Genomic DNA, 57,671 nt, shown 5'->3' with positions numbered 1-57,671 from the left:
CTGCTTTCCATTAAAAACAACTGCTACTGGTCTTGCTAAAAAAACCGTATGCATTCCATATAACAAACCCACGAACTGCAATACCCCGACAATCACCAAATCTCTTACTAATTCTCTCTTGCTCTTTTTTAAGTCAAACACTACAAATGTCAATAAAGGGCCTAGAACTAAATCAACGCTTATAACTAAATATAATAATGATAGACCACCACAGATTTGGTCATATGGAGTCGGATACCAGACTAACTTCACTACTAATGTCACCAATGCAGCGACAATTAGAGATATCATCGTATGATAAACAAAAGCTTTGAATTTATGATGGTAGATATTCATTGCGTATAAAAATAGAAACGAACTATATCCGGACATACCGACTACAAGTGTAATTCAATAAAAAAAACCCGCCCAAAGGCGGGTTTTTACAACATTTTCCAGATTAACGGCATTCAGCAGGAACGTATTTTTTATCTGTGGTCGTAGAACATTTCCAAGTAACTACACCGCTACCGACTATAGGCTGCAATTTTAAGACAGCACTTTGTGCTTTCGCTGTTCCGGTACCAGTTAACGTACCACTAGAACATGTAACAGAAGCAGTATTCGTTGTTGCAGTTGTAATATCAGTAACACCATTACAAGCTGTAGCATCAAGATTCCCACCTGCAGAAGCAATATTTTCAGAAATTGTTGGCTTAAAACCTGCCATCAAACCCAAAATCTCAGTAACACGACCACGTGTTGTGTAATCTTGATAAGCTGGCAATGCCACTGCTGCCAAAATACCGATAATCGCCACAACGATCATCAATTCGATCAAAGTAAAACCTTGTTGTACTTTTTTAACCAATTTCATAGATTTCATATAGTTCTCCGGATAACAATTAAAAAGGATGACCCTGATCGACTCACAGCAAACTGTATGCCAGCTATGCAACATTAAGTCGCAAGAGTAAATTGGCGTTAGCGAGCTTCATAGACTTGAAAAAAGTGACGCGTCATGTCAGTTGGTGACATTTTTTGTCAGTTATTTACATTTCAGGTCAGAAACATGCGCCTTACCAACGGCTAAACACTAAATTGCATGTGAGTGCCACTGATATCAATCACATCACCATGCTGTAAGGTATGTGGCTGATCTGACAGCAGTTGCCCATTCACTTTCGGAAATTCTTTGCCTTCGACGTGGCGGACAATATATCTGTCCGTTTGCCTTGCAATTGCAATAACCTGCGTTCCGGGGCTACCCACTGTCGTCACCGCTTTTGTCAACGCCAACTCCTTACCCGCATTCGCGCCATTGATCACTTTTATTTTCGCCGGAGCCTGTGTCATCACTGGCGCCGAAACAACTGAGGAAACTGCTGTGACCTGCGCACTCTTCTCTACCTGAAAGCGTAATTTGTACTTGCCGATATCAATGACATCATCGTGCTGGAGTAAATGCTTTTTGACTGGCTGATTGTTGACCAATGTGCCATTGGTACTACCCAGATCAAGAACGAAAGAGCCGTTTGACGTGGTATCGATCGCCGCGTGTTGACCGCTAACAGTCAGGTGGTCAATAACTATATCGTTCCCAATGCGCCGGCCTATCGTAATACGGGATTTGTTAATACTGACTTCTTGCTGCACCAATCCATTAAAGGTGACGATTATTTTCGCCATAAATCATCTCTCACTCATTCAATTTTCAAAAAATTACCGGAATAGCAATTTTTTCACCCACGACGGACCCGATACCGCCTTTAATTTAAACAAAACAACAGAAGTGTTATCAAAGCCCCCTGCCTCATTTGCGCAATCAATTAATGCCCTGCAACACGCGGGTAAATCACCGTCATACTGTCGCAATATGTCCTGTATCTGATCGTCAGCAAGCAAGTCAGTCAATCCGTCAGAACAGAGCATATAGACATCGGTCTCATCTGCCTGATGCACACTCAGGTCTACCTCAATATTCTCCTGGGTTCCTACCGCACGCGTAATCAAATTTTTGATCGTTGAAAAACGTGCCTGCGATTCCGAAATTAAGCCAGCGTTAATTTGTTCCTGGAGCACGGAATGATCTTCCGTCATTCTTACAAGCGCATGATTACGATAGCGATATGCTCTGGAATCGCCAACATGCGCAAATAAAATTTTATCTTGAGTACAACATGCTACAACCACTGTTGTTCCCATACCAAAACATTCCGGATTTTCCTGTGAAGTCTGCACGACCTGACGATTTGCTAAATGAATGGCATCTGAGATCCAGCGCGACAAATGAATCGATTGGAAACCCAATTTCGTATACCATGCTGAATCCAGTTTTGCGCAGAGATAATCAGCAACAATCTTTGCCGTCATCGCACTGGCAACTTCTCCTGCTTTATATCCTCCCATGCCATCCGCAAGCACAACACAGCCGTAATCAGCACAGACAACAATCGCATCTTCGTTATGTTTCCTGACTCGTCCGATATCAGACAGTGCAGCAAATTCTAGTACATACTGATGTGACATCGATAAATAGCGCTCATTGATTACAGGCTCGGGCAGAAAACCAAGGAAGTTTAGTTTATTTAATATTGCCTATCGTTGCTAGCTTAACATTAAGGTATTGAGTTTGCACTTCATATACTCAAAAGCAAAGTGTGAGTACGAAAAAAAACCGCGAAAATCGCGGTTTTTTTATTTTGAATATAAAGAAAATTACAGCATTGCTTTCAACAAACGCGCCATTTCAGATGGATTCTTCGTTGCTTTAATACCGCACTCTTCCATGATGTCTAATTTTGCTTGCGCAGTATCGGCACCACCGGAAATCAACGCACCAGCATGACCCATGCGTTTGCCTGGAGGCGCAGTCACACCAGCGATGAAACCAACGACTGGTTTCTTCATGTTGTCGCGTACCCAGTAAGATGCATTCGCTTCATCTGGACCACCGATTTCGCCAATCATAATCACAGCGTCAGTATCTGGATCATCATTGAACATCTTCATGATGTCGATATGTTTCAAACCGTTGATAGGATCGCCACCGATACCAACTGCAGAAGACTGACCCAGACCCAATGCTGTCAATTGACCAACAGCTTCGTATGTCAAAGTACCTGAACGGGAAACCACACCGATACGACCTTTACGGTGAATATGACCTGGCATAATACCAATCTTGATTTCGTCTGGCGTGATCAGACCTGGGCAGTTAGGGCCGAGCAATTTTGTTTTGCTGCCGGCTTTAGCCATGCGGTCTTTCAACATCATCATGTCGCGGACAGGAATACCTTCAGTGATGCAAATAGCCAAATCGAGATCCGCTTCTACCGCTTCCCAGATCGCAGCTGCAGCACCTGCTGGTGGAACATAGATCACAGAAACAGTTGCACCTGTTGCTGCCTTCGCTTCGGAAACATTCGCGAAAATTGGAATGCCTTCGAAATCTTCACCAGCTTTCTTAGGATTTACGCCTGCAACGAAACAGTTTTTACCGTTTGCGTAATCGCGGCACATACGTGTATGGAACTGGCCAGTTTTACCAGTAATACCTTGGGTAATAACTTTAGTGTCTTTATTAATCAGGATGGACATAGTGATTCCTTGCGATAATTAAGCTTGAGCAGCAGCGGCAACAACCTTCTGCGCTGCTTCTTCCATCGTGTCTGCAGAAATGATAGGCAGACCAGAGTCAGCCAACATCTTCTTACCGATATCTTCGTTTGTACCTTTCATGCGTACAACCAAAGGCACTTGCAATGACACTGCTTTAGACGCGGTAATCACGCCTTCTGCAATCACGTCACAACGCATAATGCCGCCGAAGATGTTGACCAGGATCGCTTTCAGACCTGGATTTTTCAACATGATCTTGAAGGCTTCAGTAACTTTTTCTGCTGTCGCACCACCACCTACGTCGAGGAAGTTAGCTGGTTCACCGCCGAACAATTTGATGGTATCCATCGTTGCCATCGCCAAACCTGCACCGTTGACCAAGCAACCAATGTTGCCGTCGAGTGAGATATAAGCCAAGTCAAATTTAGACGCTTCGATTTCCGCTGGATCTTCTTCATCCAGATCGCGGTAAGCAACGATTTCAGGTTGGCGGAACAAAGAGTTCGCGTCAAAGTTAAATTTCGCATCGAGTGCAATTACTTTGCCTGAACCAGTCAAGATCAAAGGATTGATTTCAGCTAAAGAACAATCTGTTTCCATGAAGGCTTTAAACAAACCTTGCAATTGAACGCGCGCATCAGCGATAGAACCTTCTGGCACCCCGATTTTGCGGGAGATATCATCAGCTTCTGCGTCTTGCAAGCCAGCACTTGGATCGATCGCGATAGAGTGAATCAACTCTGGATGTTTTTCTGCAACTTCTTCGATATCCATACCGCCTTCAGACGATGCCATCAATACAACGCGTTGGCTGATACGGTCAGTCACCATACTGACGTACAGTTCTTTCGCGATATCTGCGCCTTCTTCGATCAGCAGGCGACGAACCTTTTGACCTTCCGGACCAGTCTGATGTGTCACCAGTTGCATACCCATGATCGCATCAGCGTATTCACGCACTTGCTCCAGAGATTTTGCGACTTTCACGCCACCACCTTTACCGCGGCCACCCGCGTGGATTTGCGCCTTGACTACCCAGACTGGCCCGCCCAGAGTTTCAGCCGCTTTAACGGCTTCTTCAACAGACATGCATGGGATACCGCGTGGTACGGTCACTCCGAATTTACGGAGGATTTCTTTACCCTGATACTCATGAATTTTCATACGACTTCCCTTCAGACACTGAGGTATAAATAATTAAAAAACAAACTAGCTGGGTGATTTTGCGTTAGGCACAGATTTAGCCCAACGCGGGTAATACTGAACGACAGCCGGACCATCCAAACGCAAAGCGTGGCAACGGTCAAGCTGAAAAGGTTGTTGAGATTCGGTTGAGCTACTGGCGCCATCGCGAGTGTCAATAACATCGCCGGCAAAAGCCTGGATAGCAGCGGTTGGGAGTACTAAAGCAAGTTCCGTTAAATGAGAGCAACCATTAACACCTGACATGCGCTCTTTGACTCCCTGACGAAATTGCTGCATCAAATTGAGTCCAATAAGCTTTTTATAGTCAGCCTCTATCGCTTCACAATAACCAGGATAAGGAACTGCTGCTGAAAGCGCTTGCACATCGACAATAGTTAGCTGCAAGTCGATAGTGACTCGCAACTGAAGATCGTGCAAAGCCATACCCTCCGGCCGGACGCCGGACGCAAGCGTAATATCACGGGTCTTATGATCAGTGATACGCGCGTCAAGATCCCATAATCCATCGTCCCGGGCGAACGCGGATATGCTGATCGCACGCGTATGCTTCAACGTGCGTTGTATATTGGGAGTAGATAAGGGCATCATGCCTTTTAAGCGGCTTACTTTAAATTAGCCACAATTGCGTGTCGCTACCGCAGCTTCTACGGTAGCAGCCGCTCCTGCGGCGCTGCAAAAAACCTGCGGATTCTAGCACAGCTAATTAAGCAACTCGTATCTCGCATCATTTTTTTTTGCATGACGAAACCGTGATTTACTTTTGCTAATCATTGGCTGAACGTTCCGTCTTCAGGGCAAGTTGTATGGACTTCCCGGAAAAACCTCTTTGTTGTAAAAACCTACTTTGCTTGAGACGTTCATTTTGATTCAAGGGCGGGTGTGGAAATTTGCGGAGCAATACCTCAACTGCTCTGGATGTCTCTGACTCTGCTAATTCGGATTTAATCCGATCCATTTCTATTGCATCTACGTTGTGACTTTGCAACTCCGCCAGAATACGATGATTCCCAAAGCGCCCCGAACGTCTGTTGACCAACGAATCTGAAAATCTTTCTGTAGATAGAAAATTATTTTCTTCAAGCCAGTCAAGAATGGCATCGACATCATCCCCATCTTCTGCGTGTGAAGATAGTTTTCTGAATAATTCGGCGCGACTGTGCTCACGCATAGATAAATACCTGAGTGCCCTGCCTTTAAGACTTAATTTTTGTTTCATCACGATTAAAAAAGCCGATAAACCCATTAAAAGAGGGCTTATCGGCTGTTGTTCTATCCTGAATGATTACCGGTAAGTATCTTTAAACTGCGTCAGAGCTGATCGCAGGCAACAAAGGCACACCAAGATGTTCACGTACCTTATTTTCGATCTCATGCGCAAGCTGCGGACGCTCTTTCAGGAAATTACGAGCGTTATCTTTACCTTGACCAATGCGCTCGCCATTGTAGCTGTACCACGCACCGGCTTTTTCAATGATTTTAGCATCCGCACCCAAATCAAGAATTTCTCCTTCACGAGACGTTCCTTCTCCATACAAAATATCAAAATGTGCTTCTTTGAATGGTGGCGCAACCTTATTTTTGACAACTTTGACTTTAGTTTCATTACCGATCACTTCATCGCCAGCCTTAATAGAACCGGTACGGCGGATATCCAGCCTTACAGAAGCGTAAAACTTCAAGGCATTGCCACCAGTCGTCGTTTCCGGGCTGCCAAACATAACGCCAATTTTCATACGAATCTGATTAATGAAAATCACCAACGTATTCGTCCGTTTAATACTACCGGTAAGCTTACGTAAAGCTTGCGACATTAAACGAGCCTGCAAGCCTGGCAAAGAATCGCCCATGTCGCCTTCGATTTCAGCACGTGGTGTCAATGCTGCAACTGAGTCAATTACGACCAGATCGACACTCCCAGAACGAACCAGCGCATCCGTGATTTCCAGCGCTTGCTCACCTGTGTCCGGCTGAGAAATCAGCAGATCATTTAAATTCACGCCCAGTTTCTGAGCGTAACCTACGTCTAATGCATGCTCAGCATCAATAAATGCGCAAGTACCGCCAATCTTTTGCATCTCAGCGATCGCTTGCAGAGTCAAAGTGGTTTTACCTGAAGATTCCGGGCCATAAATTTCAACCACACGCCCGCGTGGCAAGCCACCAACACCTAAGGCGATATCCAGACCGAGCGAACCAGTGGAAACAACCTGCACCTCTTCCACCACAGCACCATCAGCCATACGCATGACCGATCCCTTACCAAATTGCTTCTCGATTTGCGCCAATGCTGCGGCGAGTGCCTTGCTCTTCTCTGAGCTGTTTTCAGGTTTCTTATCGTCCATACATTCTTTCATTCAATAAGCAGCGGGTGGAAAGTCAAACCGCAATTAATATTAACTGCGTTTGACAGTACTGTATAAAAAAACAGTGATTTATGCAAGCGGGATTTTTATTTTATGTACATATCCGCTGACAAGACTGTCGAAATTCACCTAACTCTGAACTTTTGGGAGACTTAGATGAAATCTCCCAGCAAGCATTTTTGCAACGCTATCCTTACCACAACATACGCGAAGACGACTCCGACGCTATTTTCTCAACTCCTCGGATGGCTAAACCTTGCCCCAAAGATAAGTGAGTTGAACGGCCTGCTTCGGTAGGCCGTTTCCACATATACCGCCCTAACTCCCTAATCAGACAGAACCAGCATCGATCCAGTTCTTGGTTCATCCGGCTTAAAATTCTTGATACATTTTCTGCTACACGGTCAGTGTTTGATCAGACCGTAACTTGCAGTGCTCATCAAATTCGGTAGAGACTTTAGAAATATGGGAGCACAAGAGAAAATCTTTCATGTCGGTTGAGTCAGCAATCAGTGAGTTATGACTTCAATCCATTAAAGGAAAGCATCGCGATTATTGCGATAAATGGTTACCGCCTGTGCCTCAGTTATTTCTTGCAAAAAATAACTATTAAACGTACTAATCCAGCGCTTACTTAGTTTTAAATAGATCTCGGGTTCAATGAAATAGCAATAAAAGGTCAAAAAGTAGTCCGCTTGAAATCAGGATTAAACGTTCAACACTTCAATCAGAAAAGTTATTTGTTTGTAAGCACAGAAGAAAATGATGGAAACTACTTCGTCCTCAAAGAAATTTAAAGCTACAGTAAGAATTCTGAGGAAGTACACCTAACGAAGGATCCGGATGACGCTTGAGAACAGTACTAACATACACGCACCTTAAATTTCGACTTCCTCCCTAAATAAACGAAAGGTAAAAATATTATTTGTAAGAAACATATAAACAATATAGGTCCATTTCGGAAATGCATAAACGGAGTTTTTCCGGTCATCAACTGAATTTCACCGTCCAATACGCCTGTTACATCCTCTTCTAAAGCATGGCGAATACGACCATGTTGATCAATCATGGCGGTACGCCCCGTATTCGAGGCCTGCACCACCCAGCGACCTAATTCAATTGCACGCACCCGGGCTATCTGCAAATGTTGTGCCGGAGCTGCCGAACCAAGAAACCAGGCAAAGTTACTGATACTAATTAAAGTATCGCCATCACCAACTCTGTTTAAAGTCCCGATATCGAATAAATTTTCGAAACATATACTGACGCCTATTTTTTTATTGTTAATCACTAATGGGGCTTGATATGTATTCCCTGAAGTAAAGTCAGAATAATTCTGATCAAGAATCGACTCTATCCACCGGCTCCCTGTTGGAAAGAATTCACCAAAGGGGAGAAGATGTTGTTTGTCGTAACGATAGTCGTAAGCAAGAGCGGATGAACTTCCCGGCATCATTGCAATAGCACTATTCGTAGTCATTAGGCGCTCTTGCTTCTGAGTGCTAATGACCGTACCTACCAAGATCGATGTATTTCGGTCGGTGGCAGTCTTTCTCCATGCATCCAACAGTTCAGGTGACTGTGAATGCCATTCGATGGGGATCGCTGTTTCTGGTAAAACTGTCAATTCTGCCTGACTGTCGCTCATCAGTTTTCCATACGTGTGTATCGCTTGTCTTACACCAATAGAAGAAAATTTATCTTGCTGCGATAAATTGCCTTGCATCAATCTTACCCTCAATGTCCCTTTACCCTCAGTCCACTCTATGCGTTGCAAACCTTGTCCTGCAAGATATAGCGCTGTCAAACTCAAGATTACTAGTGGAATTATTTTTGTATATTCCCGCTGCTCCAATTCTTTGCAGACACTCGCCAACATTGCTGCACACAAGGCACTAAGATAAGTTAGGCCAAATATTCCGGCAATCGATGCAAACGACGACAGCGGGCCACTCGCCTGAGCATATCCCGTTGCTAGCCAAGGAAAGCCAGAAAATAAATTGCCACGGAACCATTCAGATAACGCCCAAACAGATGCAGTAGTTCCACAACGTAACAGAAAATAATGAGGCTGTTCTGATCCATATTTATTTAGCGCGGATAACACACTCACGGCAAGAGCTGGAAATAAACTCAAATAAACGAGTAACAAACTACTCAATAAAAAAGCAATGCTCCAACTGGTATGCGAATGTCGGACAATAGCGGGAAGTACCCACCACATACCAAAACTGAACCAGCCTAAGCCAAAATAAAATCCGATACAAAAACCTTCAGCAATGCGCGCCTTCGGTAACAAAAATAAGCCAGAGAGACAAATTATCTGAAACCACCATGCTTCAACTGGCGCATAAGCGACAGTCATTAAGCCTCCAAATAAAAAGGCCAAAAGATATTTGATGAGCTTCTTTTGAAAGCAATATGTCTCTCTCTCTGATTTCTGACTACGTCCCGTCATGTCAATGAGCTTATGCTCCGCCGGGGAACGTTACTTTGACACTGAGCGGCGTAACATTTCCATTCGGAGTTTTAATTTGAAGAATGGTACTTCCCGTAAGACGTTTTGTGCCACTATCAAGGCAAACGCTAGTGCTTGGTTTAACGGGAATCAGATGTACGGACCCCTGATCACCTGTTACATAAGCGCCGCTATAAGTCGGAGCAATGTTAGGCACGCTGGACGGAAAAATATCAGTGATTTCTAATTGATCCAGAGCCGCAGCACTCAATACAGTACCATTTGGCATAGGATTAAAGTGCCCGTCACTGATACGTAGACGCAGTAACATCGCTGAGCAACCACTATTAGTTAAAGTTATACCATCAGATACAGGAACGCTGCTGCCGTCATCCAGTATTCTGGTGATATTGCTGGCAAAACTACCACTGAGAAAAATTGCCGTCTGGCCAGTCAACGCTGTATTGGCATTGAGAGAAGAGACGGCAATAGTTGCGAGCCCCGCTCGTTTTTGTGGAGCGGCGGCATCACTGTTATAACGAGGATTTTGGCTGCGAAATGTGACTGCACATCCTCCATTCTGAGTATTACACCCTCCGCGCGATGCGCTACCAATCGCACCGCTATCGGTTTGAAATACCACCGGCGTATTATCTGCGACGGGATTTCCGAACTGATCAGCTAACAACAGACTGACGGCAGTCTGGGTATCGTCATAATTGTAGCCTTCAATGTTATAGCTGGCCGCACTCAGTGAAAATGATGTTTGTGTCGGTAAACCAGTTGACACCGAAATAGTATCTGAAATCGAAGATACTCCATTTGCCAGTGTCGCCTGCACTCGTAAAGCTGTTGGTTCTACACCAGAGTTGACTGTTGTCGTCACTGTTCCATTGCTGTCACTGACATCAGATGATTTATTCAGCGTGACAGTTTTTGTCGAGATGGTCGTAAAACTGACTGTCTGATTTGGCAGGGGATTCCCAAACTGATCGATAACACGGAATTTGATCGTTGCAGTTTCAGTGCGCCCAGACCCGCCTGCTCCCTTGATCACAATCGATTTATCCACCGGAATAATCTGGCCGACCTCTAGCGAACTCGCATCAGGTGATAACACCTGGATTTGTGTGGTCGCAGAAGTTGTTGCACCGGTAATCGCAGCTGACAAGGTATCCGTTTGTCCGCAACCAATATCCCGGTAAGTCAGTTGCGCCCGACCATTCACGGTCGACACACTGGCGGGAAAACTTGCTTTGCCAGCGGCTGCACAATTTGATGTCAGGCTGATAGAAACGGGGCTAGAGCTAAAGAGCGCACCGTCACTCTTGACATCTAGAATGATGATGGTCGATGCATACGCTTTAAGCAGAATGGGGCTAGTCACAGGTGTAACGAAATTCAAACTGAGCTTACTGTCGCCGACCATAAATGTCGCCTGTGCCTGTACGCTGTTACCGGCATAACTGGCGACTGCCTTCAGCACACCTGCGCCATATGCCGTCAGCGAGGCCGGAGACAATTTCACCTTTACACTGCCATCGGCATCTGTCATCAAACTACCTGAGCCCGGTTGAAATCCGACTAGCGTCAAATCCGAACTAAACGCCAACAGCGTATTCGGTATCGGTGCCCCCTTGCTATCAACGATACGGGCAGTGGCAATCAAGGGGCTGTTAAATGTGGTGACATTACTGGCCTTACCACTAATGTCTGAGAGGCTGATGCTTAACACCGCCGCGTTGACAGGTGAACTAACAGAACCGATGGCAGGTTTTTGTCCAGGTGCATCGGCACCGCCACCACCACAAGCACTTAACATCATGCTGAACACACTGCTCAGAACTGCTGTTAACATCACATTCTGCCACTGACCTATTGCTGCTTTTGTTTTCATTTTCATATTGATCCCTGCTGATAATCCCATTTATCCTGCTTTTTCGCCTGAAATAAATTTTTCTACGCCAAAATTAAGGGGGTAATGCACCCAACTCACGCTTTAATGCTGCAATGTTTTCGAAGTGCCGATGCAATACACTGATAGGTTCCTGACGCACAAGCGCGACATCAGCACTACGCTGTTCGTTTTCCAATTCTTTCCGCAAGATAGCGCGCCGGTCGTTATCCCGTTCCTTTTGCGTTTGCGAACTTACCGTTGGAAAATTCACCGGTCGTACTGCAGGACTAGTCTGACTTACGCGACCATGATTCGATATCCGTTTGCTATTCTCTATTTGCTGATTTACTGTCGGCGACACATTACTCATCAACGTCACACCAGAAGCTGGATCGACATAAGTAAATATTTCGGCACGCAGATCAGGATGCGCACAAAAGAACAACATTGCGGCAATACAGCTATGATTAAACTGAATTCTCATATATTCACTGGCCGCTGAAACATGCCATTGCGTAGCAGAGACTGCCCCGTCTGTAACTGATAGCGTTCAGCTGCGCCACTATTGAGTTCAAGGCAGGCATAGGCTTGCCGAGCCAGCGCAAATCTCCAAGGTCGCAAGCGATGTACGATCTTGATAATGTAGCCATCTCGATCAATAAACACGACATCAATCGGAAACCGCATAAATGCCGTATGGATATCTGAACAAGGGACAATCAGCAAAGCACGATCGTCGTGCAGCGAGCGTCGTCCCATCAAGCCCAAAAATCGCTGAAAAAAATTCCCGGCGACATCGATATGCAGATCGCTGATCGCGATAAGTTTGCTCCAGTTGCGCATCAGAAATTGCTCTCTACCGGTGGCGTAGTCATACGTATTACAGCCTGCGAAACGATAGGAATACCGAGGCTTTCATAGCACAATTTATCACCGCCCGAGCTGAAATCTTTTAGTATCGTTCCTACGAGTACATCAATCACAGGAAATATCATCTTATAACAATATCTGACTTCAATTTTTAACAGCAAGGCGTCTGCCCGGGTCTCTCCCGAAGACGAACCAACGCTCATATCGTTCATCAGATTAGTCACAGGAATAACACGTCCGCTGGTATGCGGATTTTGTATAGCAAAATCCTTGAAGGCAGCTTTGGTCGGATTCAACACAGTCAAACTATTTGTCCTCCTATGCAGCGCCCAATCAATAGCGGCACTGGCATATGCAGCCGACATCACCGTCGTAAAATTGCCATTACTGACGTCGCGCAAACCACTGCCGCCCAATGCACCCAAACCGCGGGCAACATATAAAGGACTTAACGCGTTTAATAAACCCCGCTTCATTTCAGACTGATCCCCTCCCGATGCTGCGCCAGCACGAGCCGCCGTAAATGTCGCTAGATTCACAGTATTTTTTGCAACAATCAACAATCCCATTTGCATGACGGCCATGATCAACGGAAACAACACATAAAAGGCAAGCACATAAAATTCGACGGTCGTCGCGCCAGATTGCCTTTTCAATGCTTTGAGCGATGGAATTGCCATGATTACTTGGATAACGGAGCCTGTGTTTGTGCAGGCAGATTTAGCGTATGTTCAACATCTGCAATCAGCGAGCGCAGCGCCGAACGATTCGCATCCGATACCTGGTCGCTTTGCAGCGCCTTTTGCGCAATTACTCTGAATTCCAATAAATGAGTCATCGCTAGGTTCGCATAGGTTTTATCCATTTTAGGATCAGCGCGAAGAGCTTCTTCAAATGCGTGCTGCGCTTGTTGCAGTTGGTCACTGCGTAGATAGGCAATCCCCAGACGGAACCAGGCGGGAGCCACAGTAGGATTAACCTTCACAACGGTCTGATACAGTTGTATCGCTTTGTGGTAATCCTGCATCGCCATTGCCTGCTCTGCATTGGCGCTGATTTGACTAATTTCTACAGGCGTCAGCGTTTGCTGTTGCCCCATGTTTTCAGAACCTCTGGTACGGTTCGCGCAAGCACCCAAGGTCGCACTGATAAGCAGAATCAATGTTACTGAAAATATTTTTTTTGCTACGGCCATAATGTCTCGCTCAATTAAATTCATCGTTGAAATTCTTCATTGGAATGCATTCATCATCTTCATCCCGATAGGAAAGCCGAGTACGACGAAGGTGCAAGGAAAAATACACAAAATCAAAGGCCCTAACATTTTTACTGGTGCCTCCATCGCTAGTTTCTCGGCTCGCGCAAAACGCTCATTCGTACGCTGAGTCGACTGCGCACGAAGAACCGACCCCAGACTGGCACCAGTTTTTTCCGCTTGCACCAATGCACTCGTCAGCGAGGTAACAACTGATATATCCATACGTTCTTCCAATGTCCGCAAACCATCTATCCTGGTACGACCAGAACGCACTTCACGAAGCAAGCGGGCGAAAGCACGTTTCAGCGGTGAATCAGGTGTTTTTTCGACGGCGATATTGATACCGACAGTCAGATTACAACCCGACTCAATTGCCAGAGTAAGCATGTCAAGAAAATTTGGCAGTCCTTTTAATACCTGAATTTCGACAACTTTGATTTTGTCGCGCAACCAGATTTCGAGATAAAAAAAACCGAAGACCATTGCGCAAGCAGGCAACATCAAACCGCCTGAGCCCAGCCACAGAGCAAGCAGCCAAGTAATAAGAAAGAATATCAACGCATACACAATCCTTGACGCGAACCACTGCTGAGGGGACAGCGCATAGTCGAGTTCTACTTTACGCAGTCGGCGAATAGTTTTTTCGCGATACTCAACCGATAAATAACTACCAACGTAGTACGTCACAATAGTGATCAACGGCCAAATGCGTTGCAGCATTTTGGGAGGTTTATCTGCGTAGGTCCGGTCTTCTTCTGGCACCGCGTTGACGATCCGTAGTACAAACCAAATGCTAAAAATTACGGCTAGCGCAAACAGCAAGGGCAATAAAATTTCGATCATGAGAAACTCCTCAAACGTCAATACGCACGATTTTTCGTATCAAAATAAAGCCGACAAATTCCAGCATAAAGATGACGCACAAAACACCATAGCCTAATAACGTATTAAACATTGGAGCCATCGCCTCAGGTTCCATCGCAGTCAGCGCCCACATCAGAAAGAGCGGCAGACAACCGACGATTATTCCTTGCATTTTTCCTTGCGACGTTAGGGCATCTATTTTGTCTTCCATCGCCAGTTTCTTACGCATGGTGTCAGCAAGGCGCTCCAATGCTTCAGTCAGATTGCCACCCACTTCACGCGCAATTCGCATGCTGGTCGTAAACATCGTATATTCCTGCGACTCTATCCTTTTTTCCAACTCTTCCAGCACATCGTCAAGCGAGACACCCATACGCAACTTACGGACAACCAATCCAAATTCCTGATTGGATGGTTTCGGTAATTGCTCGGCCAGCAATCCCAGCGCCTGCTGCAAGCTCATTCCTGAGCGCAAAGCCCCCACCAGGGAATCAAGCGTGTCCGGCAACTGTCGTATCAGGGTTTTTCGACGTTTTTCTTTTAATCGCTTATGGAAAAATGATGGGCCAAACAAGCAAAAGGCGGCACCGCCGATTGCCAGCAAAAGATTTCCGGTAATGATGAGCAACAACAACGGAACGATGAAAGTAGCAGTTGCACTTATTTTTATCAGGATGGCTGTGTCCAGAAAAATGAACATGTCAGATAACTTTAAGCTAGTGCTGCTCAAGACATTATCCCGATAGCGCTGTATCAGATGATGCCCAAGTTTCCATACGACGTAGGCGAACAGAATCGCACTCAGCGCAAATCCCAATGCAAATACGGATGGCAGAAGAGGACTAAGCATTGCCAACCTGCCCCGACACATGACGATTCATTTCTTCATTGTCAGCCCCGAAGATAGACAGATCAAGATCAACACCCTGCTCACGTAACTCTTCGTAGAAGGTCGGCACATAGCCGCATGGCATAAACTGACCTCGCACCTTGCCATCATCAAAAAATCCCAAGCGCTGAAAGCGAAATATTTCTTGCATTTGTATTACACCGCGCTCCATACCGGTGATCTCTGTAATACTCGTAACTTTACGGGTACCGCAAGCAAAACGGGTTTGCTGAACGATGATCTGCACGGCAGAAGCAATTTGTTCTCGAATCGCTGTGACGGGCAAATCCATGCCAGCCATCAAGACCATGACTTCAAGACGAGATAACATATCCCTCGGCGAATTAGCATGGGCTGTAGTTAGCGAGCCATCGTGACCAGTATTCATCGCCTGCAACATATCCAAGGCTTCACCACCACGACATTCGCCTACTACAATACGATCCGGGCGCATACGCAGGGAGTTTTTTACCAGTTCGCGAATACTTACCTGCCCTCGTCCTTCAACGTTGGCTGGACGGGCTTCCAATGTAACCAAATTATCGTGATAGAGCTTCAACTCAGCCGCATCTTCGATAGTGACAATACGCTCGAATGGTGGGATCAAATTGGATATGACATTCAGTAAAGTTGTTTTACCTGAGCCGGTACCACCAGAAATAATGATGTTCTTTTTCTGCTCAACGCAAATTCTAAGGAAACGTACCATTCCTTCGTCAACCGACCCGAATTTCACTAAATCATCAACTTGTAAGCGACGCTGAGCGAATTTACGAATCGATACTGACGGACCTTTCAGCGCAATCGGGCGAATGACGATATTTACCCGCGAACCATCCTTCAGACGCGCATCACATAGAGGTGTAGATTCATCGACCCGCCGACCGATAGGCGAAACAATCCTTTCAATCACGCCCATCAATGCTTTTTCACTACTGAATGCGATATCGGAACGACGCGACTGCCCAGCCCTTTCGACAAAAATATCTTCCGCCCCATTCACCATAATTTCGGTTACGGAGGGATCTGCCAGCAGACTTTCTAGTACACCTAGTCCGACCGCTTCATCCAGCACAAACTTTTCAAGCTCATGCGGGTCAGTCTGTGCTGGCAACGGCAATTTATCAATCAACTCTTTAATTAGCTTACTTGCGACCGCACGCAATTCCACATCACCCATGCGCGTCACGTCTTGCCGACGTAGATCCAATGTCTTAATCAACTCCGCATGCAAAATGCCGGCATTCGTTGACAACGCTAACTGATGCGCACGATCTTCGACACTTAATTGAGTCGTCAGTTTTTTTTCCTCGGCAACGCTTTCTGGTAGTGCGTTGCTTTCAGCCATCGTCGGAGGACGCTTAAGTGGTAATACCTCTGCAGTTGCAATATCTGAACTTGGATTCATAAACGCAGTATCTGCGTTTATGCTCTGCATTTTATTAGCACTCAAGGACTTGATCCGTAGAGTTTGCCCACTGACGACAATCACATCCTCAACTCTCAAAGGGCCATAACGCACGATACGTTCACCATTGACAAAGACGCCTGTAGGGCAACCCAGATCAACAATACTGAAAACCCCACTGCTTTCAGTCAACACCCGCAATGCGCGCTTACCTGCAGATGCCGGTAAGGGAATCAACGATGCCGCGTCGCAACCGAGAATACAAGCGGTTTCAATACGATATTCCTGTGCGACACCATCATGCCGCTTCGATTCAACTGTCAACATAACTTACTCCGTGATGGACAAACTGGATGCTGGTTTCGGTAACATCTCGCGATCACGTATGTTTTTATTCGTATCGAATAACTTCTGCGCATTAATATCTTTGACTTCCTTATCAGGATCTGGCGTCGCCTGTATCAGCCTCGGGGTGATGATGATCGCGACTTCGCGTTTGGAAATATTGCTGCTCTTGTCTCGGAACAGCCCACCCACCAATGGTACATCGCCCATTCCCGGCACTTTTTGCGTGTCGGCAGATTTTTCGTAGGAATACAAGCCATTCAGAACCACGGTTTCGCCTTCCTTAGAATTGAATTCAGCAGTCGATTTCCGTTTCAAAAATCCAGGAATACCGAGTACGCTCACCGATTTGTCAACGCTGCTGACTTCAACGTCTACCTTGGCGTAAATCGCCCCGGATTTATCTGTAACCGGCGTGACTTCGAGAATGATGCCGTATTCTTTAAATTCGACGTTGGCCTGTCCAAAGCCACCTACGATAGGAATCGGGATTTCTCCGCCTGAAACAAAGCGTGCTTTCGACCCACTGCGAGTCGTCAGGCTTGGCGCAGCCAATACCTCAGCTTCACCATCTTGTACCAGTAAATTGATTCGGGAAGTGATCAGCGACGCCATCGTGACAAAGCCTTTCGGCGGCCAGACCTTGCCAGGCAAGGGTACCTGTGTGAGGTCTAGACCACTGGATTGCACACCAGGCACGTAACGGTAGAGATCATTGCTATAAAAATCTGCCAGCACGCCAGCATGCGGACCGTTTACCGACGAATCCCAGCGTATTCCAAGATCGCGTGCACCTTTGGTGCTTAACTCGACAACTTTGACGTCGAGATAAATCATTTTCTCCCAGCCAATTTTTCCAATGAAATTCACAACGTGTTCTGCATACATTTTCGCAATGGCCTGCGCTCTTTCCTGATTAACGTCGCTCACCATTTCGCCTTCTAGCACGATCTTGGAACCTGCTATTCTTGCTTTGACATTTTCGACATTAGCAAGCAGGCGATTAACGTCATCCAGAATTTTTTTCATATTTGCTTCTAATACAAATACGGTCATTTCCTTTTGGCTGCCATCTTTCATCCACAAATGTAAAGTTGAAACGCCTGGCGTTTCAGCCAAAATAAGCAACTGATTTTGCGAAACAATAGATACGGAAATAATCTTTCCGTTACCGACAGCAATGCGGGTGACGGCAATGGGCAATACTTGCGCTTGTCCGCTAAACAGTTCAATTTCGTTTGTTGAAGATGCCGCAACAGCCTCAGTCATAACACTCGATAACATGAAACTGATTATCAATAAAAATACTTTAATCACGTCATTCATCCGTTTTTACTATTACGTTTTGAAAAAGGAGTATCACTGGTTGGTACAGGCTGCGATGTAATACCTAAACGACTCTTCACATCCAGAGAATTAACGGCAGCATTTGCAGACGACTTCTCAACCTGTGGTTGCATCAGTGTGCCCAGCGCCTCTGCTAACGGATTTTTTCCAACTTCACTCTGCATTTTTACGCCACCTGTTTTCCCTGTACCACCGACAATAATTTCAACAAACTCAGCTGGATTACTGCGATGGTTTTGCGCAGTTTGCTTAAATGTTGCCTCGTCCAGTACCATTTTCCCCAACGCCTTTTTGTCGTCTGGATTTCGCAGAATCGCCGTCAACTGGCCTAATTTTTGACCTAATAAAATTTGTTGTGCGTCGGTCGGATTCACTTTCAATGTGACAGTATTAAAGTCGACATCGATTTCCTTTTGCGCGCCATTTTCAGTTCTTATGGTCTGCTTTTTGGTAATTTTCCCGGTTGCAAGAACGGGCACTGACTGTAAAATCAGACGCACATTTAACTGTTCTTTCTGCGTGCCACTGATAAACTCTGCGGCGTTGAACTGACTGCTTGGGGTTCCGTTCGGAACGGGTGACGAGCCGGTAAACATCAAATCAATAATGTCACCAGGGATCAGCATCCCTGAAATAGAACTGATTTCATCAACTGGAAACGTGATTGCACGCTCACCGCTCTGGATCGTGGTCGACAAGGCCGCACGGTCACTGCGTTCAAGTCCACCGCGGTCAATCGGATCACCGGGTTTCACAGCGTTGATTAAACGTTGACCGGCAACTGAATCCAAAGCTTCCGGCTCAATCACGCTACTGGCAAGATAACGTTCAGGAATTGAACGAACCGCAAGATTGTCTGCAGATAAAGTGCTGCCTGCTGGTAACTCTACTGCAGCAACAATCACTTTTTTCGTTTTATAGGAACCTGCCAGACGTGACTCAGCCTGGGACAAATAAGAACGCAGGTAGTATTGGGCGCCAACGAAGCACAAAATGCCTAATGTAACGGCACCACCTAGCAACAGGGTATTTTTAGAGATTTTCAAGGAAATGAACTGACAATTAGATTAAAAAACAGAAATCAGATAACTGAATCCACGAAAAAATGTAGCGATCGAACGTGCCAAATAATCAGCTGGTGCCATGTTGTTGGTCAGTTCGTGAGGAACAAACAAAACCGCAACTAACACACCGGTTACAATCACGTATTCGATCATTGCCTGACCTTTCTGAGTTTGTTTGTTGGTTGAGTCTGGACTGAATGGAGTTTTACTTGTCGCCATAAATCAAAACCTCTTCTTTATTTAGACTGCACTATCGTATTCATCATTAACAAGGTGCCCGCCTTTTGTGCACTCAGGCGAGCATCAAATTCTTGTCCGTTACGGTTCGCTGAAAATGTTGTTAAAGTGCCGTTTTTTTTCAGTACATGACGTTCCCAGCCTGCTGCTTTGAGAGATGTTTCCAAAGCGCTGACGGTGGCATCAATAGAGCGCGGTGACACCGCGATAATTTGCTGCGATATTTTTCCACCGTCACCTGAATCGATAATTGATACGGTCTGAACATCCGAGGGCAGTCGTACGACTAGTTTTGGTTCGGTAGTTTGTTGTGGAGATGTCAGCGCAACATAGCCTTCGACTTTTGACGCACTGATTTCACGTATTTGAAAACTTCGATGCTGATTTCCTATGCTTTGATTCAACACGATCCAATTGATATTTTTTGTTCTTGTCACAGGACTCCGGTCAGCTTGTTTTTCCCAATTGTCGTGCACCTGTTTAAGCACACTTTCCATCGGCAAATCAGCTGTGAACGCTTTAATTTTCATTGGCGTTCCGTTCAAACGGAGATCCTCGCCGACTGCTTGCAGACGCAAGTTGTCGGGTGTGTCCTGCCAGCCCGCATGACATGGCAAAGCGATGATCGACAATAAGTTGATCAACACGTATTGACACTGTGTTTTGCAACTCAAGAGCTTCAATAGCATGGGCCACCTCCCTTATACACTGGCAATACGGAAGGACTAGATAGGCGATCTGCTGGAACGATGTCAGGACAAATTTGACCAGGTTTGAATTGCGAAAAACTCGGTTCCAGTATTGCCAGAAAGCCGTCGACGACGCTCAGTAAACTGCTGATATTTTGTAATGCAGACGCTGGTGTATAAGCGCGGGTTCGCATCGCGGTTTGCCTGGGGCCATCAGCATCCCAACTATCAGTGACTAATGACGAGGTTTCTTTTAGTGTCAGATTTAGTTGATTCAGCGGATCGGGCAAAGCGGCAATATTGTTTAATTTAACATTGACGGTACTGGTGTATAAACCACCCTGATTCAGCGCCTCACCACCTGTCAGCTTACCGACAGTTTTATCAAGCGTTCCAATCGAGTTGGCAATGGCAGCAGCTGCTTTTCCTGGCAGAGGCGCAGCTGCTGTTGCGACTGTTACATCTTGCGGTTTATCAATCAGCCGTTGCTTATCAACATGATCGGTCCAAAATGCGGTCTGCCGCCCCCAACTCTGACCATTGCTTTTCATGTCCGCCGCCTTATATGTATTCTGATTCCAGCTGAATATCCGCGCGCGGATTTGTCCTTCCAGTTTTGTGTCCGAGAAATTGGCGTTATCGTGCACAGTCCTTTCCCATGCCGCGTAGCGAGCGGCCTGGATCGTATGCGCCTGAATATCATGGAATTTACCAAGATATAAGATGCCTAAAAAAAGGCTGATTGCGACGCCGACAAATACCAGAAATTCCATCATGGCTTGTCCTTGTTGAAATCGACTGTGCGCCAACTGTGCCATTATTTGATAATGAAAACCTTGGGGTCTATGGACGCGCTGACTTTCACCGAAACCGGTTCAGTAATGACGACACCAAACTGATCTTTTGCAGTCAATGCCCTGACATAACCGGCCACGTATTTACCGTCGTAGCCGATAAACTTGGTCGAACCCTGAGTTTGAATCATGCAAACCTGACCTACAGTTTGCGTCGTCGCACTTTCTGGCAAGCATTTCAATGGGATGCCATTGACCACCTTGGCATCGGTATAGATTGCGCTATTTTCCTCGCCACCTTTAATCTCTGCTTGCACAGGCTGCGAGACACGCTCGCCATTTTCCTGAACATCAATGTGATAGCTGTTTCCGTTGTTCACAACACGTAATGTTTCCGTTTTTGCGATCGACGAGGCACAGCCGCTTTCCGGAGTCATGTCGACCTTGATGACGCTACTGACCGTTGTATGCGAGTAATTTTTTCCATCGCTGACGTATGTATCTTTATCGATAATAAAATCAGCAGGAATATCAATAAACGGCTTGACTGGCAGATTTCTTATTTGCGCGAAACCGACGCAGGCGTCATAACCATTTTTATACCAGTCGCGATACTGCGCAAGGTTCTCAGGCTTTGTCACCGTTACCACCTCGTAACCCGATCCCGCTGAGCTACTGTTATTGCTATCCGGATTGGCTGAACTGCCGGAATTACTCCCACAAGCGGTAAGGCCAATAACAAGTGTCAGAACAATGCTTTTCTTGAGTTGACAATGTTTTTTTCTTAACTGCATGTGGAGTCCCCACCTAATAAATTTGGAATTGAGATTAATCCCTTGCTGCGATCCACGATCAAGCGCGCATCTTTGCCGTCAGTAGCTAATGAGGCTCGCCAGTAAGGATTAAATAAACTCGGATACTCGTCTTTTCCGTCTTGACGCGGCGACCGGTAAGGACGCTCAAATGACACGCATGCGGTCGCCAATGCATACACGCCGCTACCGCCAAAATTGGGATCAGCGCTTAATTTGCTACCATCAATTAATGCAACATTGGCTTTGAGAGCCGTGCCAGCGACCGGTATGGCTTCTTTTTTAATGACCACTTCGACAGAAAATGGCAATTTATAAGGATCTTTCGGTTGATAAGGCGGCTTTTTCAGATCTTTGAGATCGCGATATCCCTGAAATTCCGTTTTTATATTTTTAGAATTTTTTCCGTTTGCCTCAGCATTCGCCAGTCGGCCATCCTGGTTACTCCATTCATTAGTGTTGCCATGACGACCTACCTGACTTTTTGAATTCGGAGAATAAGATTGCGCCCCCCCCCAACCCAACGGAACACGAGTATCCCATCTCCCCTTCACAAAATTCCAACTGGTGCGTAGCTCAGCAGAATCTAAACCTTTCCATGAATCGAAATTGATCAAATCCGTACCGCCTTGTTTACGCAATTCAAACACTGGCCACAGGCCCTCCTTCCAATCACGTGCTGTAGTGAAACCATCACGTGAATCTAATGCGACCTGACGAATTCGGGTGCGGCCCTCACGACCACCCGGGCCGCTAGATTTACTATATGTTTGGGTAAAACCGAGCCACTTCCGCTCATTATTTAAAAACAGTTCCACATTGGCTGGAGATAACTCAGCGCCGTTTAAGCGTGCGACGTTTAATGCTAGATCTTGTGCTACTGCAGTACCAACTGCATTTAACCCTACCTGCCCGACCTGATGTTCAATCAAATTCAGTCCACGCATCGCTATATCTGCAATGGGTAACGCACGCTGAACTGCGGTGTCTATTCCACTAATCACTCGCTGCACTGCCGAGGTTGCAGCACCCAGATACGGGATAAACCGCGTAATGTAATTTACGTTTGTGACGAAACGATCAAGGTAAGAAGTCCATGACCGTAAACTGACAGATTGTGCAATCGTTACCTCATTCACAACCATCGCACGATTCATATATGCTTCAAAATTCAATGTTCTGGCCTGCCAGACCGCACCGCTATATGCCGCTGCATCGGCCGCATTCATTGCCCGTAACTTGGAATTGGTCACTTGTCCAGAATTGAATGCAACAAGAAAAAGAGCAACCATCGCTGCCGCAAAGCCCATAAATATGACCAATGCCTGCCCACGAATGACTTCTTTTTTGTATTGCACTGCCATGATTAGACTCAAGTGAAATTCAAAACATCACCGGAGCACAAAGCTCCGGTCATTATTTTTACAAAGTAAATTCTTGAACAAGTTAAATTAGTTACTATCTTTCTCAAACTCTTTCAGATTCTTTTCTTTAGAACCTTGTTCAGTTGCTTTAGAGCCAGCATCTGTAGTTGCCGATCTTGAACCGCCGCTGGCATTACCCGCCAAGGTTGCTGCGGCTACCGCTGTTTGCCCGCGAATTACGCCACCAAATGCTTTGTAAACGCCAATAGCAGCAATCGCAATTAATGCAACAATAATGATGTATTCAGTCATGCCCTGACCGAGCTGACGACGACGTGAAGTGAATGTATTCATAAATTCTCCGACGATTTATCCAAAAAAAAAGAAACGACTTAATGCCCAGAAATAATAGTGCAATATAAGAATTATTTTTTGACAATTACATTAATTTACATTTCTTTCAAATATGTAAATTTTCTTTATTCCAAATATAAATAGTGCTATACAGATCAATTACTTAGTATCATTTAGCATATTTCTTGTTGCTTAAAATAGTCGCAGAGAATGAAGCCTGGCATTAGAATTTCTCTCACTCTTTTAAAGGAAAACTATATGAAATATCGTTCTTTAAAATAAATAAACGATAACTTTTCGCCTAAAATACGTTACAAAAAAGAAAATTTCTTACATCTCTTTTCTTTTAATTTCTTAAAGTTACATTTTTCTTTTTTTCCTTTGGCTTCTAGTCGTTAAGCTATGCCTTTTAGCTAAAAACGGTTTGTTGGACAAACACCAGAACAGATTTTCTCCACTTATTCAATCCATTGATCATGCGTCTCTTTCCATTAGCTCTCTCCGTCTTCCTTGTCGCAGCCTTAAGTGTTACGGGCTGCAAGAAAAAACCGGCAGATATGCCGGTAAGCACCCATAATTCAGCGAGCAGTAGCAGCGTCGAAACTGCTGCAACGAACACCAATACCGTAACTCCTGCTCAGTCAGCAGCCAGCCCTACATTTGATGTCAATACGGTACCGGTCTCCGGTATAGCGTTACCGCCATTTCCATATCTCGACTATCCAGAGAAACTGGAAAATGGCTATCGGCATAATAATCAGGACTCGAATTTCGATGAAGTTCAGTTGATTGCGGGACGGGATATGCGCAAGGTGGAAGGAAAAGTTTCACGGCGATTTTATCCACACACGACAATTGGGATGTCAGCAACAGGCTCCGTAAAAAATTACGAAAATGCGATCAAGTCGCTCGGTGGAGTAAAAGTGAATGAGATCACGCCAGTTGATCCCGCTTTTCTGAAATTACATAACGAAGACGAGAGCACGCTAGCCAAAAAAATGCATTTACCAGGAATCCGAAATGGTGGTCAAAATTACCAGGTATATCTGCTGCGTACCGACAAGACCAATATCTGGTTTATCGTGTCGATTTTCGATGATGAATCGTCTACCTGGTTAGTCACTGTTGAAGAAAAAGCCCTGGAACAAAGCGTCGGTCTCGTTAAAGCAGATGCGATGGCCGCAAGCCTGCAAACGCAGGGGCATATTACGCTTTATTTGTCATTCGATACCGACAGCGATGTCATTAAAACCGATAGCAAACCCGTCGTCGATGAGATTGTCAAATTGTTGCGGGCTGACGAAAAATTGCAGTTGAATATCGAAGGTCATACGGACAACGTTGGTGCTGCCGCTCATAATAAAACTCTGTCACAGGCGCGGGCGCAAGCCGTCGTTAAAGCGATCACCTCTCAAGGGATAAACCCGACGCGCCTTAACGCTATTGGCATGGGTGCTGAGCGACCGTTACAAGACAACTCTAGCGAGGCAGGACGGGCAAAAAACCGCCGTGTTGAGTTGGTGAAACTGAAGTAGCGCGAGATAAATGCGACCGAAACAGTGAGATCGATAGATCTTCACTGATTTTACGCTGTCGGAAACTTAATTACACCTAACAAAAAATAAGGGCTGAACAAGCCCCTTATTTTTTAATCCATAAAAACCAATCGTCAGGACGCAATTACAGAATGGTTTTCGTTCATTAGTACGAAAACTTTCGATAGATATCGATGTCACGACCGGTGGTATTACATGGCACGTGAACGATGATTATTTTCTGAATGTAACCCGCCCGAAAAATCGAGCCACGGATAACAAGAGTTCTTGATGGAGCTTTTATGCAAAAGATGAATCAGAGTCACTGCTAGGCTTTGCACTTGAGGCATTGGCTTCCAGCACAAATAATTTCCAAAGATGTTTTACTGAAATTGAGCCCTATGTTTGTCCTATCCAAAAAATTCAGAGTTAGCTGAACGAAATCCATAAAAGTTCAGAGTTAGCTGAATTATTTGTTCAGAATTCATTATTCAGCCAAAATATAAGTCATTGATTTTCATAAAAATGCAGTTCAGAGTTATCTGAACTTCGACAATTGCCCGCTCAAATATGTGGTGTGCGGATGCGTGCCGGTAGCGGCATTTTTTGCAACTCTTTTCATGGCTTGCTGATGATCTCCCTGATTTAGCCGGAAGACGCTGACTACGTTGGACAAATTCGCGGCCTGTTCTTGTAAGCTTTGCGCTGCAGCTGCGGCCTGCTCTACAAGTGCGGCATTTTGTTGCGTCGTGTTGTCCATTTGAATGATGGCTTGATTCACTTGCTGAATACCTGCCGATTGTTCTTTGCTGGCGTTGTTGATTTCACTCATGATGCCGGTAACATGCTTAACGCGATCGACAATTTCTGTCATCGTTGCTCCGGCCTGATCAACCAGCTTCGTTCCCTGACTCACTTTATCAACCGAGTCATCTATCAGTTGTTTGATTTCCTTCGCCGCGCTAGCGGAACGCTGCGCCAGATTACGGACTTCCGACGCTACTACAGCAAATCCACGCCCTTGCTCACCCGCCCGCGCAGCCTCCACAGCCGCATTGAGTGCAAGGATATTCGTTTGAAAAGCAATGCCATCAATGACCGCAATAATATCGACGATTTTTTTCGATGATGTGCTGATATCGCCCATCGTGCCAACGACTTGCGAGACAACCGTACCGCCCTGAATCGCTGCATCTGCCGCTGCATGTACGAGTTGATTTGCGTCATGTGCGTTCTGAGAATTCTGCTGCATCGTGCTGGTCAGCTCCTCCATTGAAGACGCGGTCTCCTCAAGTGATCCCGCCTGGGATTCTGTTCTGGAGGACAGATCCATATTCCCGCTGGCAATTTCGGTAGAAGCAGTGACGATGGTATCCGTGCTATCTCGAACCTCGGCCACAATTTTCCGCAAACCTTCGTTCATATCTTTTAATGCCATCACCAACTGACCTGTCTCATCGCTGGAATCAATACGAATATCACTCGTCAGATCACCATCCGCCACGCGGCGTGCAAGCACTACTGCTGAATTTAATGGCCGGGTGATACCTATGGTCAGATACCATGCACAAAAACTACCTATCAGCAAAAACAGAACGATCAGAGTCGTAATAAGGATGCGGCTGCTGGCCGCAATGGCATCGACTTCCTTACTGAGATGATCCACCTCTTCCTTCTGAAAATTAAGATAATCGAGTAAGGCTTTTTGAAAGGCGTCAGACATTGGTATGAATTTTTCAAACAGTTTATTCATCTCCTCAGTCTGGCCTTCTTTTTTGGCCTTTAAAATCTGGTCTCTGGTGCTGACGTAGGACTTACGTACAACAACGATGTTTTCCAGAAGTTGTTTTTCGTCAGGCGTATCGACGTTACTTTCCAGGTATTTTTGAATTTCATTATTTCGTGTGGTTGACGTCTTAACGTCCGCAGAAAAAAAATCGCCTAATGATTCATCGGAACTTTTAACAACCGCCAAAGTACGCTTTAAGCCCGCAACGGTAACCCTGTACCACTCCTCTGTTAGACGCTCTTTTTTTAAAGGCTCCTGCATCATCGCCCTCGTACTACTCGCCACCTCGTTCAGTCGCCAAAGACCTATGCATGAAGATATTGTTGCCAATAAAAGTACTATCCCAAAACCAAAACCGAGTCGCGTACCGATAGGCAGATCTTTAATTTTCATCTTATCCTCACAAGTTAACTGAGCAGAGCGAAACTGATTACAAAAGCTGACGACTGAGCAGATCACAACGGCAATAGACATACTGTCATTGCTCATATTACGCCTTGATATCGCTATAAAAAACTAATACGTGCAAACATCAAACAAACGTCTGTTCTTCCTGTGTATTTTTACGACAAGCCATACGAAACAATGTCACTTTTATTTCATACAACTAGCGTAACGGATAACGAGAAGTGAAAACTCACTCCATTGTGAAAATTCAAATTAACAATGAAGCTGTGTGAGGAAGTTCAGTTTCAGACTCAGAATGAAATGCAAGGCTGTCAGTACCTGGCAACAGAAACAGCGCAGACTATCCAGAAGCGTTTCTGTTCCCAAAAGTAGCTAAACAATTTGGAAGTATTGAAAAGAATTTGATACATCAGACTGGCCGCATTGATGCATCGCAAAAGTGACGGCCAATCTGATAAGAAATGAGGTACAAGCGCAGTATTACGAATTACAAAAAAAAGAGGAAACCTCAGAATTATTTATAAATTCCACAGGCAAAGTACACGTCATCGACGCGCTCAACATAAGTACTTTTTTGTTCCAATGCTTTTGTTACAGGATTTGGCCATCTGTAATCAACCCAGCCCTTACCTTCTTTACTGGCGGCGACATCATTGATTTTTTTAACAAAGAAAACACCATCGCCATCACGCAATTCTCCCAGCGGCTTACCTAACAATTTAGGATTACCGCCATGCGCCAACGTCACACCACCTGGTTTCACCGATCCTGCAAAAACATAAAGATCTTTGTAAATGAACTGTCCCTTAGGATCGTTCACCGCAGCATAGGTTTTTTCCGGACCATTGGCTTTATAAAAAGCGATGACTTTTTTGATCATTTCAGTTGCTTCCTGTGCTGTTGCACGATCTGCAGCAACAGCCGCTCCGTGGGCAAGCAATGACAGGGAACAGGCGAAAAGAATACTTTTAAAAAATTGTCTCATGTTGACTCCGTTATATGTTTTTTAAGTTTATGTGCTCAGACACGTCTGCTATGCAGCAATATGAATACTGCTGAAACACCAGAAAATACCTCAGCGGATACCGGTCTGCTTTACAAAGTGTTCTGTCACGCAAAAAACAATAACAGATTTCTTTATGGCAATGTGAGTGAAATACTGATCGCACGATTAAAATTCATTTGCTCTCTTTAACTTTGGGTTGTACACAACAAGGAGCAAGGCAAGACAAGTAAAACTTCGACAAATTCCCTTTACTATCCGCCAGTGGCATTACCGACAGTTAATAGCATCAGCAATATGAATATCAATACAAAAATAAACGACTGGATCAAGGCCGATCCTATGCGTTGGCAAGCATTAGAAATTGCTGCTGCGCTAGAGCTGAAAGACTGGTGTCTGGCGGCGGGCTTTGTGCGCAACTTAGTCTGGGATAACCTGCATCATTATCCGCAACCAACGCCTTTATCAGACATTGACCTGATTTACTTTGCCCCATCGGATATCTCTCCCGAACGAGATGCATACTTTGAAACGTCATTACGCTCTCGATCAGCACTGAACTGGTCAGTTAAAAATCAAGCCAGAATGCACTTACGGAATAATGATCATCCCTATCGGAATACTCTCGATGCAATGTCGTACTGGGTAGAAATTGAAACCGCAGTCGGTGTTCAGTTAAGCGTTACCGGTGAATTGCTGATACTTGCGCCATTCGGACTGAACGGACTGAGTCAACTGACAATCACACTAAACGATAAGCGTCCGAAGCCTGCAGATTTTTACGCCAGAATCACCGAAAAAAGATGGCTGGAAACATGGCCGCAGTTAAAGCTTATCAACAACAGTTTGCTGACTGATATATAGATGCTTTCAGCGTACCGATACAACAAGCTCCTGACAGTGAATCGCCACAGCGGAACGATAATGTCGTGTTTGCAGTAAGGTAAGTCAGCGTCGGCCTGATCAGACTGAAACGGTTCATCCGAACTGGCGTTTCATTCAAAACGAATACTTGTTTTTTTATCTGGAGAACCCATGGGGAAAAATCGCCTGGAAGCATTCAGTGACGGCGTTATCGCCGTCATTATCACCATCATGGTATTGGAAATGAAAGCACCGCATGGCGAGAGCTTTGCTGCACTGATTCCCGTTATTCCTATATTCCTGAATTACGTACTGAGTTTTATTTACGTCGCGATTTATTGGAACAATCACCATCATTTAATGCATGTGACACAGAAAGTGACTGGCGGCGTCCTTTGGGCAAATTTGCACTTGCTATTCTGGTTGTCATTATTCCCCTTCGCTACTGCGTGGATGGGCGAAAATCATTTCGCCAGTGACCCCACCGCAATATATGGCGCGGTGTTATTTATGGCCGCGGTTGCCTATTTCATTCTTGAGCAAGTGATTATTGCCAACGAAGGTTCGGCATCACCTTTAAAAAAAGTACTGGGTCGCGACCGCAAAGGAAAAGCCTCAGTGATTCTGTATGCGACCGGTATTGCAGCGTCATTCTGGATACACTGGATTGCGCAAGGACTCTACGTTTTGGTGGCATTGATGTGGCTCATTCCTGATCGCCGTATAGAACGCGCCAGTAATCACTGAGTTGGAAAATCTGAATCCGAGCATAGTCTGGAGAAACGCCACCATGAACGATTTACTTCGCATTCCCGGCAGGGTCACTCATCTTGTCGATGAATTTCCTGTTCGCCGTTTGTTACCGGCAGCCGCCAGACGCTCCATTGGTCCGTTTATTTTCTTCGATCACTTCGGCCCCACCACACTCGCGGCAGAGAAAAATAGTGATCTCGGAGCTCATCCCCACATCGGGATAGCGACCGTCACTTACTTATTTGAAGGCAGTCTGCTGCATCGAGATAGTCTGGGTACGGTGCAAACGATTACACCCGGTGCGATTAACTGGATGACGGCAGGCCGGGGAATTGTTCACAGTGAGCGCACAGTTGACACTGAACGCGGAAAAGAACGCCGTCAGCATGGTTTGCAACTATGGGTTGCGCTGCCACCGGATCTGGAAACTGTTGCCCCATCATTTCAGCACGTGGCCGCCGCCGATTTACCGCTGATTGAACTGGAAGGCGGCGTACAGATCAGAGTATTAGCCGGCAGTGCTTTCGGCAGGACAAGTCCGGTAAAAACGCTGTCTGCCACGCTTTATCTTGATATTTATCTGCCACCCGGACATGAATTTACGCTACCGGTTCTGGCATCTGAAATGGCTCTATACAGTCCTGAACATGCCTTAATGATTGACGATCAGGAGGTCGCAGGACTGCAACTGGTCGTGCTGCAACAAGCTCCGGTCAGGTTATGTGCGGGGTCGTCTGGCGCGCGCCTGGTCGTCATCGGCGGAGCACCACTGGAAAAACCCGTCCGCATGTGGTGGAACTTTGTATCAACCGATCGCGGCCGGATTGCCGCAGCGGCACAGCGATGGGACAAAGGTTTATTTGAACAGATCAGTGACGATCAGGATCTGATCACTGCACCGCCGTGGAAAGAGTAAGTGGCAGGCGGATGCAAGCGCTGTCACTAAGTTGGCTGCTTTTCAAGCATCATACTTACCCCGCTTTGCTGACACATGGGCAGCATAAGCAGCGTCAAAGTTTTGAAGCGATAACAATACTGCGATTGCGCTGACATAAAAAAGGAGACACAGCGAATGCTGTTGCCTCCCGATGTCACCAATTTGGAAATCAAAAATAATTACTTAGCGAATTTCTGCGCAAGCTGGTTGATTTTTTCTGCTCTCTTTTGCAGTTTTTCTGCTTCCTCTGCCGCTGCTTGCTGTTCACGTTTAAGTTTTGCTTCAGCCTTCGCACGTTCAGCATTATTCTTCGCACGCTCTTTCAGCATTTCTTCTGCATGCGTTTTGTGCGTCTCTTCTAACGGTTCTGCCGGATTGCCATCGAGATCAAAACGTGTCGTCGCTTTAATGGTCTTTTGCAGATAACGGGTCGATTTCGTATGATAAGCAAGCACCATCCGTAAAACTTTGCGCGGTGTCTCCGGCAATCTGGCAAGGATTTGCTTGTCGATGCCTATCGCCAACGGCTCATGATTGAGAAACACCGGAAATGTCTCTTTTAAGGTACTCAACAGGGCTTGCGCATCAGAAATGGGAATGGACTTGCTTTTGGTATTCATGACTTTAGAGAACTTTATTACAAAGGAGCAAAGCATAACATAGTGGTTCAGCACTTACCTTCAATAGTCAACTCTGCCGCCATAGGGAAATAGCCGCAATCAGAAGAAATACTGAATAATGTGCGCAACTGACAACAAGCAAAAACTGAAAAATAAGTTCGCGCAAGCAGCTATTTCAATCTTGCGCATGTGCTTGCAGATATTCAAGGAACGAGGTTGCGACTGGCGATAATCGCTTTCCTTTCAGATAAACAATATACCAGCTGGAATGCACGGGAAAACTGCTGACCTTCAATACTGTCAGCGATTGATCAACTAAATGTTCACCCAATGCGTGTGCGGATAAAATCGCCAGTCCCATTTCTCCCGCGACCGCTTGCTTAATGGCCTCGTTACTGCCTAACTCCAGCCGCACGAGCGGGGTAAAGCCTTGTGCGGAAAAATGCTGATCGCAAGCAAGCCTGGTGCCAGATCCTTTTTCACGCAAAATAAATCGCTCCTGGCTGAGGTTTTCCAGCGCAATCCGCTTGCGGTTGGCCAAAGGATGTGACAAAGGCGCAATCACAACCAACGGATTTGGTAAAAAGACCTGCTGTACAACGTCAATATCTTTTGGCGGGGCAGACATAATATATATGTCATCGCGGTTATCGCGTAAACGCTGTAAAACGCCATCACGGTTTTGCACTTCCAATGCAATATCAATTTCTGGAAAATCACGACAAAAAGCACCCAGTAACCGGGGAACAAAGTATTTTGCCGTGCTGACTACCGCCACCCGCAAACGTCCACGCTGATACCCTTTCAGACTATCGATACGTTGTCCAAAAGACGACCACTCGTCCGCTAACGTGCGCGCAGTTTTTGCGAGTTCTTCACCTGCCTGGGTAAGAAAAATTTTTTTGCCTATGACTTCATACAATGGCAAACCGATTTCTTCCGTCAGCTCACGCATCTGCATAGATACAGTTGGCTGCGTAACATGAAAGCTGCGTGCAACTCCACTGATGCTGAGCTGTTCAGCCAGTTCCGCAAACAAACGTAATTGACGGAAAGTGACATTCATAGATTTTTACTGATGATCATAGCGATAAAAATTGATTTTACCTGATGATTTAGTCTGCGTAGTATGAGGCCTGAATTTTGAAGGGGAATTTATGTCCAGTTTGCGCGACCCAGCTATTTTATTTTTTATCTTCGGTATCTTTGCCGGCCTCATCCGCTCTAATCTGAGCATTCCTACACATATCTCCCGATTTTTATCGCTGTATCTGTTAATGGCGCTGGGTTTAAAAGGAGGATTTGCACTGAATCATTCCGGCTTAAATTTACAAATCATGAGCAGTCTGGGATGTGCTGTTTTTCTGGCGCTGCTGACACCAGCGCTTGGATATTTTTTACTGAAGCGGATTATTCCTGCGCTTGATGCCACCGCAATCGCCGCCACGTATGGTTCTGTCAGTGCAGTTACGTTTATAACCGCTGTTCAATATCTGGAAAGCAGACATATAGAATATGGCGGCCATATGGCAGCGGCGATGGCGTTAATGGAATCACCTGCCATTATTTTTGCCGTCATTTTGTCGAATACGATCCGGCGTAGGGAAACGTCGACGCAAATGGGAACGCTGCCCTCGGTCAAAGGTGTTTTGCATGAATCGCTGACAGATGGCGCGCAACTGCTACTGTTAGGCGCGATGCTGGTTGGCATCCTATCCGGCGATGCAGGTAAGGCCGCCATGCAACCGTTTTCCGGCGATTTATTTAAAGGAATGCTTGCTTTTTTCCTGCTCGATATGGGGCTGATGACGGCGAAAAGCCTCGGTAACATCAAAGGCAATTCGCCCTTGGTGATCAGCTATGCCATTCTCGCCCCGCTCTGCCACGCAACTATTGCGTTAATGCTTGCCGTGTTGCTGCAAATTCCGTACGGCGATGCCGGATTGTTGATGGTACTGGCGGCAAGCGCCTCATATATCGCGGTTCCGGCTGTGCTGCGTTACGCCATACCAGAGGCATCACCATCGCTTTATCTCGGCATGTCTCTCGGCATCACTTTCCCGCTGAATATTTTGCTAGGCATTCCCGTTTATATGAACGTTGCAAAATTTGTTCTGGGCTAGTCATGATTGTTTTCAGATCATACTCAAGCAAACAAACTTACTTGAGCCTGATTTCCACACTGTCTGAACCTACCACATTCAGCGATGCGCTTGAGGTGACAGATGGAAATCCAGACATATTAAAAATTTATTGTGCCTTTAAATCTACGCAGACCTGAATTGGGCTAAAGTTGAGCTAATATTAATGGCTGGGAATGGCGATACAAAAAGCTGCCAAGATTGTTATCTGGAATCGCCTTTGCAAACCCGCGAGACCTTACATTATCCAAAAAAATTAGAAAAATCGGTCGGCGGCACGGATACCATTTATCCATTTCCCATCAGAATCAACTTGGTTTGGAATATTCATTATGCGTATTTTATTAGCAGAAGACGACAGCGTGCTGGCAGACGGACTGACCCGCTCACTGCGGCAATCAGGTTATGCGACTGACTGCGTCAGCAACGGACAGGAAGCGGATTCTGCATTATCGACTCAGGACTTCGATTTACTGATTCTGGATCTCGGCCTGCCAAAAATGAGCGGATTGGAAGTGCTGCGCCGTTTGCGCGCCCGCAATTCACATCTTCCGGTACTGATCCTGACTGCTGCTGACTCAGTAGAGCAAAGAGTAAAAGGGCTGGATTTAGGTGCTGACGATTACATGGCAAAACCGTTCGCCTTGTCCGAGCTCGAAGCACGCGTCAGGGCTTTAACACGACGCGGTGCTGGCGGCGGCCCCACTGTTATTAAACACGGGCCGCTCAGTTACGATCAGGTTGGCAGAATTGCATATATCCACGAACAGATGCTGGATTTATCGGCACGCGAACTGGGTCTGCTAGAAGTGTTATTACAAAGAACCGGACGTCTGGTCTCGAAAGAGCAATTGGTCGACCACCTTTGTGAGTGGGGCGAGGAAGTCAGCAATAACGCGATCGAAGTGTATGTGCATCGTCTGCGCAAAAAAATCGAAGTCGATGGCGTCAGAATTGCGACAGTCAGAGGATTAGGTTACTGCCTTGAAAAATTCTTCGTCGCACCGTCAGCGAAACCAGCCAATCCAGATGCCGGACAACAATGAGTACAGACAGCAGCGTCGCTGATACTTCATCGAATTCTGCGCCCGCTGCGTCAGAAAATATATTGTTGCAGCAGCCGGAAGAAAAAATCCAGCGCTCGTTATTTGGCGAAATTCTTGACTGGATGCTGGCACCGCTGCTGCTGCTGTGGCCGATGAGCATAGCCATCACCTATCTGGTGGCAAAGTCGATTGCAAATCAGCCTTTCGACCGTGCACTGGAAGACAAGGTACTCGTGCTCGCACAACAGGTCAAAGAATTTGATGGTCAGGCGATTACCCAATTATCCAAACCGGCACGCGATATTTTGCGGGCCGATGATCTCGACAATATTCATTTCCAGATAAAAAATGCCAAGGGTGATCTGATTGATGGCGATCAGGATATTCCTGCGCCTGCCGATGAAGAACGGCCTGCGGCCGGTAATATTCAATTCAGAAATCTGAGTTTGCGGGGCATCGATTATCGCATCGCGTATAGTTATATCGATTTAACGCCACCGACCAAGAAAACGGTCAATCCTGAGTCGTCTCAGATCATGATACAGGTTGCGGAAACGCTGGAAAAACGCGCTGTTCTGGCGAATGAAATTATTAAAGGTGTGGTGCTACCACAATTCATTATTTTGCCAATCGCGCTGGCACTAGTCTGGTTCGCGCTGAGCCGGGGCTTATCGCCGCTGGCCGAATTGCAACAACGCATACGCGCCCGCCGCCCGGATGATCTTAGCCCTATCGATTCGCGTCAGGTGCCGGAAGAAATCACGCCGCTGGTTAATTCCTTAAATGACATGCTGGCACGTCTGGCGCAAACGATAGACATTCAAAAACGCTTCATCGCGGATGCTGCGCACCAGATGAAAACACCGCTGGCGGGTATGCGTATGCAATCTGAACTGGCATTACGACAAACCGATCAGGAAGAAATACGGCGCTCACTATTGCAGTTATCGACCAGCTCAGAAGCAGCAACCCGCCTCATCAATCAATTGCTAACGCTGGCTCGCGCAGAAAACCTGACCCCGGCCACCCGACCTCTGGAGCAGGTGAACTTAAATGAACTGGCGATGAATGTCGTTCGGGACTGGATACAGGCATCATTCGCAAAAAAAATTGATCTGGGTTTTGAGCAACCCGATTTTCCCATCACCATTTTCGCTAATCCGTTGATGCTGCGGGAAATGCTGAGCAATCTGATCGACAATGCAATCCGTTATACACCGTCAGACCACAGCATCACGGTCAAAGTCAGCATGAATGAACAGCAGGCGCTGGCCATCATCGAAGTGGAAGACAACGGCCCCGGCATTCCCGTCGCTGAACGTGAACATGTATTTGAACGCTTTTACCGTATTCTCGGCAGCAATGTGCAAGGTAGTGGGCTTGGTCTTGCCATCGTCAGGGAAATTGCACAACAACATGGGGCGCAAATAGAAATTCTCGATAACCCCCATCCTCAAGACCCGCAATTTCCCGGTACCGTTTTCCGTATTTCGTTCAGATTAAACCCCTTTGATGAATTCATCGGCGAAGCGTGAAATGAAGATGCCATCGACATCAACACCGGAAACAAAGTCTGCGCCACATCATTATTGGCGACGCACCAAACGGCTGACTACGGCGCTGTTGTTATGTTGGGGATTGCTCAGTTTTTTCAGTCTTTTTTTTGCGCGGGAACTATCCGAATGGCATTTCTTTAGCTGGCCACTGTCGTTTTATCTGGCAGCGCAAGGATTGACGCTGAGTTACGTTCTGATCCTCGCGATTTACTCGATAGGCATGCGCTGGATACAACGCCCCCGACAAGACGATAAAAACGATAAAGACGAATAAGCACATGTCGCCACAAAAACGATTTACACAGAGATTAACGTCCTACTATCTTTGGTATACCTTACTTTTTTTTATCTTTCTGATCGTACTGACGATACTGGAAAAAGAAGGCGTTCCACGGGTCTGGATAGGCTATCTGTTTATGTTCGCCACCATCGTTATTTACGCTGGCATCGGCTTGGTCAGCCGAACCTCTGACATTGCAGAATACTATGTCGCCGGAAGACGGGTGCCAGCAGTATTTAATGGCATGGCAACCGCGGCCGATTGGATGTCTGCCGCCAGTTTTCTGAGTCTTGCCGGCGGGCTGTATTTACAAGGCTTTGACGGACTGGCCTATATCATAGGCTGGACCGGCGGATTTTGTCTGGTTGCGATGCTGATCGCACCCTACATCAGAAAATTCGGCCAATACACGATTGCAGATTTTCTGGGTACGCGATTTTCAGGTAAACCACATACCAATATCGTGCGTATTCTGGCGGTACTGGCGACCGTATTCATTTCTTTTATCTATGTCGTGGCGCAGATTTATGGCGTCGGCCTGATCACTTCGCGCTTTACCGGCGTCGATTTCTCGGTCGGTATTTTTCTGGGATTAGCCAGCATACTGGTTTGTTCATTTCTGGGCGGTATGCGTGCCGTCACATGGACGCAGGTGTCGCAATACATCATCATCGTAATCGCATTCATGATTCCGGTCGCCTGGTTGTCGGCCAAACATACGGATAATCCATTTCCACAAATATCCTATGGTGCATTTTTACCAGAGCTGGCAAAAAAGGAAGCTCAGTTTGATAAGAGCCCCAAGGAAAAAGAAGTCAGGGACATTTATAAATTACGTGCAGACGAATACGATAAAAAAATTCAGCAGTTGCCTGAATCATGGGAATCCGGGCGCGCCGAGCTGCAAAAAAATCTGGAAGAATTAAAAGCCGGGAATGGCTCATTAATTGCGATCAAAACTGCCAGTCGTGCACTGGCGAACTACCCAGCATCGCCAGCTGATGCAAGAAATAGCTGGGCGGAAGCGCGCAATTCCTACCTGTTGAAATCCAGGCCGGGCTTTGCACAATACACTCCTTATGCTGCCAAAGATAAGTCTGAATCTGATATCAAACGAAATAACTTCATGGCGCTGGTGTTGTGTCTGATGATGGGTACCGCAGCCTTGCCCCACGTGCTGACACGCTATTACACTACGCCATCAGTGACAGAAAGCAGAGACTCCGTATTCTGGTCTTTGTTTTTCATTATGCTGCTGTACATCACGATTCCATCGCTGGCGATACTCGTGAAATACGATATCTATAACTCGCTGGTCGGCAGCGAGTTTTCCAAGTTACCTTCGTGGGTTACGTATTGGGCAAACATCGACAAACTCAATCCGTTGGTCAGCATCACCGATATCAATAAAGACGGCATCGTACAACTTGCGGAAATCGTCCTTGATGGCGATATCATCGTTCTCGCCACGCCGGAAATTGCTGGCTTACCGTACGTTGTTTCCGGGCTGGTCGCTGCTGGCGGGCTGGCGGCGGCACTGTCAACGGCAGACGGATTGCTGCTGACTATTTCAAACTCTTTGTCGCACGATATCTATTACAAAATCATTGACCCCACGGCATCCACACAAAAACGGGTGACAATTTCAAAATTACTGCTGCTGGTGGTTGCACTGATTGCCGCCTATGTGGCATCCCTCAAACCAGCCGATATTTTGTCACTTGTTGGTGCGGCCTTTTCTGTCGGCGCATCGACACTGTTTCCTGCACTGATATTGGGCATATTCTGGAAGCGCGCGAATCGTCAAGGCGCTGTTGCGGGCATCATCACGGGCTTTTTTGTCTGTATTTTTTATATGGTATTCACCCACCCATTATTTGGTGGTAGTCCGGCCAATCAATGGTGGCATATTGCACCGATATCCGCCGGCGTATTCGGTGTTCCTGCCGGATTCATTGCCATGGTGATCGCCAGCCTGATGACACCCGCGCCCGATCACCACACTACGGAACTGATTGACTATATCCGCGCGCCCTGATTTACACGTCTGAGTTTGCTTGGCACGCTTCTTGATATAGCTAAGTTGACTCAGTAATCGTGGAATGGGACATGGAAAAATTCTTTAATGAAATGACGGCCAGCACCGTCGGCACAGCAGATTCGACGCGTGAGCATTATCGCGAATTCCATCACTGGTTAGCGAAGCAATCACCGGAGCGCCTGCAACGCAAACGCGCCGAAGCCGATCTCAGTTTTCGTCGCGTTGGTATTACTTTCGCAGTCTATGGCGACGATGCGGGCACGGAACGCCTGATTCCTTTCGACATAATTCCCCGCATTATCCCCGCCAAGGAATGGGCGCTACTGGAAACCGGGCTGGTACAGCGAGTGAAGGCATTGAATATGTTTATTCACGATGTATACCATGATCAAAACATCATTAAAGCCGGGATCATTCCACCTGAGCAGATTTATAAAAATGCGCAGTACCGGCCTGAAATGCAAGGCGTTTCTGTTGCATCAGACATCTATGCACATATCGCCGGCGTCGATATTGTGCGTGCAGGCCAAGGTGGATTTTACGTATTGGAAGATAATCTGCGCGTACCATCCGGCGTCTCCTATATGCTGGAGGATCGCAAAATGATGATGCGGCTATTTCCTGAATTATTCGCCAAAAACAAGATTGCTCCGGTAGACCATTATCCGGATATGTTGCTGGATAATCTACGCTCAGTGGCACCGATGGGAATCGACAATCCGACCATCGTCGTCATGACGCCAGGTATGTATAACTCGGCCTATTTCGAGCACGCTTTTCTGGCGCAACAAATGGGGGTTGAGCTGGTCGAAGGTAAAGACCTGTTTGTTGACGATAACGCCGTGTATATGCGCACGACGCGAGGGCCAAAGCGTGTCGATGTAATTTATCGCCGGGTCGATGATGATTTTCTTGATCCGCTCGCATTTCGCCCGGATTCATCACTTGGCGTTCCCGGTCTTTTGTCAGTCTATCGCGCCGGACGCGTGACCCTTGCCAATGCGATCGGTACGGGGGTTGCGGATGATAAATCGATATATCCTTATGTCACGGATATGATCAAATTTTATCTGTCTGAACAACCGATACTGAATAATGTGCCGACATATCAGTGTCGCAAACCGGATGATCTTGCCTATACCCTCGCCCATCTTCCTGAATTGGTCGTGAAAGAAGTTCATGGTGCAGGTGGCTATGGCATGCTGGTTGGCCCGGCTTCAAGCAAACAACAAATTGAAGATTTCCGTCAGCGCTTACTTGCCAAACCGGAAGGTTATATTGCGCAACCGACATTAGCCTTGTCGTCATGCCCGACGTTTGTCGACAGCGGTATTGCTCCGCGCCATATTGATTTGCGTCCCTTTGTATTGTCTGGCAAGACGATATCGATGGCACCGGGCGGACTGACCCGGGTAGCGCTGGAAGAAGGTTCCTTAGTCGTGAATTCGTCACAAGGTGGCGGCACCAAAGACACCTGGGTATTGGAGAACTAACATGCTGAGCAGAACCGCTGATCATTTATTCTGGATGGCGCGCTACACAGAACGCGCTGAAAACACCGCCCGCATGCTGGACGTGAATGTGCAGACGTCCATGTTGCCGCAATCTGCAGAACATGCAGAAAATGGCTGGCGTGCCATGTTGGGTATCTCGGAGTTGCAATCGTCGTTTGATTTCCACTATGGCATCCTGACCAAAAAAGATGTGCTCGATTTCATGGTGCGTGACCCGATGAATCCATCGTCCATAGCCTCCTGTTTAAAAGAGGCCAGAGAAAATGCACGTGCGGTGCGCGGCACACTGACAACAGAAGTCTGGGAAACCCAGAATGCAACCTGGTTATCGATGCAGGAAAAACTCGCCAGCGGCATCGTTGAGCAAGACCCTAGCCAGTTCTTTGAATGGGTCAAATACCGTTCACATTTATCGCGCGGTGTGACACTGGGAACAATGCTAAAAGATGAGGCAGTGCACTTCATACGCCTCGGAACATTTCTGGAACGGGCGGACAATACCGCGCGTATTCTGGATGTGAAATTTCACGGCACGAAAGCAAAGGGGCAGCCGAAGGAAAGTATACAAAAGGATTTTTATTACTGGGCAGCATTGCTGCATTCAGTTTCAGGATTCGAAATTTATCGCAAAGTGTATCGCGACGTCATCACGCCGGAACGCGTGGCGGAGTTACTCATGTTACGCGGCAATATGCCACGCTCTTTACTCGCATGCATGGATGAAGTCGTTGCCAACCTCGCGGTGGTCAGCAATGATGTCTCAGCAGACACCGAACGTTTCGCCGGAAAGCTGCATGCGGAATTAAAATTTGCCACCATTGAAGACATTCTGAACGCCGGACTACACAACACGCTGACGGAATTTCTGGAGCGTATTTTTGAATTAGGCAATCGCATCAGTCGTGATTTTTTAGTACCTCTGGCTGCCTGAAAGCACCAACGTTCATTATGCGACTCCATATCCGGCATCAGACCAAATATATCTACTCCGCGCCATCGTCATACACGATACAGCAATTGCATCTGACGCCACGTACGGAGTTGCATCAGCATATAGCGCAGTGGGGCATTGTCGCTGCTGGACATCGACATGCATACACAGATGCCTATGGCAATCAATCTCATACACTGACCATTACTGAACCACATCTGGAAGTCAATATACTGGCATCGGGCATCGTCAATGTCAGAAGTCCGGATGCCGGACGTATTTCCGACGCCGAGCCATGGTCGCCATTAATATTCACCATTCCCACCCAGCTCACAGAAAGCAGCGCAGAGATTCAGGCGTTTGCAAAACGCTCTTTACCAAGGGAGCAATCGGCCTCCAGCCGTGAGCTTCTTTATCTTGCAGAGCAAATAAGGAATGCGGTTGCCTATCAGACCGGCAGCACTGTCGTTACCACTACAGCCAACGATGCCTTGTTAATGGGACGAGGTGTGTGTCAGGATCACGCTCATTTATTTCTCGCTTGCTGCCATGTCATGGGCATACCTGCCCGCTATGTCTCAGGATATATCGATCCGGAATCCAGCGATCACGCTGAAAGCCACGCCTGGGTGGATGTCTGGGCGCAAGACCATGATTATCACGGCTGGATCAGCATTGATGTGACCCACGTCAGACTGATGACGGACTCTTATTGCCGCCTTGCTATCGGTCGTGATTACGATACAGCAGGACCTGTTCGTGGCATACGACGCGGCGGCGGTGTTGAAACATTAACAGTCAGCGTACAGGTGACGCCACAATAGCGTGTTGCATGACAGTTCAATGATGGCCTGAGGTAAAATCCTGACTTATACATACTTTACTCACGATTTAATATGACTTACTGTGTAGGCATACGCCTCGATGCCGGGCTGGTTTTTCTCTCTGATTCCCGCACGAATGCCGGCGTGGATCAGGTCGGTACATTCAGAAAAATGTCCGTCTTTGAGAAAGCGGGCGAACGCATGATGGTGTTGATGGCGGCGGGTAATCTGTCGATTTCACAGTCCATACGCGAATTACTTTCTGAGTATCAGGATGCGAATGGCAACACAATCTGGAACGTCCAAAGTATGTACGATGCTGCGCGTATTCTTGGTGAAGCCGTGCGTGCCATACATCAACGCGATGCCAAAGCCTTATCCGAATTTGGCATAGACTTTAATGTCAGCCTGATGTTTGGCGGACAAATCAAAGGCGAACGTTGCCGCCTGTTTCAGATTTACTCAGCAGGTAACTTTATTGAGGCACATAACGAAAATACCTACTTTCAGATAGGAGAAGCCAAATACGGCAAACCTATTCTCGATCGCGTCATCAATACGGCAACCAGCCTTGACGATGCGGCAAAATGTGCGTTGATTTCTATGGATTCCACACTGCGTTCCAACATCTCCGTCGGTCTGCCCTTGGATTTGCTGGTCTATGAAAATAATCATCTGGCAGTATCACGCTTCGTCACCATCGATGAAAAAAATCAGTATTTTCAGATGATAAGAAATAGCTGGGGGCAACAATTAAAAACTGTCTTCGAAGGAATAGAAGCGCCGGTCTGGGATATCAATGCTTCCGCAAGCAATCTGACCGGGCATCAACCATCAGCTTCAGCGGCCAATACTCACAGCAAACCTGTGATGGTTGCGCATCCGGATAAAACCGCAGGCACATCCACAATGGGAAGCCTGCAATCCTTCGCGGAACAACGCAGCAATCCGCATCAACACTGATACGTTTTTTTGTACTAAAGTAGTCGCTCAGACTGAGGACTGACGCCAGTCACAGTCTGCGGCATGATCCTGCACCATGCCGATGGCCTGCATATACGCATAGATTATCGTTGAGCCGACAAACTTAAATCCTCGTTGGCGCAGATCCTTGGAAATACGATCAGACAATGGTGTCGTTACTATGCGCTCACCATGATTCAGTATCGGTTTGCCATCGACATATGCCCAAAGATACTTATCCAGACTGCCTACCTCCTCGCATAGTTGCAGATACGCTTTGGCGTTACTGATGGTCGCTGCGACTTTTAAACGATTACGCACGATGCCGGGATTGGCCAGTAATTCCGCCACCTTTTCGGCGTCGTACTGTGCGATTTTTTTTGCGTCCCAGTCATCAAAAGCGATGCGGTAACTTGCTCGCTTATTCAAGACGGTTTCCCAACTTAATCCAGCCTGAGCACCTTCCAGATTCAACATTTCAAACAAACGGTTTTCATCATGACATGGGCGCCCCCACTCGTTATCGTGATAGGCAATGTATAAGGGATTGACTGAGTTGGCCCAAGAGCAGCGTTTGACGTTCATCTTTCATTTTCCAATCTGTACATAATCAGTTGGGATATCGATCATCAACTTCCGGCCGGAGATGCGCGGAAGTTAATGTTCTCATTACCTGATTTATTTCACCTGACAGCGGGCTGTATTCAAAAGGCGACGTTGTCCCGAGTTCAAATGAACCAGCCAGCATTGCGTGCCATTCGTCTCTAGCCTGAAGCGATGCGGTATTTCCAGATCACGCCCTTGTATCAGCTCACCATGCTGGTTCGTCTGATGTTTGCGCTCAATGATCACTTCGCTGCTTTGCATGAAATCAGAAGCAGATAAAGTGACTTCAGAAAAGCCGCTCATACTGCTGATGGCAGCACCTAACTCCTGCATCACTACAGCATCGGACGCCAGCAACACTGCCGCTTTGTCAGGGGAAGCGGCAGTGAACTGGCATGCCGACAGCATCAGAATACTGGCGGCAAAAGTAAGCTGATATCTCATCAGTGTGGCATCGCCGCGAGAATACGCATTTCCTGACTTGCCGGACGTATCAACTCATAGCCGGGCTCGGCACCAAGCACACTGGCACCAGCAGAATTAGCCGGACACAAACCTGTCTGACGATAAGATAAAGCCGTTTTGAGCATTGTTTCATTTGCGTCGCCACGCAGATGAGTGACATCGTCGGACGCTTTGCAGGTCGGTGAAAAGCCGTCAGCATAATCACCAAATCCTTTTTGATTCACACCTTTAAACTGAATCGCGAAATAGGTGTACGAGCAATTGTCCTGAGGAACGAAACCATAAGGCTTACCACGTGTCAGATCACCGATCAGATCAACTGCAACATCGACTCCGCGCAAACTGTTAATAATCGATTCGCTGGCAGAAGCGGTATTCCGTGTGACCAGCAGGGTGACACGTTTTAAACCCAGATATGGAAGCTGCTCATTCGCCGTCGTGACCGCATAGAACGGATATACGGTATTTTTTGCAGCGAGCTTGTCGTTGTAAGTCAGCTTTTCAAATATCTGTCCGTTTGTCGTAGTTGGTCCGGCAATCATATATGCCAGTTGACTCGCAACATACAAAAGGCCACCGCCGTTGTAACGCAGATCGATGACCAGATCCGTGACGTTCGCTGCTTTCAGTTGCTTGATGGCGGCAATCAGCTCCGCTTCGGATTTCGCGATATGTGTATCAAACGTGAAATAGCCAACGGTACCGGATGCCGTTGGAATAGTCTTCACATTCAACACAGTTGACGTCGAATAGGTCGCAGGAGTCAGACTAATCTCTGCGGCACCGTTGAATCCTAATTTATGCGCCACCACTTTGGTTGGCGAGAGGATTTCATTCAACGCAGCTACGCCGTCAGCAGTCGCCTCTGTGGCAACAACGCCATCAATCGAAGTAATGATATCGCCACGCTTGATTCCTGCCAATGCAGCAGGGGAACCCGGCGCGACATCAGCGGCGAGAAAAATGCGTGACGGTGCTGTACCTTTTACCATCCATTTAATACCGTAATCCTGAGCAATACCTGATGATGCGGCATTCCAGGATGCGGTGGTCTGCGACCAGTGGAACTGATCAACACTTGCGCCAGAATTAGTCTTGGCGTTTGTTTTCAGCACATCAAAATAGAGTTGCGGCGTCGCATAATTTGCGGCCACGATATTGGAAGGGATATCGGCGTACCAGAGATAAGTTTCGTCGACAAAAGAACGTAAATAAGATTTTTCGTTCTCGACGGTCCCCTGACGATCGCTAGTATTAGCGCGGGGATTGGCACAAAGATTTGCCAGCGTGGAAGATGGCGGAAAACCTGAATTACCCGGTGGCGTAGTGGTGCTATCACCACTGTTACCGCCTCCACCACCACATGCGGCCAGAATACTCAACAAGCTCAGTGAAATTATTTTTCTCATTTTAATTAACATTTATGTGGTCTTTAACAAAATCCAGTTTCAGATTCTGCACCGAACAACAGCAAATAAAGTGTAAGTTAATTAATTAAAAATGAGCAAGTTGATTATTAAATTTATTAAATCAAGGAAAATCAGGGACTAAAACTATTTCCCTGATTTACCTTTTGTTTGATGCAAAACTGACGCAATTTATCCCGGCAAGGGATAGGCGCAGACAGTGCCAATGTACGATCAGAAGCCATAACGCCGCTTGGGCGTTGTGTAAGTCCTATTAAACAACGATAGTCGGATGTTCATTGCCTTCGCGGGCACGGATTTCACCGATGCGATAAACCGATTCGCCAGCGGCGCTCAGTTGTGCCATCGCTGCATCTGCGTTTTCAGCAGACACAATCACCACCATGCCGATACCACAGTTGAATACACGATGCATTTCGGCATCTGCCACACCGCCGTGTTGTTGCAGCCATGTGAATAATGGCGGCAGAGTCCACGCATCTTTATGCAGGATCGCAGTCAGTTTGTCACCCAGCACGCGAGGTACATTCTCGACCAGACCACCGCCGGTAATGTGTGCCATGCCTTTCACTTCCAGCGACTCCATCAGCGCCAGCAAAGGTTTCACGTAAATACGTGTCGGTGCCATCAGTGCATCGCCCAGGCTGCGTCCGTGGAAATCTGCATTCAGGTCAGGTTTAGCCACTTCGATGATTTTGCGCACCAGAGAAAAACCGTTTGAGTGAATACCGGAGGAAGCCAGACCCAGAATCACGTCGCCCGGTTGAATTTTGCTGCCATCGATGATTTTAGATTTTTCAACCGCACCGACCGCAAAACCGGCCAGATCGTATTCGCCATCCGGATACATGGAAGGCATTTCAGCAGTTTCGCCACCGATCAGTGCGCAGCCAGCTTGTTCGCAACCGAAAGCCACGCCTTTGATAACATCCGTGGCGGCCGCCACATCCAGTTTGCCGCAGGCGAAATAATCGAGGAAGAACAAAGGCTCAGCGCCCTGCACCAGAATATCGTTGACACTCATCGCGACCAGATCGATACCGACCGTGTCATGCTTATTCAGATGAAATGCCAGTTTCAGCTTGGTACCGACGCCATCGGTGCCGGAGACCAACACAGGTTCTTTGAATTTTTTGCTGACTTCAAACATCGCGCCAAAACCACCGATACCGGCCATGACGCCTTCGCGCATCGTGCGTTTTGCAAAAGGCTTGATTGCATCGACCAACGCGTCGCCAGCAACCATATCGACACCGGCGTCGGCGTAAGAGAGAGAAACAGGGGTAGAAGTGCTCATGATATTCGTCAGTAGGGGGCTTGAGGCGGTAAAATAGGAAAATTGCCAGAAAACTCCGGCAAAACCGCTATTTTAACAAAATGACTGCGTATTGACCTATATTTGGGCGATACGTAACAAGCCGACAACTTATTTGCAAGCACACCATCTGAAAATGCCATTTTCTTTTTCGCCAGAACAAAAGCAATCCCTACTCTGGATCCTCGTCGGTGCAGCGTTCCTGCTATTGCTGTCGTTGCTCGGTCCGGTGTTAATGCCATTCATCGTCGCCGCGATACTCGCGTACGTACTCAACCCCTGGGTCGATAAACTGTGTGCGCTGCGATACAAAAATCTGCGTCTGCCGCGCTCAGTGGCAGCCACGCTGTTGATTATTTTCGTCATCGCTGCGGCGTTGGCGATGGTATTGATTATCGTGCCTATCCTGCAAAAAGAAGCGCCGCAGTTACAAGAACAGATACCGCGTTTTTTTGATAAATTCGACCAGATGATTTCGCCGCTTCTGGCGCATTACGGGTTCACCATCCGCCTCGACAGTACCGGAATTAAAGCCTTGCTGACCGAGCAAATGGCTGGCAGCGGCGACGTCATCGGCAAGGCGGTTTTGTCATCGATACGCGTTGGCGGCACTGCCCTGCTCGGTCTGCTGGCGAATTTATTACTGATTCCGATAGTGCTGTTTTATCTGTTGCTGGACTGGCACCCGCTGATTCACAGGATCGCGCATTTCATCCCGCGTCGCTGGGTGCATGGAGCGAACAATGCCGTGAATGAGGTTGACGATATTCTTGCCCAGTATTTGCGCGGACAAATTCTGGTGATGATCGTGCTTGCTGCGTATTATGCGATCGCACTGAGCATCGCCCGTTTCGATCTGGCGCTGCCCGTCGGCATCATCACCGGTTTCCTGGTGTTTATTCCTTATCTCGGCTACGGCATAGGACTGGCGCTCGCCCTGATCGGCGCGGTCTTACAATTTAACGATCTGAGCGGATTAATTTACGTCGGCATTATTTATGGCTTCGGACAATTTTTAGAATCATTCATACTGACGCCACGTCTGGTCGGTGAACGCATCGGCCTGCATCCGCTGACCGTTATTTTTGCGCTGATGGCGTTTGGTCAGTTATTTGGTTTCATCGGTATTCTGGTTGCCTTACCGGCGTCGGCAATTATCTCGGTAGCCGTCAAACATATACGCAGCTCTTACCTGAACAGCCCTTTTTATCGCCAGCCATGAGGCAACTTTTACTCGATCTGGATGCGCAAAAACTGCCATCCCTTGCTACCTTTGTGGTCGGACAAAATGCCGAACTGGCACAATTACTGGGTTTATTCTCGCAACGCATTGCGAGTCAGTATGGCGAGCGCTCGGTCTATATCTGGGGTGAAGCCGGAGCGGGTAAAACCCATCTGCTGCATGCCCTCGCAGATCATCCGGATTCCCGCTACATCCCCGCCAATGCGCCGGAAGAAGCATTTGATTTCAGCGATGAAGTCAGCCTGTACCTGCTTGACGACTGCGAACAATTATCGCCACTGAACCAGATTGCGGCGTTCAATCTGTTTAATGAAGCCAGGGCGCGCGGCGGTTTTCTGGTGGCAGCAGGCAACCATCCGCCGATGATCTTGAATGTGCGCGATGATTTACGTACCCGCTTTGGCTGGGGGCTGATTTATCAGCTCCATGAACTCACCGACGAAGATAAGATAGACGCCTTGGAACGTGCTGCGCAGGCACGCGGCATCCAGTTATCGGCAGGCGTGTTACCCTATCTGATCACGCACTACCGGCGCGACATGAGTTCATTAACCGCGATGCTGGATCAGCTCGATCATTATTCGCTGGTCACCAAGCGCCCGATTACCTTGCCGCTCCTGCGTGAACTGATGCTGCAACAACAGCCCTGAATCCGGAATACAACAGCATGCCCAATATTGCTTTATTTGATCTCGACCACACCCTGATTCCTATCGATTCCGATTATGAATGGGGCCAATTTTTATGCCGCGTCGGCGCGGTCGATGCTGAAGCATTTGCCAAACGGAATGCCGATTTTTTTGCGCAATATCAGGCAGGCACTTTGGATCCGGTGGAGTATCTGGAATTTGCACTCGGCACGCTGGCACAATTTCCACGCAAGAAAATCGACGAGCTGCATCAGCAGTTCATGCAGGAAGTCATACAGCCTGCCTTGTTACCGGCCGCGTTTGATTTACTGAAAAAACATCAGGATCAGGAAGACCTGATCGCGATTATCACGGCGACCAATCGCTTTGTCACCGCACCGATTGCACAGGCATTGGGAGTGCCGCATTTACTGGCTGCCGAGCCTGAGCTCGATGCTGCCAACAATATCACTGGTAAACTGCTGGGCGTGCCGACTTCGGGCGCGGGCAAAGTCATCCATTTACAGGACTGGTTAGCAAAACAAGAAAAACAACTCAGCGATTTTGGCAGCAGCCATTTTTACAGCGACTCCCATAACGATATCCCTTTACTCGAGGTCGTGACACATCCTGTCGCCACCAATCCGAATGCCAGATTGAGAGCACATGCGCTGGCAAAAGGATGGCCTCAAATCCAGCTGTTCGACAAACAATGATCAAGAAATTTATTCGCAAAATACTCGGCGTGAAAAGCGCCCCGGAAGCTACCGTAGCTGCCGTCAGCAATCGCAAGCCAACTGTGCTGAGCGCGAAAGAGCATGGCATCAATCCGCAACTGGTGTCGGCGAACGCGATTCGCGTGACGCAGACCTTGCAGGAAAATGGTTTCAAGGCATTCATCGTTGGCGGTGCGGTACGTGATCTGCTGACTGGCGTAAAACCGAAAGATTTCGACATCGCCACCAACGCCACGCCAGAACAAGTTAAACGCCTGTTCCGGCGCGCCTTTATCATTGGCCGTCGTTTCCAGATCGTGCACGTGATGTTCGGTCAGGATTTGCTTGAAGTCACGACCTTCCGCGGCCCATCCAACGATGCAGCACCAAAGGATGAACATGGTCGCGTACTGCGTGACAATACCTTTGGCGAGCAGCACGAAGATGCGGCGCGACGCGATTTCACCATCAATTCGATGTACTACGATCCGGCCTCGCAAACGGTGCTCGATTACCACGGCGGCATCAAAGATATCCGTAAAAAAATCCTGCGCATTATCGGCGTACCGGAAGCGCGTTACCGCGAAGACCCTGTACGTATGCTGCGCGTGGTGCGCTTTGCCGCAAAATTACAATTTACGATAGACCCAGCTACGCAGGCACCGATCGCGGTGATGGCGCCGCTGATCAATAACGTGCCGGCAGCACGCGTCTTCGATGAAATGCTGAAATTGCTGACCAGCGGCCATGCCATGGCGTGTCTGCAGGAACTGCGCAAAGAAGGCCTGCATCACGGCCTGATGCCTTTGCTGGATGTGGTGCTGGAACAGCCTATGGGTGAGAAATTCATCACGCTGGCGCTGGCGAATACCGATGAACGCATACAACAGGGTAAACGCGTTTCACCAAGTTTCCTGTTCGCCTCGCTGTTGTGGCATCAGGTACTGGAAAAATGGGAAGCCTACAAGGCAGCCGGAGAATTTCCGATTCCGGCACTGCATCTGGCGGCCGACGATGTGTTGAATACGCAAACAGATGCACTCGCGATTCAACGCAAAATCGGCGCCGATATGCGCGATATCTGGGCAATGCAGCCGCGCTTCGAAAAGCGGGTGGGCAAAACGCCGTACAAGATGCTAGAACATCAGCGCATGCGGGCAGCCTATGATTTCCTGTTGCTACGTTGTGCCTCGGGCGAGATCGATGCCGAGATCGGCGAATGGTGGACTGCCTTCATCAATGGCGATGCCGATGAACGTGAACGCCTGATTAACAGCAAACCGAAAACCCCGGCGGGTGCCAGTGCAGCGAAAAAGCGCAAACCACGGCGCCGTGCGCCACGTAAGGCGGCAGCGCAGGAATGATGCTGGCTTACATCGGTATCGGTGCGAATCTGGGCGATGCACAGGATACGGTGCGGCAAGCCATCGCCCGCCTTGGCCAGATTCCGGCAACGCAGTTGCAACGCGCCTCGTCGCTGTACAGCAGCGCGCCAATTGATTCCAGCGGTGACGATTACGTGAATGCCGTGGCGGCCATCGCCACCGGCCTGAGCGCCGTTGATTTATTACTGGCCTTGCAGGAAATCGAGCAGGCATTTGGTCGTGAGCGTCCTTACCGTAACGCCCCGCGCACGCTGGATCTGGATTTGCTGTTATATGCGGATCAGCAGATCGCGACAGAGCAACTGAGCGTGCCGCATCCGCGCATGACAGAACGTGCATTTGTGCTGCTACCGTTGCTGGAAATCGCAGCGGAAATCGATATCCCCGGTCAGGGTCAGGCACAGACCTTTGTCGCCGGGGTCGCACAGCAGGCTATTTTCAGGTTACCGGCGGGCTAAATCGGTTTAAATATACTCCCCCCAGTATTTTTTAAGCCCCTTTAAAATCAAGGACATTAAGCCATTTTTACGGGATACTCCCATGCAAATACCAGTTATCGTACAAACTGCCGGCTTGTTAACGCTGTCAAACGTCTTCATGACCATCGCCTGGTACGGGCATCTGAAGAATTTATCCAGCAAAACCTGGTGGATCGCTGCGCTGATCAGCTGGAGCATTGCGCTGTTCGAATACCTGCTGCAAGTACCGGCGAATCGTATCGGTTACACTCAGTACAGTCTGGCGCAGCTCAAAATTTTGCAGGAAGCGCTGACGCTGATCGTATTCGTGCCGTTTGCGATGTTCTATATGGGACAACCATTCAAACTCGATTATGTCTGGGCAGGTTTATGTCTGGTCGGCGCGGTTTATTTTATTTTCAGGAATTAGGGCGCGAGCGCCTGATGACGCTGTCAGCAACAAGTCCTGACAGCTTTACCTTTGGAGAAACACATGGCGGAATATTTGCAAGACCGTAAAGCAGTCAGCATTCCCGGCTTAATGTCTATGCGTGAGCAAGGCAACAAAATCACGATGCTGACTTGCTACGATGCCAGCTTTGCCTCATTGATGGACAGATGCGGCGTCGAAGTATTGCTGATCGGCGACTCGCTTGGCATGGTCTGTCAAGGACATCAATCCACGCTGCCAGTGACGATTGCCGACATTGCCTACCACACCGCATCTGTTGCACGCGGCAATCAGAAAGCGCTGATCGTGGCCGACATGCCGTTCGGCAGCTATGCCACACCGGAAGCCGCATACAACAATGCCGTGCCGCTGATACAGGCCGGCGCACAGATGGTGAAACTCGAAGGCGGAACCTGGTTGCTGCCCGTCATACAATTTTTAACTGAGCGCGCGATTCCGGTCTGCGCGCATCTGGGGCTGACGCCACAATCCGTGCATCAGCTCGGCGGTTATAAAGTCCAGGGTAAAACCACTGCCGCCGCCGATTTACTCAAAGCAGAGTCACTCGCAGTGCAAGCGGCCGGCGCCACTTTGCTGGTACTCGAAGCGATTCCTGCCGCTCTCGGCAAAGAGGTCACCGACTCGTTGACGATTCCGACCATCGGTATCGGTGCCGGTGCGGATTGTTCAGGTCAGGTGCTGGTGATGCACGATTTACTCGGCGTTTTCCCTGGGCGCAAAGCGCGTTTTGTGAAAAATTTCATGGAAGGTCAGACCAGTATTGATGCGGCAGTGACGGCATATGTCGCGGCGGTGAAGGATCAGTCTTTCCCCGGACCAGAACACTGCTTCTGATTTTAATTTATGAATATCAGCATCGCGATTCAGGACGCGTTTTCCCTCTTGTTCAGCGGCGATGAAACGCTGTGGAATATTGTCTGGGTATCGCTGAAAACTTCACTGGTCGGTTTAGCCTTTGCAACGCCACCGGCGCTGCTGCTCGGCTATGCCATTGCGAGCCACGCGTTTCCTGGCCGCCGTATCGCGATCTGGCTGGTGCAGGCCGCCCTGTCGCTGCCGACGGTGCTGATTGGTTTATTGCTGTATCTGCTGTTAAGCCGTCAGGGCTTGCTCGGCTCATGGCATTGGTTGTTCAGCCAGACCGGCATCATTGCGGGTCAGGCCGTCATCGCATTTCCAGTCCTGACCGCATTCACCCTGAGCGCGGTGCAATCGGCCGACCCGCGACTGGCGGAAACCGCGATCACGCTGGGCGCGAATCGCCGCCAGGTAATGTGGACGGTGCTGCATGAAGTGCGTTTCGGCGTGATGGCGGCGCTGATCAACGGTTTTGGACGTGTCTTATCCGAAGTCGGCTGCGCCATGATGGTCGGCGGTAATATCGCCGGTGAAACCCGTACCATTACAACGGCCATCGCCCTCGAAACCAGTAAAGGTGAATTTGCGCAGGGCATTGCGCTCGGCATGGTCTTGATTGCACTGGCCTTGGTCATGAATGCGGCGCTGATGCTGTTGCAGGGCGACACCCGGAATGCGGAGCAACTGCAATGAGTACACTCTTACAAGTACGCGGTTTGCGCAAATCGTTCGGGCAGCGGCACCTGCTCGACATCGCCGAACTGAACATCGAACAATCGCGCGCTTATGTGCTGACGGGCATGAATGGCAGCGGTAAAAGTACGCTGCTACGCATACTCTCAGGACTCGAGCAGGCGCAGATAGACGAAGTGAAATACCTGGATAACGCAACGACGTTTGCGCCGTATCCGCGCCACTTACGTACCGACATCGTTTATGTGCACCAACACCCGGTGATGTTTTCCGGCACGGTTGCCGAAAACATCGCCTACGGTTTGCGTTTAAGAAAAGCGGAGAATATTGAAAAGCAAGTCGCGCTCGCGATGTGTTGGGCAGGCATACTGCATCTCAGTGATCACGATGCGCGGCATTTATCCGGCGGTGAAAAACAAAGAGTGGCGCTGGCGCGTGCCAAAGTGCTGGAGCCACGTTTACTATTGCTGGACGAGCCAACCGCCAATCTGGATGGCGAAGCGCGGGAACAGGTGATCGCCCTGATCCCGACGCTGACACAGGCGGGCAGCAGCGTGGTGGTGGTTTGCCACGACCGCGAACTGATCGCCCTGCCCGACATGCATAGACTGAAATTACGCGACGGCAAACTGGAACTCCGCACTACGGGCACATAAGCACGAAGTCAGAGTCAGCGTTAGTTTCAGTGCCAGCCCCGTTTCCACAGGCGCTCATCCTGTGATTCGCGCCACGGAATCTGACGCACCTCTTTGCTGTACACCGCTTCGATTTCGATCAACTCTGGCGGTACATCAGACAACGCGGCTGACTCAGGCTGAATCACTTTACTGACAATGAAATGCTTTTGCTTCGCGACGACTTGTACCGCCGTCCATTTCGACAATAATAGCTTTTTCGGTTGCAGGCTGATTTTCATCGTTTTCATCTCATCTGGTCGCAATAAGGGATTAATTTCAAGCGTCCCATATAGCATGCGCCTGCTGGCACGAAATGCCGCCAGAAGCCAATGCGAATGCTGATATTGGGTAGCGCTATTTACAAAATCAGACTGCATTCTGGCATGAATTTTCGTCTGTCGTTGCCAGCGCCGAATGGCTGGTGATCTGCAGGTAAATACGCTAAGCTGCGACACTCATATACCCATATTGGAATCTCAGGTGGCAATGCATTTCTCGAAACCAGCACTGATCACAACGCTGGTGATTACTCTGCTGCTTGGCAGCGCTGCTTACTTTTTCTCACCATTCTCCGGCAATCAACACCGTGACAGCCTGATGGCAAACATCGGCAAAAAACTGATAGGAAAGCCGCGACTACAGCCAACGTCCACCGACTGGCATCCGTATGTGTTACGTTTCGCTGGCGATGGCACTGCGGGAAAACGTGACGGTGCGGCATTGCAGGCACGTTTTGCTGACCCTTTCGGCATGGTGCAGGATCAGGAAGGCAATCTGTATATCACTGATGCCGCCGACAACAATGTAATACGCCGTATCGCCCCCGATGGTCAGGTCAGCGTCTATGCCGGGGGCAAAGAAGGTTTCGCCGATGGCGAACTTATGCAGGCTGCTTTCAATACACCTTCCGGCATCGCCATCGATAAACAGGGCAATCTGTATGTCGCCGATACCGGCAATCATGCGATACGCAAAATCTCCAGCCAGGGACTAGTCACAACACTGGCAGGCAACGGGCAAGCCGGTGATCGTGATGGTGATGGCACTTCGGCGCAACTGAACGCACCTCTGGCCGTCGCTGTTGATGCCGATGGCAACGTCTATGTAGCTGACACCTATAACGATAAAATTCGCCGCATATCGACCGACGGTAAAGTCAGCACCATCGCTGGCGGTAAGCAAAATGGTTTGCTGGATGGCGCTGCCAGCGATGCCTTATTCGATACGCCGTCTGGCATTGCAATCAACTCGCACAAGGATCTGATCATCGCCGATACGCGCAATAACGCGATTCGTAAACTGACGCAGACGGGTATGGTCAGCACGCTGCAGCAATCCGCCACCAATGATAAAAATGCGCTGATGCGCCGCCCGGTCGGGCTGGCCATCACGCATGATGATCACGTTTATATCGGAGAAAGTGGCGAAGGCCGGATTTTGCATCTGACGCCAGACGGCATACTCAGAGGCGTCACAGGCATCGATGTTGATTTTGTCGCCGGTGACGAGAAGGTTTTACGGCTATCTTCACCAAGCGGTTTGCTGGTGACACCAACCGGTGAAGTCATGGTCGCAGATTCAGCCACCACATCGATATACCGGCTGACATCAGAGCAGCCAGCCACGCCGGAGCAAAGCAGATTTCCTGTCGCCAACCTAAACCTACAAACGATGTTTGCCGGTCAGACTTTTCCGTGGCCCTTAAAGCCATTTCAAGCAGCACACGAAGTGGTCGGCACAATGGGAGAGGTGCGTGGAAAAACGGATGGTGAAGCGCGCGATCATTTTCATAGCGGGCTTGATATACAAGGCAATCTCGGCGCGACCGTGTATGCCGTTGCCGACGAAAAGGTGCGTCATCCTGTCACTGCATGGGGATTTGGCACGCTGAATGAAGGAATCAATATCGATCATTTTTCTTACATCCACATGAAAGCAGGACGCGACCACGACAATCTGCTGATCGATGCCCGGCGCTTTCAGATTCTGAATGATATGCAGGGAAAGCCAGCTGCAGTCAGAATTCCGCGCGGAACAAAATTTAAAACCGGGGATGCTTTAGGTAGTATCAACCGCATGTACCATGTCCATCTGAATTACAGCCTCGGCAGCGGCGAAATCAATCCCTTGGCCTTGCCGTTCCCCGGCTTTAAAGATGAAACAGAACCGGTGATTGAGTCGATACAAATCACAGACGATCAGGGACAACCGCTGAAACGAAAACAGGATAATCGCCTCCTCATCCCACGCCAGAGCCCGCCATTGAATCTGCTTGTCGATGCGTATGACCAGAGCGATGACAATCTGTCGCGCAGACGACTGGGCTTATACAAGATAGGCTATCAATTCCTGCATGCGAATGGCAAAGCTGTCGCCGGTTATGAGCAAGCATTGATGACGATAGAATTTAATCAGTTACCGCCTGATCGCTCGTCTGTCAAAGTCGCCTATGCAGATGGCAGCGGTATTACCGTGCATGGCAACGCCAAAACCCGCTTTTTGTATCAGGCCAGTAATGTCGTGCGTGACGGTTATGCCAGAAATGCTCACCTGCCTGTAGAAAAACTGGCTGCCGGTGATTATATTCTGCGGATTTTTGCCGCAGACTATGCCGGCAACATGGCCAGATCTGGACGCGATCTGGCCATCAGAATTGAATGAAGCGGATATATGTTGTTCAGTCCTGATACCGGGTCAGACTCTCGGCAAACTGGGTGGCGAGCATTTCCGGTGAACTGACCGCCATTCCCAGTGGATTTAATAAGCCATCCTGAATGCCATAGACCCAGCCGTGCACAGTCAGTGTCTGGCCGCGTTCCCACGCATCCTGAATCACGGTGGTCTGGCACAGATTGACGACTTGTTCGATCACGTTCAGTTCGCACAAGCGGTCTGCGCGCTGTTTTGTATTCAGTGTTTCACCAAGATAGCGCTCATGCTTCTGATGTACATCCTGTACGTGACGCAGCCAGTTATCGGCCAGACCGACACGCCGCCCGGTCATTGCAGCATGTACGCCTGAGCAACCATAATGACCGCAGATGATAATGTGTTTGACGCCCAGAATATCGACTGCAAACTGCAGCACAGAGAGGCAATTTAAATCTGAATGAACGACAACGTTGGCGATATTTCTGTGTACAAATAACTCACCAGGTAACAGCCCCAGCAATTCATTGGCAGGGACCCGGCTGTCAGAGCAGCCTATCCACAGATATTCAGGATTTTGCTGGGCTGCGAGTTTTTTAAAAAAATCAGCATCCCGATTGGAGATTGCCTGCGCCCATTGACGATTATTTTCAAATAACTGTTCCGGAGTTAATTCGGCACGATTTTTCTCGGTCATCATCCTGTCCTGATATTGAAAACAGGCGTGATTCTAACCTTTATGCAGGTAAGCTGCATAAACAGAAAAAGCCATACCCAGGCAGGTACGGCTTTCTCTGTTTCAGATCAAGGTAAATTAACGATACATATTTCTGTCGTCAGGCTCAGCCAGCATCGCTTTCTTCAAGCCGCTGTCAACGGGTTTTTCACCTAACCAGATGCGCAGCAATGCGTTGTTAAATCCGATGTCAGGGTAAGGTTCACCCATTTTTTTTCCATTTAAATACACCACCGTACCAACGCCGGGAACCCAGTCGTTCACCATGACATCCCCTTTTTTCAATTCAGGAACGGATGCAAACAACTCGCCGAAACG

General features: G+C 47.9%; 60 protein-coding genes (2 of these 60 running past the window's edge). 23 read left to right on the top strand and 37 right to left on the bottom strand.

The annotated features are described in order from the left end of the window. The 26 genes from tfpZ to H8K29_RS04260 form a co-directional block, all read right to left on the bottom strand. Positions 1 to 372: the start of a TfpX/TfpZ family type IV pilin accessory protein gene (gene tfpZ, locus H8K29_RS04385; RefSeq protein ID WP_186896523.1), read on the bottom strand. The gene continues 426 nt to the left of window position 1, outside the view; only the first 372 of its 798 coding nucleotides appear in the window; its start codon is at positions 370 to 372; the stop codon falls past the left edge of the window. Positions 373 to 439: 67 nt separating this feature from the next. After that, the gene (locus H8K29_RS04380; protein WP_186886151.1) at positions 440 to 865 is read right to left on the bottom strand and encodes a pilin; all 426 of its coding nucleotides are present in this window, start codon (positions 863 to 865) and stop codon (positions 440 to 442) included. Between the two features lie 203 nt (positions 866 to 1,068). Next, entirely contained in the window at positions 1,069 to 1,668 is a 600-nt protein-coding gene (locus tag H8K29_RS04375) for an FHA domain-containing protein (RefSeq protein WP_186896522.1), read from the bottom strand. A 33-nt stretch (positions 1,669 to 1,701) separates the two neighbouring features. Next, positions 1,702 to 2,508, bottom strand: a complete 807-nt coding sequence (locus H8K29_RS04370; RefSeq protein WP_186896521.1) for a Stp1/IreP family PP2C-type Ser/Thr phosphatase — start codon at positions 2,506 to 2,508, stop codon at positions 1,702 to 1,704. Between the two features lie 189 nt (positions 2,509 to 2,697). Then, complete coding sequence (gene sucD / locus H8K29_RS04365) at positions 2,698 to 3,579, bottom strand: succinate--CoA ligase subunit alpha (protein WP_110255493.1); 882 nt, start codon at positions 3,577 to 3,579, stop codon at positions 2,698 to 2,700. 18 nt (positions 3,580 to 3,597) lie between these two features. Continuing rightward, positions 3,598 to 4,779, bottom strand: coding sequence for an ADP-forming succinate--CoA ligase subunit beta (sucC, locus tag H8K29_RS04360; protein ID WP_255423065.1), 1,182 nt, complete (start codon positions 4,777 to 4,779; stop codon positions 3,598 to 3,600). A gap of 30 nt (positions 4,780 to 4,809) precedes the next feature. Then, positions 4,810 to 5,391 carry a DUF2889 domain-containing protein gene (locus H8K29_RS04355; RefSeq protein ID WP_186896613.1) on the bottom strand — a complete coding sequence of 194 codons (582 nt, stop codon included), beginning with the start codon at positions 5,389 to 5,391 and terminating at the stop codon, positions 4,810 to 4,812. A gap of 178 nt (positions 5,392 to 5,569) precedes the next feature. Then, positions 5,570 to 6,022 carry a recombination regulator RecX gene (recX, locus tag H8K29_RS04350; protein ID WP_255423238.1) on the bottom strand — a complete coding sequence of 151 codons (453 nt, stop codon included), beginning with the start codon at positions 6,020 to 6,022 and terminating at the stop codon, positions 5,570 to 5,572. A gap of 82 nt (positions 6,023 to 6,104) precedes the next feature. Further along, complete coding sequence (recA, locus tag H8K29_RS04345) at positions 6,105 to 7,148, bottom strand: recombinase RecA (protein ID WP_186886146.1); 1,044 nt, start codon at positions 7,146 to 7,148, stop codon at positions 6,105 to 6,107. 883 nt (positions 7,149 to 8,031) lie between these two features. After that, entirely contained in the window at positions 8,032 to 9,534 is a 1,503-nt protein-coding gene (gene lnt, locus H8K29_RS04340; RefSeq protein WP_186896519.1) for an apolipoprotein N-acyltransferase, read from the bottom strand. 103 nt (positions 9,535 to 9,637) lie between these two features. Then, the gene (locus tag H8K29_RS04335) at positions 9,638 to 11,530 is read right to left on the bottom strand and encodes an Ig-like domain-containing protein (protein WP_186896518.1); all 1,893 of its coding nucleotides are present in this window, start codon (positions 11,528 to 11,530) and stop codon (positions 9,638 to 9,640) included. 67 nt (positions 11,531 to 11,597) lie between these two features. Next, entirely contained in the window at positions 11,598 to 12,008 is a 411-nt protein-coding gene (locus H8K29_RS04330; protein WP_186896517.1) for a hypothetical protein, read from the bottom strand. Next, positions 12,005 to 12,367: a DUF192 domain-containing protein gene (locus tag H8K29_RS04325; protein ID WP_186896516.1), complete on the bottom strand. Its 363-nt coding sequence runs from the start codon at positions 12,365 to 12,367 to the stop codon at positions 12,005 to 12,007. Before H8K29_RS04325 ends, H8K29_RS04330 begins: the two co-directional genes overlap by 4 nt. Then, on the bottom strand, positions 12,367 to 13,074 hold the full coding sequence (locus H8K29_RS04320; RefSeq protein ID WP_186896515.1) for a TadE family protein: 708 nt from the start codon (positions 13,072 to 13,074) through the stop codon (positions 12,367 to 12,369). The genes H8K29_RS04325 and H8K29_RS04320 overlap by 1 nt, the downstream gene beginning before the upstream one ends. Positions 13,075 to 13,076: 2 nt before the next feature. Beyond that, positions 13,077 to 13,613 carry a tetratricopeptide repeat protein gene (locus H8K29_RS04315; RefSeq protein WP_186896514.1) on the bottom strand — a complete coding sequence of 179 codons (537 nt, stop codon included), beginning with the start codon at positions 13,611 to 13,613 and terminating at the stop codon, positions 13,077 to 13,079. Positions 13,614 to 13,625: 12 nt separating this feature from the next. Then, positions 13,626 to 14,495 carry a type II secretion system F family protein gene (locus H8K29_RS04310; protein ID WP_186896513.1) on the bottom strand — a complete coding sequence of 290 codons (870 nt, stop codon included), beginning with the start codon at positions 14,493 to 14,495 and terminating at the stop codon, positions 13,626 to 13,628. Between the two features lie 10 nt (positions 14,496 to 14,505). Beyond that, complete coding sequence (locus H8K29_RS04305; protein ID WP_186896512.1) at positions 14,506 to 15,366, bottom strand: type II secretion system F family protein; 861 nt, start codon at positions 15,364 to 15,366, stop codon at positions 14,506 to 14,508. After that, complete coding sequence (locus tag H8K29_RS04300) at positions 15,359 to 17,140, bottom strand: ATPase, T2SS/T4P/T4SS family (RefSeq protein ID WP_186896511.1); 1,782 nt, start codon at positions 17,138 to 17,140, stop codon at positions 15,359 to 15,361. Before H8K29_RS04300 ends, H8K29_RS04305 begins: the two co-directional genes overlap by 8 nt. A gap of 3 nt (positions 17,141 to 17,143) precedes the next feature. Beyond that, positions 17,144 to 18,442: a type II and III secretion system protein family protein gene (locus tag H8K29_RS04295; protein WP_186896510.1), complete on the bottom strand. Its 1,299-nt coding sequence runs from the start codon at positions 18,440 to 18,442 to the stop codon at positions 17,144 to 17,146. A gap of 38 nt (positions 18,443 to 18,480) precedes the next feature. Then, positions 18,481 to 19,527 (bottom strand): Flp pilus assembly protein CpaB, encoded by a 1,047-nt coding sequence (gene cpaB / locus H8K29_RS04290; RefSeq protein ID WP_255423259.1) that lies wholly within the window; start codon positions 19,525 to 19,527, stop codon positions 18,481 to 18,483. A 45-nt stretch (positions 19,528 to 19,572) separates the two neighbouring features. Next, complete coding sequence (locus H8K29_RS04285) at positions 19,573 to 19,788, bottom strand: hypothetical protein (protein ID WP_186896508.1); 216 nt, start codon at positions 19,786 to 19,788, stop codon at positions 19,573 to 19,575. Positions 19,789 to 19,805: 17 nt separating this feature from the next. Beyond that, complete coding sequence (locus H8K29_RS04280) at positions 19,806 to 20,495, bottom strand: hypothetical protein (protein ID WP_186896507.1); 690 nt, start codon at positions 20,493 to 20,495, stop codon at positions 19,806 to 19,808. Then, entirely contained in the window at positions 20,486 to 21,271 is a 786-nt protein-coding gene (locus H8K29_RS04275; protein WP_186896506.1) for a hypothetical protein, read from the bottom strand. The genes H8K29_RS04280 and H8K29_RS04275 overlap by 10 nt, the downstream gene beginning before the upstream one ends. Positions 21,272 to 21,312: 41 nt before the next feature. Then, positions 21,313 to 21,930: a hypothetical protein gene (locus H8K29_RS04270; protein WP_186896505.1), complete on the bottom strand. Its 618-nt coding sequence runs from the start codon at positions 21,928 to 21,930 to the stop codon at positions 21,313 to 21,315. A gap of 143 nt (positions 21,931 to 22,073) precedes the next feature. Beyond that, positions 22,074 to 23,465, bottom strand: coding sequence for a pilus assembly protein TadG-related protein (locus tag H8K29_RS04265; RefSeq protein ID WP_186896504.1), 1,392 nt, complete (start codon positions 23,463 to 23,465; stop codon positions 22,074 to 22,076). Between the two features lie 87 nt (positions 23,466 to 23,552). Further along, on the bottom strand, positions 23,553 to 23,819 hold the full coding sequence (locus H8K29_RS04260) for a hypothetical protein (protein WP_186884919.1): 267 nt from the start codon (positions 23,817 to 23,819) through the stop codon (positions 23,553 to 23,555). Between the two features lie 476 nt (positions 23,820 to 24,295). Between H8K29_RS04260 and H8K29_RS04255 the strand changes: the two genes are divergently transcribed. Beyond that, positions 24,296 to 25,354: an OmpA family protein gene (locus tag H8K29_RS04255; protein ID WP_186896503.1), complete on the top strand. Its 1,059-nt coding sequence runs from the start codon at positions 24,296 to 24,298 to the stop codon at positions 25,352 to 25,354. A gap of 538 nt (positions 25,355 to 25,892) precedes the next feature. Here the strand turns inward: H8K29_RS04255 and H8K29_RS04250 are convergent. Then, the gene (locus tag H8K29_RS04250; protein WP_186896502.1) at positions 25,893 to 27,536 is read right to left on the bottom strand and encodes a methyl-accepting chemotaxis protein; all 1,644 of its coding nucleotides are present in this window, start codon (positions 27,534 to 27,536) and stop codon (positions 25,893 to 25,895) included. A gap of 529 nt (positions 27,537 to 28,065) precedes the next feature. Continuing rightward, complete coding sequence (locus tag H8K29_RS04245) at positions 28,066 to 28,536, bottom strand: cache domain-containing protein (RefSeq protein ID WP_186896501.1); 471 nt, start codon at positions 28,534 to 28,536, stop codon at positions 28,066 to 28,068. Between the two features lie 315 nt (positions 28,537 to 28,851). Between H8K29_RS04245 and H8K29_RS04240 the strand changes: the two genes are divergently transcribed. The 3 genes from H8K29_RS04240 to H8K29_RS04230 all read left to right on the top strand — a co-directional run bounded on the left by H8K29_RS04240 (position 28,852) and on the right by H8K29_RS04230 (position 31,087). Next, positions 28,852 to 29,418: a nucleotidyltransferase family protein gene (locus tag H8K29_RS04240; protein WP_186896500.1), complete on the top strand. Its 567-nt coding sequence runs from the start codon at positions 28,852 to 28,854 to the stop codon at positions 29,416 to 29,418. 171 nt (positions 29,419 to 29,589) lie between these two features. Beyond that, entirely contained in the window at positions 29,590 to 30,165 is a 576-nt protein-coding gene (locus H8K29_RS04235) for a TMEM175 family protein (protein WP_186896499.1), read from the top strand. A gap of 43 nt (positions 30,166 to 30,208) precedes the next feature. Next, complete coding sequence (locus H8K29_RS04230) at positions 30,209 to 31,087, top strand: pirin family protein (RefSeq protein WP_186896498.1); 879 nt, start codon at positions 30,209 to 30,211, stop codon at positions 31,085 to 31,087. Positions 31,088 to 31,287: 200 nt separating this feature from the next. Here H8K29_RS04230 and H8K29_RS04225 read toward each other — a convergent pair whose 3' ends face one another. Both H8K29_RS04225 and H8K29_RS04220 read right to left on the bottom strand, forming a co-directional pair. Continuing rightward, the gene (locus tag H8K29_RS04225) at positions 31,288 to 31,728 is read right to left on the bottom strand and encodes a ProQ/FINO family protein (RefSeq protein ID WP_186896497.1); all 441 of its coding nucleotides are present in this window, start codon (positions 31,726 to 31,728) and stop codon (positions 31,288 to 31,290) included. 175 nt (positions 31,729 to 31,903) lie between these two features. Next, complete coding sequence (locus H8K29_RS04220; RefSeq protein ID WP_186896496.1) at positions 31,904 to 32,794, bottom strand: LysR family transcriptional regulator; 891 nt, start codon at positions 32,792 to 32,794, stop codon at positions 31,904 to 31,906. 91 nt (positions 32,795 to 32,885) lie between these two features. Here H8K29_RS04220 and H8K29_RS04215 point away from each other — a divergent pair, with 91 nt between their 5' ends. From H8K29_RS04215 to H8K29_RS04175, 9 genes are all read left to right on the top strand, one after another. Beyond that, on the top strand, positions 32,886 to 33,851 hold the full coding sequence (locus H8K29_RS04215; protein WP_186896495.1) for a sodium-dependent bicarbonate transport family permease: 966 nt from the start codon (positions 32,886 to 32,888) through the stop codon (positions 33,849 to 33,851). 350 nt (positions 33,852 to 34,201) lie between these two features. After that, positions 34,202 to 34,915 (top strand): response regulator transcription factor, encoded by a 714-nt coding sequence (locus tag H8K29_RS04210; protein ID WP_186884909.1) that lies wholly within the window; start codon positions 34,202 to 34,204, stop codon positions 34,913 to 34,915. Further along, on the top strand, positions 34,912 to 36,450 hold the full coding sequence (locus H8K29_RS04205) for a sensor histidine kinase N-terminal domain-containing protein (protein ID WP_186896494.1): 1,539 nt from the start codon (positions 34,912 to 34,914) through the stop codon (positions 36,448 to 36,450). The genes H8K29_RS04210 and H8K29_RS04205 overlap by 4 nt, the downstream gene beginning before the upstream one ends. Before the next feature lies 1 nt (position 36,451). Beyond that, on the top strand, positions 36,452 to 36,745 hold the full coding sequence (locus H8K29_RS04200; protein ID WP_255423237.1) for a DUF4212 domain-containing protein: 294 nt from the start codon (positions 36,452 to 36,454) through the stop codon (positions 36,743 to 36,745). Positions 36,746 to 36,749: 4 nt separating this feature from the next. Next, entirely contained in the window at positions 36,750 to 38,789 is a 2,040-nt protein-coding gene (locus H8K29_RS04195; RefSeq protein ID WP_186896493.1) for a sodium:solute symporter family protein, read from the top strand. 71 nt (positions 38,790 to 38,860) lie between these two features. Next, entirely contained in the window at positions 38,861 to 40,285 is a 1,425-nt protein-coding gene (locus H8K29_RS04190; RefSeq protein WP_186896492.1) for a circularly permuted type 2 ATP-grasp protein, read from the top strand. Between the two features lies 1 nt (position 40,286). Continuing rightward, positions 40,287 to 41,237: an alpha-E domain-containing protein gene (locus H8K29_RS04185; RefSeq protein WP_186896491.1), complete on the top strand. Its 951-nt coding sequence runs from the start codon at positions 40,287 to 40,289 to the stop codon at positions 41,235 to 41,237. 17 nt (positions 41,238 to 41,254) lie between these two features. Next, positions 41,255 to 42,061 carry a transglutaminase family protein gene (locus tag H8K29_RS04180; protein ID WP_186896490.1) on the top strand — a complete coding sequence of 269 codons (807 nt, stop codon included), beginning with the start codon at positions 41,255 to 41,257 and terminating at the stop codon, positions 42,059 to 42,061. 72 nt (positions 42,062 to 42,133) lie between these two features. Then, entirely contained in the window at positions 42,134 to 43,024 is an 891-nt protein-coding gene (locus tag H8K29_RS04175; RefSeq protein ID WP_186896489.1) for a proteasome-type protease, read from the top strand. A gap of 27 nt (positions 43,025 to 43,051) precedes the next feature. Here the strand turns inward: H8K29_RS04175 and H8K29_RS04170 are convergent, their stop codons facing one another. From H8K29_RS04170 to purM, 4 genes are all read right to left on the bottom strand, one after another. Beyond that, complete coding sequence (locus H8K29_RS04170; RefSeq protein ID WP_186884901.1) at positions 43,052 to 43,609, bottom strand: DNA-3-methyladenine glycosylase I; 558 nt, start codon at positions 43,607 to 43,609, stop codon at positions 43,052 to 43,054. Positions 43,610 to 43,702: 93 nt separating this feature from the next. Next, positions 43,703 to 44,074, bottom strand: a complete 372-nt coding sequence (locus H8K29_RS04165) for a hypothetical protein (protein WP_186896488.1) — start codon at positions 44,072 to 44,074, stop codon at positions 43,703 to 43,705. Further along, a complete protein-coding gene (locus H8K29_RS04160; RefSeq protein WP_222611393.1) occupies positions 44,074 to 45,504 on the bottom strand; it encodes a S41 family peptidase in 1,431 nt (476 codons plus the stop codon). The genes H8K29_RS04165 and H8K29_RS04160 overlap by 1 nt, the downstream gene beginning before the upstream one ends. Positions 45,505 to 45,775: 271 nt before the next feature. After that, positions 45,776 to 46,819 carry a phosphoribosylformylglycinamidine cyclo-ligase gene (purM, locus tag H8K29_RS04155; RefSeq protein ID WP_186896487.1) on the bottom strand — a complete coding sequence of 348 codons (1,044 nt, stop codon included), beginning with the start codon at positions 46,817 to 46,819 and terminating at the stop codon, positions 45,776 to 45,778. 154 nt (positions 46,820 to 46,973) lie between these two features. On the opposite strand from purM, the gene H8K29_RS04150 reads away from it, so the two are divergent. The 9 genes from H8K29_RS04150 to H8K29_RS04110 all read left to right on the top strand — a co-directional run bounded on the left by H8K29_RS04150 (position 46,974) and on the right by H8K29_RS04110 (position 53,947). Continuing rightward, the gene (locus H8K29_RS04150) at positions 46,974 to 48,059 is read left to right on the top strand and encodes an AI-2E family transporter (RefSeq protein ID WP_186896610.1); all 1,086 of its coding nucleotides are present in this window, start codon (positions 46,974 to 46,976) and stop codon (positions 48,057 to 48,059) included. After that, entirely contained in the window at positions 48,056 to 48,730 is a 675-nt protein-coding gene (gene hda / locus H8K29_RS04145; RefSeq protein WP_186884898.1) for a DnaA regulatory inactivator Hda, read from the top strand. The genes H8K29_RS04150 and hda overlap by 4 nt, the downstream gene beginning before the upstream one ends. A gap of 17 nt (positions 48,731 to 48,747) precedes the next feature. Beyond that, complete coding sequence (locus H8K29_RS04140) at positions 48,748 to 49,425, top strand: HAD family phosphatase (RefSeq protein WP_186896486.1); 678 nt, start codon at positions 48,748 to 48,750, stop codon at positions 49,423 to 49,425. After that, positions 49,422 to 50,789 (top strand): polynucleotide adenylyltransferase PcnB, encoded by a 1,368-nt coding sequence (pcnB, locus tag H8K29_RS04135; protein ID WP_186896485.1) that lies wholly within the window; start codon positions 49,422 to 49,424, stop codon positions 50,787 to 50,789. The genes H8K29_RS04140 and pcnB overlap by 4 nt, the downstream gene beginning before the upstream one ends. Next, on the top strand, positions 50,789 to 51,268 hold the full coding sequence (gene folK / locus H8K29_RS04130) for a 2-amino-4-hydroxy-6-hydroxymethyldihydropteridine diphosphokinase (RefSeq protein ID WP_186896609.1): 480 nt from the start codon (positions 50,789 to 50,791) through the stop codon (positions 51,266 to 51,268). The genes pcnB and folK overlap by 1 nt, the downstream gene beginning before the upstream one ends. Positions 51,269 to 51,350: 82 nt before the next feature. Next, complete coding sequence (locus H8K29_RS04125) at positions 51,351 to 51,698, top strand: DMT family protein (protein ID WP_186884895.1); 348 nt, start codon at positions 51,351 to 51,353, stop codon at positions 51,696 to 51,698. A 63-nt stretch (positions 51,699 to 51,761) separates the two neighbouring features. Further along, positions 51,762 to 52,574: a 3-methyl-2-oxobutanoate hydroxymethyltransferase gene (gene panB, locus H8K29_RS04120; RefSeq protein ID WP_186896484.1), complete on the top strand. Its 813-nt coding sequence runs from the start codon at positions 51,762 to 51,764 to the stop codon at positions 52,572 to 52,574. A gap of 9 nt (positions 52,575 to 52,583) precedes the next feature. After that, a complete protein-coding gene (locus H8K29_RS04115; RefSeq protein WP_186896483.1) occupies positions 52,584 to 53,291 on the top strand; it encodes an ABC transporter permease in 708 nt (235 codons plus the stop codon). Further along, positions 53,288 to 53,947, top strand: coding sequence for an ATP-binding cassette domain-containing protein (locus H8K29_RS04110; RefSeq protein WP_186896482.1), 660 nt, complete (start codon positions 53,288 to 53,290; stop codon positions 53,945 to 53,947). The genes H8K29_RS04115 and H8K29_RS04110 overlap by 4 nt, the downstream gene beginning before the upstream one ends. A 26-nt stretch (positions 53,948 to 53,973) precedes the next feature. On the opposite strand, the gene H8K29_RS04105 is transcribed toward H8K29_RS04110, so the two are convergent. Further along, the gene (locus H8K29_RS04105) at positions 53,974 to 54,216 is read right to left on the bottom strand and encodes a TIGR02450 family Trp-rich protein (protein ID WP_255423236.1); all 243 of its coding nucleotides are present in this window, start codon (positions 54,214 to 54,216) and stop codon (positions 53,974 to 53,976) included. Between the two features lie 238 nt (positions 54,217 to 54,454). Between H8K29_RS04105 and H8K29_RS04100 the strand changes: the two genes are divergently transcribed. Beyond that, complete coding sequence (locus H8K29_RS04100; protein WP_255423258.1) at positions 54,455 to 56,629, top strand: NHL repeat-containing protein; 2,175 nt, start codon at positions 54,455 to 54,457, stop codon at positions 56,627 to 56,629. Between the two features lie 16 nt (positions 56,630 to 56,645). Here H8K29_RS04100 and can read toward each other — a convergent pair whose 3' ends face one another. Then, on the bottom strand, positions 56,646 to 57,314 hold the full coding sequence (gene can, locus H8K29_RS04095) for a carbonate dehydratase (RefSeq protein ID WP_186896480.1): 669 nt from the start codon (positions 57,312 to 57,314) through the stop codon (positions 56,646 to 56,648). A 117-nt stretch (positions 57,315 to 57,431) separates the two neighbouring features. After that, a protein-coding gene (locus H8K29_RS04090; protein WP_186884889.1) for a chalcone isomerase family protein crosses the window boundary here: on the bottom strand, positions 57,432 to 57,671 show its final stretch. 369 nt of this gene lie beyond the right edge of the window; the window shows 240 of its 609 coding nt (coding positions 370-609); its start codon lies off the right edge, out of view; its stop codon occupies positions 57,432 to 57,434.

It is taken from the genome of Undibacterium sp. CY21W, assembly GCF_014284265.1.
GTDB classification, from domain to species: Bacteria; Pseudomonadota; Gammaproteobacteria; order Burkholderiales; family Burkholderiaceae_D; genus Undibacterium; species Undibacterium aquatile.
The sequence above is the reverse complement of the archived record's forward strand: the minus strand, read 5'-3'. Positions and strand labels throughout refer to the sequence as shown.

Coding starts and splice junctions, on each gene's coding strand:
- H8K29_RS04380 (WP_186886151.1), bottom strand. CDS start 865: ATGAAATCTATGAAATTGGTTAAAAAAGTACAACAAGGTTTTACTTTG.
- H8K29_RS04375 (WP_186896522.1), bottom strand. CDS start 1,668: ATGGCGAAAATAATCGTCACCTTTAATGGATTGGTGCAGCAAGAAGTC.
- H8K29_RS04370 (WP_186896521.1), bottom strand. CDS start 2,508: ATGTCACATCAGTATGTACTAGAATTTGCTGCACTGTCTGATATCGGA.
- sucD (WP_110255493.1), bottom strand. CDS start 3,579: ATGTCCATCCTGATTAATAAAGACACTAAAGTTATTACCCAAGGTATT.
- H8K29_RS04355 (WP_186896613.1), bottom strand. CDS start 5,391: ATGCCCTTATCTACTCCCAATATACAACGCACGTTGAAGCATACGCGT.
- recX (WP_255423238.1), bottom strand. CDS start 6,022: ATGAAACAAAAATTAAGTCTTAAAGGCAGGGCACTCAGGTATTTATCT.
- recA (WP_186886146.1), bottom strand. CDS start 7,148: ATGGACGATAAGAAACCTGAAAACAGCTCAGAGAAGAGCAAGGCACTC.
- lnt (WP_186896519.1), bottom strand. CDS start 9,534: ATGACTGTCGCTTATGCGCCAGTTGAAGCATGGTGGTTTCAGATAATT.
- H8K29_RS04335 (WP_186896518.1), bottom strand. CDS start 11,530: ATGAAAATGAAAACAAAAGCAGCAATAGGTCAGTGGCAGAATGTGATG.
- H8K29_RS04330 (WP_186896517.1), bottom strand. CDS start 12,008: ATGAGAATTCAGTTTAATCATAGCTGTATTGCCGCAATGTTGTTCTTT.
- H8K29_RS04325 (WP_186896516.1), bottom strand. CDS start 12,367: ATGCGCAACTGGAGCAAACTTATCGCGATCAGCGATCTGCATATCGAT.
- H8K29_RS04320 (WP_186896515.1), bottom strand. CDS start 13,074: ATGGCAATTCCATCGCTCAAAGCATTGAAAAGGCAATCTGGCGCGACG.
- H8K29_RS04315 (WP_186896514.1), bottom strand. CDS start 13,613: ATGAATTTAATTGAGCGAGACATTATGGCCGTAGCAAAAAAAATATTT.
- H8K29_RS04310 (WP_186896513.1), bottom strand. CDS start 14,495: ATGATCGAAATTTTATTGCCCTTGCTGTTTGCGCTAGCCGTAATTTTT.
- H8K29_RS04305 (WP_186896512.1), bottom strand. CDS start 15,366: ATGCTTAGTCCTCTTCTGCCATCCGTATTTGCATTGGGATTTGCGCTG.
- H8K29_RS04300 (WP_186896511.1), bottom strand. CDS start 17,140: ATGTTGACAGTTGAATCGAAGCGGCATGATGGTGTCGCACAGGAATAT.
- H8K29_RS04295 (WP_186896510.1), bottom strand. CDS start 18,442: ATGTTATCGAGTGTTATGACTGAGGCTGTTGCGGCATCTTCAACAAAC.
- H8K29_RS04285 (WP_186896508.1), bottom strand. CDS start 19,788: ATGGCGACAAGTAAAACTCCATTCAGTCCAGACTCAACCAACAAACAA.
- H8K29_RS04280 (WP_186896507.1), bottom strand. CDS start 20,495: ATGCTATTGAAGCTCTTGAGTTGCAAAACACAGTGTCAATACGTGTTG.
- H8K29_RS04275 (WP_186896506.1), bottom strand. CDS start 21,271: ATGATGGAATTTCTGGTATTTGTCGGCGTCGCAATCAGCCTTTTTTTA.
- H8K29_RS04265 (WP_186896504.1), bottom strand. CDS start 23,465: ATGGCAGTGCAATACAAAAAAGAAGTCATTCGTGGGCAGGCATTGGTC.
- H8K29_RS04260 (WP_186884919.1), bottom strand. CDS start 23,819: ATGAATACATTCACTTCACGTCGTCGTCAGCTCGGTCAGGGCATGACT.
- H8K29_RS04255 (WP_186896503.1), top strand. CDS start 24,296: ATGCGTCTCTTTCCATTAGCTCTCTCCGTCTTCCTTGTCGCAGCCTTA.
- H8K29_RS04250 (WP_186896502.1), bottom strand. CDS start 27,536: ATGAAAATTAAAGATCTGCCTATCGGTACGCGACTCGGTTTTGGTTTT.
- H8K29_RS04245 (WP_186896501.1), bottom strand. CDS start 28,536: ATGAGACAATTTTTTAAAAGTATTCTTTTCGCCTGTTCCCTGTCATTG.
- H8K29_RS04240 (WP_186896500.1), top strand. CDS start 28,852: ATGAATATCAATACAAAAATAAACGACTGGATCAAGGCCGATCCTATG.
- H8K29_RS04235 (WP_186896499.1), top strand. CDS start 29,590: ATGGGGAAAAATCGCCTGGAAGCATTCAGTGACGGCGTTATCGCCGTC.
- H8K29_RS04230 (WP_186896498.1), top strand. CDS start 30,209: ATGAACGATTTACTTCGCATTCCCGGCAGGGTCACTCATCTTGTCGAT.
- H8K29_RS04225 (WP_186896497.1), bottom strand. CDS start 31,728: ATGAATACCAAAAGCAAGTCCATTCCCATTTCTGATGCGCAAGCCCTG.
- H8K29_RS04220 (WP_186896496.1), bottom strand. CDS start 32,794: ATGAATGTCACTTTCCGTCAATTACGTTTGTTTGCGGAACTGGCTGAA.
- H8K29_RS04215 (WP_186896495.1), top strand. CDS start 32,886: ATGTCCAGTTTGCGCGACCCAGCTATTTTATTTTTTATCTTCGGTATC.
- H8K29_RS04210 (WP_186884909.1), top strand. CDS start 34,202: ATGCGTATTTTATTAGCAGAAGACGACAGCGTGCTGGCAGACGGACTG.
- H8K29_RS04205 (WP_186896494.1), top strand. CDS start 34,912: ATGAGTACAGACAGCAGCGTCGCTGATACTTCATCGAATTCTGCGCCC.
- H8K29_RS04200 (WP_255423237.1), top strand. CDS start 36,452: ATGAAGATGCCATCGACATCAACACCGGAAACAAAGTCTGCGCCACAT.
- H8K29_RS04195 (WP_186896493.1), top strand. CDS start 36,750: ATGTCGCCACAAAAACGATTTACACAGAGATTAACGTCCTACTATCTT.
- H8K29_RS04190 (WP_186896492.1), top strand. CDS start 38,861: ATGGAAAAATTCTTTAATGAAATGACGGCCAGCACCGTCGGCACAGCA.
- H8K29_RS04185 (WP_186896491.1), top strand. CDS start 40,287: ATGCTGAGCAGAACCGCTGATCATTTATTCTGGATGGCGCGCTACACA.
- H8K29_RS04180 (WP_186896490.1), top strand. CDS start 41,255: ATGCGACTCCATATCCGGCATCAGACCAAATATATCTACTCCGCGCCA.
- H8K29_RS04175 (WP_186896489.1), top strand. CDS start 42,134: ATGACTTACTGTGTAGGCATACGCCTCGATGCCGGGCTGGTTTTTCTC.
- H8K29_RS04170 (WP_186884901.1), bottom strand. CDS start 43,609: ATGAACGTCAAACGCTGCTCTTGGGCCAACTCAGTCAATCCCTTATAC.
- H8K29_RS04165 (WP_186896488.1), bottom strand. CDS start 44,074: ATGAGATATCAGCTTACTTTTGCCGCCAGTATTCTGATGCTGTCGGCA.
- H8K29_RS04160 (WP_222611393.1), bottom strand. CDS start 45,504: ATGAGAAAAATAATTTCACTGAGCTTGTTGAGTATTCTGGCCGCATGT.
- purM (WP_186896487.1), bottom strand. CDS start 46,819: ATGAGCACTTCTACCCCTGTTTCTCTCTCTTACGCCGACGCCGGTGTC.
- H8K29_RS04150 (WP_186896610.1), top strand. CDS start 46,974: ATGCCATTTTCTTTTTCGCCAGAACAAAAGCAATCCCTACTCTGGATC.
- hda (WP_186884898.1), top strand. CDS start 48,056: ATGAGGCAACTTTTACTCGATCTGGATGCGCAAAAACTGCCATCCCTT.
- H8K29_RS04140 (WP_186896486.1), top strand. CDS start 48,748: ATGCCCAATATTGCTTTATTTGATCTCGACCACACCCTGATTCCTATC.
- pcnB (WP_186896485.1), top strand. CDS start 49,422: ATGATCAAGAAATTTATTCGCAAAATACTCGGCGTGAAAAGCGCCCCG.
- folK (WP_186896609.1), top strand. CDS start 50,789: ATGCTGGCTTACATCGGTATCGGTGCGAATCTGGGCGATGCACAGGAT.
- H8K29_RS04125 (WP_186884895.1), top strand. CDS start 51,351: ATGCAAATACCAGTTATCGTACAAACTGCCGGCTTGTTAACGCTGTCA.
- panB (WP_186896484.1), top strand. CDS start 51,762: ATGGCGGAATATTTGCAAGACCGTAAAGCAGTCAGCATTCCCGGCTTA.
- H8K29_RS04115 (WP_186896483.1), top strand. CDS start 52,584: ATGAATATCAGCATCGCGATTCAGGACGCGTTTTCCCTCTTGTTCAGC.
- H8K29_RS04110 (WP_186896482.1), top strand. CDS start 53,288: ATGAGTACACTCTTACAAGTACGCGGTTTGCGCAAATCGTTCGGGCAG.
- H8K29_RS04105 (WP_255423236.1), bottom strand. CDS start 54,216: ATGAAAACGATGAAAATCAGCCTGCAACCGAAAAAGCTATTATTGTCG.
- H8K29_RS04100 (WP_255423258.1), top strand. CDS start 54,455: ATGCATTTCTCGAAACCAGCACTGATCACAACGCTGGTGATTACTCTG.
- can (WP_186896480.1), bottom strand. CDS start 57,314: ATGACCGAGAAAAATCGTGCCGAATTAACTCCGGAACAGTTATTTGAA.